This window comes from Piezobacter thermophilus, assembly GCF_055386745.1.
Genome location: NZ_AP042382.1, coordinates 113626 through 171296 on the forward strand (window position 1 = coordinate 113626; position 57671 = coordinate 171296).

Here is a 57671-nt window from a genome sequence, read left to right on the forward strand (position 1 = left end):
TCGACGAGATGATGACCAGCGTCCGCGCAGGATCCAGCCCGGCCAGGGTATCGGAAATCGCCGCCCCGTCCACATTCGACACGAAATGACAACGCGGCCCGTCATGCCAGGGCGCCAGGGCGCGGGTCGCCATTTCCGGGCCCAGATCGGATCCGCCGATGCCGATATTGACCACATCCGAGAACGGCGCCCCCCCGGCTGCCGCAATCCGGCCCGAACGCACGCCTTCGGCGAACCGTTCCATCCGCGCCAGCGTCTCGCGCACTCCGGAGCGGATGTCGGTGCCATCGACGATCAGCGGCCCGTCTCCGGGCGTGCGCAACGCCGTGTGCAACGCCGCCCGGCCTTCGGTGGCGTTGATCTTCTCGCCGCGGAACATGGCCTCGCGGCGGGCCTCGACCCCGGCGGCGCAGGCCAGATCGACCAGCAGATCCAGCGCCGCCCGGTCGATGTTGGTCTTGGAGAAATCCAGCAGCATCCCGTCGCTTTCGGCCGAGTAACCTTCGAACCGCGCGGGATCGTCGTCGAACAGCGAAAGGATGCGCCGGCTGGCGCTGCGCGCACGGTTTTCCTCCAGCGCCCGCCACAGCGGCGCCGTGGCACCCCCCTGATCCGTCCCCTGCCCCGTGCTCATACCGCCCCCTCCGCCTGCCGTCTCAACCCCGCCGCCTCGCGGGCGCGCATCTCGATCCCCCCCCAGTCCCCGGCCGCGATCAGATCGGGCGGCGCCACCCAGCTGCCGCCGACACAGGCCACATTGGGCAGCGCCAGATAGTCGCGGGCATTGCCCGGACCGATGCCGCCGGTGGGGCAGAACCGCGCCTGCGGCAGCGGCCCGGCCAGCGCCCGCAGCATGGCCAAACCGCCCGCCGCCTCGGCGGGAAAGAATTTCACCATGTCATGGCCGCGCTCCAGAAGCCCCATCACCTCGCCCGCCGTCGCCGCGCCGGGCAGAAGCGGCAGGGTTTCGTGCACACAGGTCTCAAGCAGCCGCTCCGTCGCCCCCGGAGAGACCCCGAACGCCGCCCCCGCCGCGCCGGCCGCGCGCACGTCCTCGGGGCTCAGCAGCGTGCCCGCCCCGACCACGGCGCCGGCCAGCCCCGCCATGGCCTCGATCGCCGCCAGCGCCGCGGGCGTGCGCAGCGTCACCTCGATCACCGGCAGCCCGCCGGCGATCAGCGCCTCGGCCAGCGGCCGGGCATGGGCGGCGTCATGGATCACCAGAACCGGGATCACCGGGGCAAGCGCGCAGATCGCGCGCATCCTTCCGCTGGCCGCCTGCGGCGTCAGGGTCATGGCGTCACTCCCCGAACAGGCTGGCGCCGGCCTCGGCCGACGAGACGTTGCGGCGGAAGACGGCGAACAGCTCGCGCCCCATGCCCGCCGCATGAGCCGAAAGGTCGGCCTCGGCCGGCGGACGCGCGGCGAAGCCCTCGGCCAGCACGTCGAGCCGCCCTGCTTCGGCATCCAGCCGCACCATGTCGCCGTCGCGCAGCTTTGCTATGGGCCCGCCGTCGAGCGCCTCGGGCGAGACATGGATGGCCGCCGGCACCTTGCCCGAGGCCCCCGACATCCGCCCGTCGGTCACCAGCGCCACCTTCAGCCCCCGCCCCTGCAGGATGGTCAGGATCGGGGTCAGGCTGTGCAGCTCGGGCATGCCGCAGGCCTTCGGTCCCTGAAAGCGCAGCACGATCACCACGTCCGAGGTGAATTCCCCCGCCCGGAAGGCGGCCTTGACCCCCTGAAGGTCGTGGAACACCCGCGCCGGGGCCTCGACGACACGGTGTTCGGGCGCCACCGCCGACACCTTGATGACCGCCGTGCCCAGCGAACCGGCAAGCCGCTTCAGCCCGCCGGTGGGCTGAAACGGATCGCCTGCCGGGCGCAGGATGCCGGGAGCAAGCGTATCCCGCGCGCCCTCTTCCCAGACCAGCGCGCCGTCCTTCAGCTTCGGCGCGCGCGTATAGGCGGCCAGGCCCGCCCCGGCCACGGTGCGGGTGTCGGGATGCAGCAGGCCGGCGTCCAGAAGCTCTGCGATCAGCCAGGCCATCCCGCCGGCGGCATGAAACTGGTTCACGTCGGCCAGCCCGTTGGGATAGACCCGCGCCAGCAGCGGGGTCACTTCGGACAGGTCGGAAAAATCCTGCAGGTCGAGCACGATCCCTCCCGCCCGAGCCATGGCGACAAGGTGGATCAGCAGGTTGGTCGAGCCCCCGGTGGCGTTCAGCCCGACGATGCCGTTGACGAAGGCGCGTTCGTCGAGGATCTCGCTGACCGGCGTGTAGTCCTGCCCCAGCGCGGTCATCGCCAGCGCCCGCCGCGCGCCTTCGCGGGTCAGCGCCTCGCGCAGTTCGGTGCCGGGGTTGATGAAGCTGGCGCCGGGCAGGTGCAGGCCCATGATCTCCATCAGCATCTGGTTGGTGTTGGCGGTGCCGTAGAAGGTGCAGGTGCCGGGGCCGTGATAGGCCGCCATCTCGGCCTCCAGAAGCTCCTTGCGGCCGATCTCGCCGCGGGCGAACTGGCGGCGCAGGCGGGCCTTTTCATCGTTCGGCAGGCCGCTGGTCATGGGTCCGGCCGGCAGGAACACCGCTGGCAGGTGGCCGAAGGCCTGGGCGGCGATCACCAGCCCCGGCACGATCTTGTCGCACACGCCCAGGAAGACCGCCGCGTCGAAAACGTCATGGGACAGCGCCACCGCCGCCGCCATGGCGATCACGTCGCGCGAGAACAGGCTCAACTCCATCCCCGGCGCGCCCTGGGTGACGCCGTCGCACATGGCCGGCACGCCCCCCGCCACCTGAGCGGTGGCACCGGCGGCGCGGGCGACTTCGCGGATGATGCGGGGGTAGTCCTCGTAGGGCCGGTGCGCGGACAGCATGTCGTTATAGGCGGTGATGATGCCCAGATTGGGCGCCCGCCCTTCGGCCAGCGCCGCCTGATCCGGCCCCGCCCCCGCATAGGCGTGTGCCTGCCCCGAGCACGACAGATGCGCCCGCGCCGGCCCCTTTTCGCGCGCCGCCGCCATCCGGTCGAGATAGGCCCGCCGTAGCGGCGCGCTGCGTTCGACAATTCGTCTGGTTACGCGGCGGACGGTTTCATTCAATGCCATGTCCTCGAATCCCGCTTTCTGCCGACGCGGCGTGACTGGCAGGCCACCAGGGCACGCCGGCGAATTTCCCCCCGATGGCGGCCGCTGGCAAGGGTGCGAGGAAACGGACTCATCCGAAAATTCCGTGTCCCGGTACCTTTCCCCCGGCGCGCCTGTCGCTCTATCATCCCGAAACCCGAGAAGAAAGAACAGTCCCGGGGCAGATGAACATACAGGCCGCAAGCCCGCACCGGGCACGGCGGACGGACATGCTGATGCAGCTGCCGCCTGAGCCTTCGGCCGTGACCGGCCGGCTGCGACCGTCAGGCCGAAAATCCGGCCCGGCGGTCACTTGATGATTCTGATCGCCGCCTGCATCTGGGAAAAGGCGATGAATTCGTAGCGGTCGCGCTCCAGCTCTTCGGTCAGGGCGCGGTATTCGCCCATCTCCCAGAAGGGATAGCCGATCAGCTCGTCAAACAGTACGATCGTGCCCTTCTGGAAACGCGACTTGGCCAGGGACAGGATCGTCTTCGCCGGCGAATAGGTGTCGGTGTCCACATGCAGCCAGGCAATCTTGCCCTTCTCCTTCTTGAAGAAGGCGGGCAGCGTGTCCTCGACCCAGCCCTTGGTCAGCACCACGTTCTTCTCCACCTCGGGCATGGCGCCCTTCAGGTCGAAGGCGCCCTCGCCCAGATCGACCCCGGCCCAGTCCTCGGAGAGGCCCTCGAAGCTGTCGAAGCCGAACAGGGTGCGGTCGGGGAAATGCCGCGCCATGGCGTTGATCGAGCGCCCCTTCCACACCCCGCATTCCATCAGGATGCCCTTGGCCGGGATCTGCGTGGCCAGCCACGGCCACAGGCGCTGCTTTCTGGGAAAGATCAGCGCGCCGGGGCCTTCGCGCTCGATGAACTCGGCCGAGCGCGCCGCCGCGCGGTGATGCAGGTGATCTATGGGGTTCTTCGACAATCCCGCTTCCATGTTCTTCTCCGTCAGTCCATCCGGGCGCGCGGCCCGCTGCGTTTCGTCAGGCGGTTTTCCTTGCCGCCTCGGGCGAGAGGCCCAGAATCTCTTTGCGCAGGGCCTCGTATTCGGGCTGCGCGCGCAGCTCGTCGATCCGCCGGCGGTGCCAGGCGACCGAGTCCGCCAGCAGACCGGCCAGCACCGGGTCACGGGCAATGCCGGCCATCTCGTCGCGCAGCGGCGCAAGCCAGCGGGTGATGGAGGTGTCCCTCTCGCCGCCCAGATTCATCCTGTTCCAGTAGTCCAACCCCATGATCTGGCGGTGGTGGTTGACCCGGCCCCGGTCCTTCTTGACCAGGTAACTGTCCACCGAGCGGGTTGCGTAATGGTTGATCTGCGCCACCTCGTAGGCGAAATGCCGCCGCGGCCGGGTGCGGGTGGCCGGATCGACCGGGCGGCCGTCGGGCATTCGCCAGCATATGCGGGCCAGAGCCTCGTCCGGGTGCACGGGACCATGGGTGCCGAAGCGCTCGATCTCGGGATGGGGACGGAACAGGGACTTGACGAAGCGCCGCTCCTGCCCGCCCTTTTCCACCGGCAGTTCGGCATCGGTATAATCCGCGATCACCGGGTTTTCGGAAAATTCCACCCGGCCGTCATTGGAAAACAGCCGCCAGGTCACCGGGATCACATCCGCCTCGGGCACCGCCGCCAGAAGATCGTCAAGCCGCCCCTCGCCGATCTTGATGTTGAGGAACTCGTCCACGTCCGACACCAGGATCCAGTCGGCCCGCGCCGTGGCCGGGTGGGTGAAGGCGTATTTCAGCGCGCTTTTCTGCGGCCCGCGGCGCAGCACCCTGTTGCGCTCGTGCGTGAGGATGCCCAGCTCGGACATCCGGTCGAGGATGGCGTCGGTGCCGTCGCTGCAATCATTGGTATAGACGAGGAAATGGTCGAAGCCGAGCAGCCGGTGATAGGCGACCCATTCGAGGATATAGGGCCCCTCGTTCTTCATCGCGGTGATGATCAGCGCGTGCTCATGGCCCGCCCGGCGCCGCTCAGCCCCCGCGCGCGGCGTTTTTTTTTCCGCCGCCGCGGATTTTGCCCCCCCGGCCTTCGTCCCTTCGCCCTGCGCCGCTGCCGCCCGGGCCTTGCCCGCGCCCTCGGGCAGGGGCGCGGCGGCATCGCCGAAGACGCGGTTCATGGTCTCGATCAGCCGCGGATCCTCCTCCAGCAGGGCGGGGTCGAAATCCTCGCGGTCATAGTCCCAGTTGCTGGTGATGCGCCGGAAATGCCAGAAGCCGAAATCCGGGTCGGTCGGGTCGCGGCGCGAGATGATCCGGTGGGTCAGCCAGGGCTTGCCGGCCAGCGGCCCGGTGGGGGCGACGCAGTATTTGCGGTTGACCTTGGGCCGCCCGTCGCGGCGGATGAAGCGGTGATCGGCGTGGCGCACCAGCCGCCCGCCCGCGGGCGCCTCGGCAAAGGCCCAGCGGCCGTCGATGCGCACATAGCCCTGTTCGGACTCCACCGTCGCATCGAAGATCGACCGCCCCGAGCGCGAATGCACCAGCTCGTCGATATCCACGTTCAGCACCGCCCGCGCCCGGCCCAGAAGACGCCTGCGGCCCAGCTCGACCATGGTCATGTGCAGGAATTTCGAGTTGAAATTGGTATTGCCCGCCCCCCCCGGCCCGAAGGGGAACCATGCCCGCACCAGCGCCACCTTCTCGATCCCCTCGACCGAGGCCATGGCCTGTTTGAGCTCGTCCATCGAATAGGCGGTGGAATGGTTGTCATAGAGCACCACTGCGTTGGCGCCGTGCTCGCGCACATAATAGCTCAGCCAGTCGCGGATCCACTCCAGCCGGTTGTCCTTGGAGATGGCATAGATGGTGTTGGTGCCCGCGAACACGTCGTGATGCACCGGGTTGATCTTCAGCGACCCCTCGAACAGCGGGTGCGAGAAGGCGATTTCCCGCGGCGTTTCCACCGGGTTGCGAAAGGTGACGGCATTGCCGCGCGAAAGCGCGTCGATGGAGCGGATCGGCACCGTCATGCCGTCGATGCGGAAGGTGGCCTGCTCGACCAGCGGCCGGAAGTTCAGAAGCGACGGGCAGGTCAGTACCACCTCGTCCCGTTCGGGGTCGAAATGGCAGTCATAGATCAGCGTGCGGAAATCATAGCGATTGTCGTAATTGGGATCGCGCTCTTCCCACGGGCCGATGCGGTCGCGCATCAACGACGGGTGATCCCCCTCGAACGCATATGAGGAAAGGGTGAGGTCGAGTATCTGCGAAGCCATCTGCCCAAATGCCTGTTGCCGCCCCGATTGTCCCCTTCTTGCCGGGGATTGCGGCGAGAATATGCCCATTGCGTGTATTTTGTAAACGATCCTGCGCCGGGGCGGGGCTGCTTGCGCCGCTCGGGCGGGTTTGGCACAGTGCCGGCATGAGCCCTTCCCCCCCAGCCCGCAACATCGTCGGCGTCACCTGCATCCGCGATGACGGGTCCTATCTGCTTGAATGGGTGGCCCACCACCTGCCGCTGGGGATAGACCATTTCCTGATCTTTTCGCATGACTGCACGGACGCCACGCCGGCGCTGCTGGATGCGCTTGAGGGGACAGGCGTGCTCACCCATGTGCCCTTTCGCCACGACGGCAAGGCCTCGGCCCAGTGGCAGGCGCTGAAGCTTGCCGGCGGCCATGAACGGCTGCGCGACGCCGATCGGGTGCTGGTCTTCGACTGCGACGAATTCCTGTGGCTGGCGCCCGGTGCCGGAACCCTGCCGGATCTGGTCGCCGGGATGGAGGAGGAATCCGGCCCCTGCGACGCGCTGGCCCTGCCCTGGCGGCTGTTCGGCTCGGGCGGAGCGCGGCGCCGGGCCGAGGGGATCACGCCGGAACGCTTCCTGCATGCGGCCCCGCCGGATCTGCATTTTCCCATCGCCCATCTGTTCAAGACGCTGGCCCGACCCGACCGCTTTGCCCGGCTCGGCGTGCACCGCCCGCGCGCCCGCCGCTCCGACCCGCCGCCGCGCTGGCTGGGGCCGGACGGGCAGGCGCTGGACGACCGCTTCGCCCGGCAGGATTCGCGCCTGACCCTCTACGGCACGCCGCGCGGGACCGAGAGGGTCGGGCTGAACCACTACTGCCTGCGCTCGGTCGAGGAGTTTCTGGTCAAGGCCATGCGCGGCCTGCCCAATCACATGGACCGGCCCGTGGGCCTCGACTACTGGGTCGAGCGCAACTGGAACACCCTGCGCGAGGAACGCATCCTGCCGATGCTGGAGGCCACGCGGGCGGCCATGGACGATCTGCTGGCCGATCCGGCGGTGCGGGCTGCCCATGAACGCTGCATGATGGACTGGCGCGCCCGCGCCAAGGCCGCGGCCTGGGACATGGAGAAGCTGCGCCTGGCGTGGAAGATCTCGCTTCTGGGCGAGAACCGCCCCCCCGAGCCGGCCCAGGCGATGGCCTATGTGATGCGCCAGAACGAGATCAGGAAGATGCAGGCATGACCGGGCCGGTGCTGACATTCCGGCGGCTGACCGGAGGCGGCCGCGAAGGGCTGGCGGTTCTCGATATCGTTTCCGGCCCGGGTGACGCCTGCGCGACCTGCTTCTTCACCCGCGCCACGGCGCCCGAGGCCGCCCGCGCCGCCCTCGGCGAAGTCCTCGCCGAAACTTCGGTCAACGGCGCCCCGATCCTGACCGTGCCGCGCCAGCAGGCCGCGCGGCTGGGCCCGGTGGCCGAGGCCGAACCGGCGCTCATGGCCGGGCGCAACGTGGCCATCGCCACCCGCAATGGCGAACCCGCCGGAACGGTCCTCGACTGGCTGCGCTGGCACCACGACCGTTTCGGCATGACCGGGGCGGTGATCTTCGAGCGCGCCCCTCCCGACGCCGAGCGGGCGGAATGGCAGGCGCTGGCCCGCGCCCTGGCGCAGGAGGAAATGGACATGCGGGTGGTGGTGGTGCACGCGCCGCTGCCACTGGGCGATCCGGCCCTGCCGGCCGAATCCCACCCCTTCTGCGTGCCCGAGGCGCCGGGCAAGGACCGGATGGGGCGCCCCGCCCCCGACCCCTGGCGCGCGCCGCTTTACGAGATGTCGATCTTCGACATCGCCCGCCGGCGCTTTCTGACCGAAGCGCGGGCGATTGCCAGCCTCGACCTGCACGACCTGCTGCGCCCGGTGCCGCGCCTGCCCTCGCCCTTCGAGCTGGCCGCCCGCGCCCCGGGCCATGTGATCGAGCTGGTGGGCCAACACGCCTATCCCTGGCGGGTGCGCAAGGGGCGTCCGCCCGGTTTCGGCGATCATGTCTGCGTGCAGTTCGACCGCCCCCAGTTCCGCCGGCGCTGGTGCGTGGCACCCGGCGGAATGCCCGAGGGCGCGGTGCTGAAATGCCTGCGCGTGGGGGGGATGCGCGCGGTGCAGCAATACCCCTTCTACCGCTGCATGGCGGTGCGCCACCCGGTGGAGAGCGTGGGCCGCATCGTGCCCAAATCGTCGCTGATCGAAAGCCCCGATCTGGTGGCGCTGGCCGAAGGCCCCCTGTCAGCCAGACCCGTCCGCGCGCCGCAGGTCGCGCTGGCCTCTCACGACCCTTCGGGCAACCGCACCGCCATCGTCACCACCATGAAGAACGAAGGCCCCTTCATCCTCGAATGGCTGGCCTATCACCGGGCCATCGGGGTGCGCGATTTCCTCGTCTATACGAACGACTGCACCGACGGCACCGATGCCTTCTTCGACCTGCTGCAGGAAAAGGGCATCGTCCGGCACCGCGACAACCCGTTCCGCGAGATGGGCCTGAAACCCCAGCACGCCGCCCTCCAGGCCGCCGAGAACGAAGAGGTGATCCGCGCCGCCGACTGGATCATCTGCATGGATGTGGACGAATACATCAACATCAAGGCGGGCGCGGGGCGGCTGGAGAACCTCTATGCCGCGGTGGGGGACGCCAACATGATCTCGTGCACCTGGCGGCTGTTCGGAAATGCCGATATCGACGAGTTCCGCGAGGACTTCACCATCGCCCAGTTCGATCGCTGCGCGCCGGAATTCGCCCCCAAGCCGCACCAGGCCTGGGGGTTCAAGACCCTGTTCCGCAATATCGGCATATTCAAGAAGCTGGGCGTGCACCGGCCCAAGGGATTGCAGCCGCAGCTCTGGGACAGGATCCGCTGGGTCAACGGGTCGGGCAGGCCTATGCCGCAGCACGAATACCGCAACGCCTGGCGCTCGACCACGCAGACCTGGGGCTATGACCTGGTGGCGCTGAACCATTACGCCGTGCGCAATGCCGAAAGCTTCCTGGTCAAGCGCGACCGCGGCCGGGTCAACCATGTGGACCGCGACCAGGGGCTGGCCTACTGGTTCCGCATGAACAACAATGCCGAGCGCGACACCTCGATCCAGCGGATGATCCCGGCCATGAAGGCCGAGTTCGACCGCCTCATGGCCGATTCCGACATCGCCGCGCAGCACCGGGCCTGCATCGCCGCCCACCGCGCCCGCATCGCCCAGCTCAAGGCCGATCCCGCGCAGCTGAAATTCTACCGCGAACTCTCCGGCGAACGGATGAAACGGCTGTCGCGGATGCACCGGCATTTCGGGGCCAACGTGTTCCTGCGCGGCCCCGAGGCCATCCCCGACGAGGTGGTCTGGGGCGATCACGACGACGACTATTTTTTCACCGTCGAACGCGGCGAAACCCGGCACTGAGTCCCTGCGGCGCGATTTGCGGTTGACGCGCAGGGAGCCGCCCACAATCATGCCTTCCGTATCTCAGGGAGGAGAAACGATGAAAATAACGAATGCTCTGGCGGGCCTTGCGCTTGCGCTCGGCTCGGCGATGCCGGCTTTTGCCGACCAGGTCACGGCGCGGATTTCGCTTCAGCTGCCGCTGAAAAGCCACCTTGGCCAGAACCTGCTGCTGTTCAAGGAAGAGGTCGAGAAGAACTCGAACGGCGACATCAAGGTCGAGATCTACGACAGCGCCCAGCTCTACAAGGACAAGGAGGTGCCGGCGGCCGTCGGTTCGGGCTCGATCGAAATGGGCGTGGCATCCCTGACCCGCTATGTGGGCGACATCCCGGCGGTGGACGTGTTCTACATGCCGTTCCTGTTCAACTCGGAAGAAAAGGTCCGCAAGGCGGTGGCGCCGGGCAGCGAAGTACGCGGGCCCATCGACGAGGCGATCAAGGGCACCGGCTCGACGGTGCTGTGGTGGCAGGCCTATGGCGGGGCGATCCTGCTGTCCAAGGGCGGCCCGATCAGGACGCCGGACGACATGAAGGGGAAAAAGGTGCGCGTCTTCGGCAAGACGCTGGGCGATTTCGTCACCGCCGTGGGCGGCGCACCGACGCTGATTTCGGGGTCCGAGCAGTATCTGGCCTATCAGCGCGGCACCGTTGACATCGGCATGACCGGCGTCTCGGGCGTCAAGTCGCGCAAGCTGTGGGAGGTCATGGACACGATCACCGTCACCAACCACGCCGACATCGAGTTCATCGTGGTCGCCAACAGCGAGTGGTGGAACGGGCTGTCCGAGGCCCACCGCAAGGTGATGATGGACGCCGCCCGCAAGGCCGAACTCGACGTGCGCGACCGGGTGGCCCAGATCGAGGCCGACGCCTATGCCGCCGCCAAGGAAAACGGCATGACCGTCTATTACCCGACGGCCGAGGAAATCGAGCTGTGGAAGAAGGCCTCGGCTTCGGTCTATGACAGCTACCGCCAGAAGGCGGGCGAGCTGGGCGCGAAGATCCTTTCCGCCGCCGAGAACTACTGAACCGCTCCCCGGGCCCGCCGCAACGACCGGGGCGGGCCTGGCCATCTCCTGCAAACCGAGAATGCAATGCAGCTTTTCGCCCGGTTCGTGACCGCACTGGCCTGGATTGCGGCGGTCCTCTTCGTGGTCGCAGGCTTCATGCTGACCTGGGAGGTCATGGCGCGCTACTTCTTCATCCGCCCGACCATCTGGGCGGCCGAGTTGAGCCAGATCTGCCTGATCTGGGGCTCGCTCATCGCCTCGCCCTGGGCGCTGCGCGAACGCCGGCACATCCGCATCACCGCCATCATCGCGCTGCTGCCGCGCCCGGCACGGCTGGCCGCCGATCTGGTTGCGATGCTGGCGGTGGCGGTCTTTTCCGCCGTGGTGCTGGTCTATGGCTGGGACATATTCCTCGACAGTTTCGAGCGCGGGCGCACGACGGGCTCGATGCTGGACCTGCCGGTGTGGATCGTCGAACTGGCAGTGCCTTTCGGCATGGCGGTGCTGCTGGCACAGGCGCTGATCGAGGCCGCCCGCGCGGCCCGCGGCGAAGTCGTCGCCGAAGGAGAGCACGACTGATGACGGTTCTGGTCATCCTCGCCGCATTGTTCGCGCTGCTTCTGTTCGGCGTGCCGGTGGCCTTTTCGCTGGGCCTGCTGGGGCTTTCGATGCTGGTGCTGGGCGGGTTCTCGCCGCTGATGGCGCCGCAGGCGGTGCTGTCCACGCTGGACGGGTTCATCCTGCTGTCGGTGCCGCTGTTCCTGTTGATGTCCAACGTGTTGCTGCGTGGCGGCGTGGGGCGCGACCTTTACGCCGCGGTGCAGGCCTGGGTCGGGCACTGGCCCGGAGGGCTGGCGGTGGCGACGGTCATCTCCTGCGGGCTGTTCGCGGCGATTTCGGGGTCTTCGGTGGCCACCGCCGCCACCATCGGCACCGTGGCCATCCCCGAGATGATCTCGCGCGGCTACGAGCGGCGCTTCGTCTATGGCCTGCTGGCGGCAGGGGGGACGCTGGGCATCCTGATCCCGCCCTCGATCCCGATGATCGTTTACGGCTTCGTCACCGAGGAATCGGTGATTGCGCTGTTCCTCGCCGGTATCGGCCCGGGCCTTGCGCTGCTGGTGATGTTTTCCGCCTATGCCATGTTTCACGCCGCCCGCAGCGGCATGGGCCGGGCCCCGCGCGCCAGCTGGCCCGAACGCTGGCGCGCCACCGCCCGCGCCCTGCCGTCCATGGCCCTGGCGGCGCTGGTGGTGGCCGGCATCTACACCGGAGCCTTCACCCCGACCGAGGCCGCCGCCATCGGCTTTGCCGCCGCACTGTTCATCACCGCCGTCGTGCTGCGCACGCTGAGCTGGGCCGCGTTTCGCGACGCGGCCCGCGATTCGATGTCCACCACGGTGGCGATCCTGCTGATCATCGCCGGTGCCAAGATTTTCGGCAAGGCGATCACGCTCTACCGCATTCCGCAGGACATCAGCGTCTTTCTCTCCGACAACGTGACCACCCCGGCGATCTTCGTGCTGCTGGTGGCGGGGATTCTTCTGGTGATGGGGCTGGTGCTGGAGGCGCTTTCGATGGTCCTCATCATGACCCCCGTCCTGCTGCCGGCGGCCATGGCCATGGGGTTCGACCCGATCTGGTTCGGGGTGTTCATGGTCATCATGGTCGAGGCCGCCCTGATCACCCCGCCGGTGGGGCTGAACCTGTATGTCATCCAGTCGGTGGCGCGCTCGACGCTGGGCGAGGTGGCACGGGGGGCGATTCCCTTCCTGCTGCTGATGTTCGTCTGCGTGCTGGTGCTGTATCTCTTCCCCGATCTGGCCCTTTACATCCCCTTCAAGCTGTGAGGCCCGGCCATGCCCGACACCCCCTCGCCCGCCGCCCGCCTGCGCGCGCTGCTCGACCAGCCGAAGCTGCACCTCATGCCCTGCGCCTATGACGCGCTGTCGGGAAAGCTGATCGAGCAGGCCGGCTTCGAGCTGACCTTCATGACGGGCTTCGGCGCCTCGGCCAGCCGCATCGGCGCCCCCGATCTGGGGCTGATGAGCTATGCGGAGGTTCTGGACCAGGCCCGCAACATCGCCGCCGCGCTGCACATACCGCTGCTGGCCGATGGCGACACCGGCTATGGCAACGCGATGAATGTGCGCCGCACGGTCGAGGGCTTCGCCCGCGCCGGCTGCGCGGCGGTGATGATCGAGGACCAGCTGGCCCCGAAACGCTGCGGCCACACGCCGGGCAAGGCGGTCGTGACCCGCGAGGAGGCCTTCGACCGCATCCGCGCGGCGGTTGACGCCCGCGACGAGGGCGCCGATATCCTGATCCTCGCCCGCACCGATGCCCGCCACGAACACGGGCTGGCCGAGGCGCTGGAGCGGGCGCGGATGTTTGAGCGCCTCGGCGCCGACATCATCTTCGTCGAGGCCCCCCGTTCCGAGGCCGAGATGCGCGAGATCTGCGCCGCCACCGAAGCCCCCAACATGGCCAATATCGTCGAGGGCGGCGAAACCCCCGACCTGCCGCCCGAGGCGCTGGAAGAAATCGGCTACCGCATCGCCGCATATCCGCTGACGCTGATGGCGGCGGCGATGCAGGCGATGGTCGAGGTGCTTGAGGCGATGAAGGCGGGGCGCCCACGCGACAACCTGATGGGTTTCGCCGAACTGCGCCGCCGCATCGGGTTCGAGGACTATTACGAGACCTCCCAACGCTATGCCAGCGCCGCCCGACCGATGGGCGAAGGCGGGCAGCGCCGCAACTGATCCCGGTCAGCCCCGCCCTGCGTCCCCGTCCGGCCCCTCCGGCCCGGCCAGAACGGCGCTCAGCGCATCGGCGCATTCATGCACCGCGGGCAGGGCGGCCTCGACATCGAGATCCTCCATCGCCACCACGCCGACGCAGGCCTCGAAGGCGCCGGCCCCGCCGCGCCGGATGCGGCGCAGGGGGCTGGCCACCCCCACCGCGCCGGCCTGCAGCTCGCCCCGGGTCACCGCATGACCCCGGCGGCGGGCCATGCGCACCGCTTCGCTGTCGCCGGGGGCTTCGGGGCGGCCGGCCAGAATGGCAATCCCCGCCGCCCCCAGGTGCAGCGGGTGGCGGCTGCCGACCCGATAGCCCACCCGCAGCAGCCGCGCGCCCGGCTCGGCCACCTCGACCGCCACGCTTTCATCGCCCTCGGCCACCGACAGGAAGGCGGTGGCGCCGGCATCCCGCGCAAGGCGCTCAAGATGCGGGCGCGCCAGCTGCCGCAGATGCGGCGCGAACCGCCCCTCCAGCGCCAGCACCCCGGCCCCCAGATGTAGCCTGCCCCCGGGGCGGCGCACCACCAGCCCATGCAATTCCAGCGTCGCCACGATGCGATAGGCAATCGCCCGATCAACGGAAAGATGCGCCGCGATATCGGCCACGCTCAGCCCGGCCGGGGCATCGGCCACCGCCTTCAGCGCCCGCAGGCCGCGGTCGAGTGTCTGCAGAACGGTCATGGCGGCAACCTGCGCTCGGGTCCCGGAAACTTGACAGCCTGGGACGGGGTGGCGATAAATTTACCGATAAACGTAAATCCTAGTGCGATAATCGTCAATATCCGAACAGGAGCCGCCCCATGGCCCAAGATATCTGCCCTGCCGCCCCGCACGGCCTGTCCCCCACCGGCTGCCCGGTCTCGGCGCGGGCGGCGGCCTTCGACCCGTTCGAGGGGCCCTATCAGGCCGATCCGGGCGACGCGCTGAAATGGGCGCGCGAGGAAGAGCCGGTCTTCTACAGCCCCGAGCTCGGCTACTGGGTGGTGACGCGCTACGAGGACGTGAAGGCGGTGTTCCGCGACCCCGTCCTGTTCTCGGCCTCGATCGCTCTGGAAAAGATCACCCCCGCCCCGCCGCAGGCGCAGGAGATCCTGAAGAAATACGGCTATGCCATGGAACGGACCATGGTCAACGAGGACGAGCCCTGGCACATGGAGCGCCGCCGTCTTCTGATGGATGCCTTCCTGCCGGAAAACCTTGCCCGCCACGAACCCATGGTGCGCCGGCTGGCGCGGCAATACATGGACCGCTTCATCGACCGCGGGCGGGCGGATCTGGTGGCCGACATCTTCTACGAGATCCCGCTGACGGTGGCGCTGCATTTCCTTGGGGTGCCCGATGACGGCGCCGAAGAGCTGCGCCGCTTTGCGGTGGCGCACACGCTGAACACCTGGGGCCGGCCGACCCCCGAGGAGCAGCTGGAAATCGCCGAGAATGTGGGCCGCTTCTGGCAGAAGGCGAACGAAATCCTCGACCGCATGATCGCCGATCCCACGGGCGAGGGCTGGATGTATGACACCGTGCGGATGCACCGCGCGCACCCCGAGATCGTCACCGAAAGCTACATGCGCTCGATGATGATGGCGATTCTGGCTGCCGCGCACGAGACCACCTCGAACGCCACTGCCAATGCCTTCTGGACGCTGCTGTCCGACCGTCCCGCCTGGGAGGAGATCTGCGCCAACCCGCATCTCATCCCCTCGGCGGTCGAGGAATGCCTGCGCATGGCGGGCTCCATCGTCGCCTGGCGGCGCATCGCCACCGCCGAGACGCAGCTGGGCGGGGTGACGATCCCGAAGGGCGGCAGGCTGCTGCTGGTGCAGGCCAGCGCCAACCGCGACCGGCGGCACTGGGAAAATCCCGACGAGGTGGACATCTACCGCGACAATGCGGCCGAGCATCTGACCTTCGGCTATGGCGCCCATCAGTGCATGGGCAAGAATATTGGCCGGATGGAGATGCGCGTGTTCCTCGACGAATTCACCCGTCGCCTGCCTCATATGCGGCTGGTGCCGGGGCAGCGGTTCGAGAACCTGCCCAACGTCTCGTTCCGCGGCCCGGCGCGGCTGCTGGTGGAGTGGGATCCGGCGGAAAACCCCGAGCGGCACGACCCGTCGCTGCGCGAGCGTTTCAACTCTTTCCCGATCGGGGCGCCGGTGCGCGACGACATCCTGCGGCAGGTGGTGGTGCGCGAGGTGATCGACGAGGCCGAGGGGATCAGGCGGTTCGTCCTGGCCGACCCGCGTGGGCGGGCGCTGCCGAAATGGACCCCCGGAGCGCATGTGGATCTGGTTGCCGGGGGCTGGCGGCGCAAATATTCGCTGTGCGGCGAGGCGGCGGAGCGAGCCACGCTGAGCGTGACCATCCAGCGCGAAGAGCACGGAGAAGGTGGATCGAAGCATTTTCACGACTCAGTGCGGCCGGGCGACGTGATCCACATGGCCGGGCCGAAGAACCATTTTCCGCTGGACGAGACGGCGGATTCCTACGTTCTGGTCGCAGGCGGCATCGGCATCACGCCGATCCTGGCCATGGCCGACCGGCTGCGGGCGCTCGGGCGGCCCTATCGGTTGCACTATTGCGGCGCGTCGCGGCGGCGCATGGCTTTGCTGGATCGTGTCATCCGCGATCACGGCACGGCGGCCACACTGCATGTGAAGGACGAAGGCACGCGGCTGGACATGCGCAAGGCGCTGGTCGATGTCGGGCCGGGCCGGCAGGTTTATGCCTGCGGTCCCGACAGGATGCTGGAGGAATTGCAGGACCTGGCCCGGAACTGGCCCGAAGGCACCCTGCATTTCGAATATTTCTCGCCCGCAGGGGCCGGGCTGGACCCGGAGCGGGAACATGCCTTCGAGGTGGTCCTGGCGGATTCCGAACTGACCGTGACCGTGCCGCCCGACCGGACCGTGCATGAGGTACTGACCGCTGCCGGCATCGACGTTTCGAAGGATTGCGGCGAAGGCCTTTGCGGAACCTGCGAGGCACGGGTGATCGAGGGCGAGGTGGACCATCGCGACCGGGTTCTGTCGCGCGCCGAACGGGCGGCAGGGGAGCGGATGATGACCTGCTGTTCGCGCGCGAAGGGCGAACGTCTGGTGCTGGCGCTCTGAGTCCCGCCCCGGCGGCAACGCCAATCAGGGGGCTCTGCCCCCTCGGCCCTGCGGGCCTCACCCCCAGAGTATTTTTCGGCAAGAGGAAGGAACAACCTTTCGGGGCACGCCCGGTTTTGTCTTGATTTGCCACCTGTGAGCCGGCACTGCTCTTGCACAATGGCCGACCCGAACCTATTCAATTCAAACTGAACCGTTCAGTTCAAGGATTGCCGAGATGATGACCCGGTTACTGTCGGCGTGGCACAACCGCTCTGGAAGGATCGCTGCGTGGCGACAGGGGGCGGCTGTCCTGTTCGCGCTGCTGACAGCGCCGGCGCTGTGGGCCGAACCCCCGCTGCCCGTTCCGGTGCTGACCGTGCAACCGGTCGAGAACCGCTCGGTCCTGTCCCTGTCCGGCGAGATTGTCGCCCGCGACGAAACCCGCCTGTCCTTTCCGATGGGTGGGCGGATTCTCGATGTCGCGGTGCGCGAAGGCGACCGGGTCGAGGCCGGGCAGGAACTGGCGCGACTCGAATCGGTGCAGCAGGAGCAGGCTCTGCGCGAAGCCGAGGCCGCGCTGGAAGCCGCGCTGGCCGATCTGCAGCAGGCGCGGGAGGAGTTTCGCCGACAGGACCAGTCGCTCCGGCGGGGGGCCACGACCCGCATTCGACGAGACGAGGCGGAACGGCGCTTCCGCATCGCCGAAGCCGGGGTGGATCAGGCACGGGCCAATCTGAACCGCGCGCAGAAGACTTATGACGACACGTTCCTGCGTGCGCCGGTGGCCGGGGTGGTGACCGACCGGCTGGCCGATCCCGGCGAGGTTGTCGCCGCTGCGCATCCGGTTCTCACGCTGGCCTCGGGCGAGGGGCTGGATGCCGTGTTCGACGCCCCCGAAACCCTACCGGCCGCCGCATTGTCGGACCCGGTGATCCGGCTGGAACTGATCGACAGGCCGGAGATTGCCTTTACCGGGCGACTGCGCGAGATTTCGCCTCTGGTCGATCCGCGCAAGGGCACCGTCCAGGTCAAGATCGGCGTTCGCGATGCGCCTGCCATCGTCCGGTTCGGAGATGCAGTGCGGGGCATGATCGAACTTCGCGGGCCCCCACGCATCAGGGTGCCGGCATCGGCGCTGTCCGCCATCGGCCACGGCCCCGCGGTCTGGATTCTGGACGAAACCGGCTCTGCGGTTCGGCCGGTGCCGATACGGATCGAACGGTTTTCCGACGGTGACGTGATCATCGCCGAAGGGCTGGCGCCGGGCGACAGGGTGGTGACCGGGGGCACGCAGCTTCTCTACCCCGGCCGGGCCGTGCGCGCACAGGAGGAAGGCCGATGAACCGCGCGATCATGCTTGCCCTTCTGCTGTTTTCCATCGGCACTCTGCCGGCGCTGGCCGACGGACATCCGCGCCCGGTCCTGAGCGAGATCGTCGGCGAACGGGCGCAGGCGGCGCGGAACTTCGTCGGCACCGTCACCGCCAGGGTCGAGGCCGATCTGGGCTTTCCCCTCTCGGGGACCATCGCCGACCGGCCGGTGGATCTGGGCAGCGTGGTCGAAGCCGGCGACATCCTGGCACGGCTCGACCCGGAATCGCTCGAGGCCGCGGTGTGGGCGGCGAAGGCCGGTGTCGTGGTGGCGGCGAACCGGAACAAGTCGGCTGCCGACGCCCTGAACCGGACCCGGACGCTGTTCCAACGTGGCGACCTGAGCAAATCACGACTGGAAGCGGCCGAACGCGAGGCCGTCGCGACCGAGGCGCGGCTGCGGCAGGCCCGCGCGGCGCTGGTGCAGGCGCAGGATCGGCTGACCTCGGCCGTCCTCCGCGCGCCCCATGACGGGGTCGTGACCCGGGTTTTTGCCGATCCCGGCGCGGCGGTGTCGGTCGGTCAGCCGGTGATACGACTGGCCGGCACCGGCGACCGCGAAGTGGTGATCGACCTGAGCGAAGCGGAACTGAGCGCCCTGCCCCCGGGCGCCGAACTGCTGGCGAGGCTTCTCGTGGCCGACGATCACGTGGCCCGCATCCGCCTGCGTTCGGTGGATCCGGTGACCGACAGTGACACCCGGACGCGCCGCGCGCATTTCGCCCTGATCGAAACCCCGCCCGAGTTCCGGCTGGGCGCACTGGTGCGGGTCGAACCGCCGGCATCCGGCGGCCGGGTGCTGACCTTGCCGGTGACGGCGCTGTTCGACGGTCCGCAGGGTCCGAGCGTCTGGATCGTCTCGGGGTCGGAGCGGAGGGTGCGCGCCGTGCCGGTGGAAACGGGTGCCGATCTGGGCGGGCGGATCGTCATCACCGCCGGGCTGAAGCCCGGCCAGGAGGTGGTGATCAAGGGCGTCCACTCCATCGAGGAAGGCCATCAGGTCGGCCCCCGCCTGACCGGCCCGGGAGAATGACAGGATGAAGACCCGTTTCAACCTTTCCGACTGGGCGCTGCGGCACAGGTCACTGGTCTGGTACCTGATGATCGTCAGCATGGCCGCCGGCATCATGGCCTATGTCGATATCGGCCGCGAGGAAGACCCCGACTTCACCATCAAGACCATGGTGATTTCCGCGGCGCTGCCGGGGGCCACTGTGGAAGAGACGCTCGACCAGGTGACCGAGCGGATCGAGAAGAAACTGCAGGAGGTGGACGAGCTCGACTTCACCAAGTCCGTCACCTGGCCGGGCCGGACCATCGTTTACGTGAATCTCCTGCCGACCACGCGGGGCGCGCGCATCCCCGCCATCTGGCAGCAGATCCGCAACATGATGAACGACATTCGCGGCGAGTTTCCGCCCGAATTCGCGGGCTTCCGGTTCAACGATCGGTTCGGCGACGTGTTCGGCAACCTCTACGCCTTTACCTCGGACGGGTTCTCCCCGCGCGAATTGCGCGACCTGGTCGAAGACGTGCGCCGCGAGATCGAACAGCTGGACGATGCCGGCAAGGTGGTCATCTACGGCGACCGCGAAGAGGTGATCTATCTGGACTTTTCGCCCGAGAAACTGGCCGCGCTCGGGGTCAACCAGCAACAGGTGCAGGCGACTCTGGCAGCGCAGAACGCCATCGTTCCGGCCGGGGTGATCGAAAGCGGGCCGGAACGGATACTGGTGCGCGTCGGCGGCCAGTTCGAAAGCGACAAGAGCCTTGAGGACGTGAACCTGCGGGTCGGCGACAGGTTCTTCCGTCTCACCGATGTCGCCACCATCCGGCGCGGCTACAAGAGCCCGGCCTCGGAGATCGTCCGCTATGACGGGCAGGAAGCGATCGGCCTGGGCGTGGGCATGCGCAAGGGTGCCAACATCATCGAATTCGGCAAGCAGCTGGACCGGGTGATCGAACGCGCCCGCGCCAACCTGCCGGTCGGGGTGGACATCCACAAGGTGTCGGATCAGCCGAAGATCGTCGAGGAAGCCGTGGGCCATTTCACCCGCGCGCTGGTCGAGGCGGTGGTGATCGTGATGCTGGTCAGCCTTGTCGCAGTGGGCCTGCGCGCAGGGCTGGTGGTGGTGGTGGCGGTGCCGCTGACGCTGGGGATCACCTTCGTGGTGATGTATTACACGGGCTTCACGCTGCAGCGGATTTCGCTGGGTGCGCTGATCATCGCGCTGGGCCTGCTTGTGGATGATGCGATGATCGCCGTCGAATCCATGATCTCGCGGCTGGAGAAGGGCGAAACCCGGCACGAGGCGGCCTCGTATGCGTGGCGCACCATCGCGCTGCCGATGCTGTCGGGAACGCTGATCACCACCGCCGGCTTCATCCCGATCGGGTTGAACAATTCGGCCGCCGGCGAGTTCACCTTCTCGCTGTTCGTGGTGATCGCCGTTTCGCTTCTGGTCAGCTGGATCGTGGCGGTGCTGTTCAGCCCGCTTCTGGGGGCCACCTTCCTGCCCCGCGCCCTGAAGCACGCGCATACGGGACCGGGGCGCGCCATGCGCGGCTTTCAGGCGGTGTTGCGGCTGGCGATGCGGTTTCGCTGGCTGACGGTGATCGCCACGCTGGCCGCCTTCGGTGCCAGCATCTACGGGATGCGATTCGTCGAACAGCAGTTCTTTCCCGACTCGGACCGGACCGAGCTCATCGTCAACATGACCCTGCCGCAGAATGCCTCGATCGCGGAAACCGACCGGCAGGTGGCGCGGATGGAGGCCGCGCTGAAGGGCCGCGGCGAAGTCGCCTACTGGTCGGCCTATGTGGGGCGTTCGGCCCCGCGCTTCCTGCTGCCGTTCGAGCCGAAGACACCGGCTCCCAATTTCGGGCAGATCGTGATCCAGACCACGGGGCTTGAGGCCCGCGACCGGTTGCGCGCGGATCTCAGGAAGATCGCCGCCGAAGACTTCGCCGGCATCGACGTTCTGGTGAAGCTGCTCGACATCGGCCCGCCGGTGGGCCGGCCGGTGCAATACCGGGTTTCGGGCCCCGATATCGACCGGGTGCGCGACCTGGGGCGCGAGCTTGCCGCCGTGATCGCCCGCGACGACCGGCTGGAAAGCATCGCGCTGGACTGGAACGCCCCGGCCCGGCAGGTGCGGGTCGAGATCTTCCAGGACAAGGCACGGCAGCTGGGCATTACCGCCCGCGACATCGCCACGGCACTTTACGCGATCTATGACGGGGTTGCCGTGACCCGGCTGCGCGATGCGACCTATCTCATCGATATCGTGGCGCGCGGCGAACGCGAGGCTGCCACGTCGATCGAGTCGATCCTCAACCTTCAGATCCACGTGCCCGGCATCGGCGCGATTCCGCTCTCCGGCATCGCCGAATTCCGCTTCGAAACCGAACAGCCGATGGTGATTCAGCGAAACCGGATGCCGACGGTGACGGTCGAGGCCGCGCTGGCCACATCCGACCAGCCGGCAACGGTGGTCCGCGACCTGGCGCCCGAGATCGAGGCCTTCCGCGCCCGCCTGCCCGAAGGCTACCGCGTCGAGCTGGGCGGCTCGGTCGAGAAAAGCGCCGAATCGCAGGCGCCCATCGCGGCCGTCGCGCCGCTGATGATCCTGATCATCGTCACGCTGGTGATGGTGCAGATGCAGAGCTTTCGCATCGCCTTCATCGTGCTGTCCGTGGCACCGCTGGGCCTGACCGGAGTGGTGGCGGCGCTGCTGGCGGCAAGGGCGCCGCTGGGCTTCGTGGCGATTCTCGGCGTTCTGGCGCTTGGCGGCATCCTGATCCGCAACTCGATCATCCTCGTGGACCGGATCGAAGCCCTGCGGGCCCGGGGCGTCGCCGCATGGGACGCGGTGTTCGAGGCAACCAGCACCCGCGCCCGGCCGATCGTGCTGACGGCGGCGGCGGCCAGCCTGGCCCTGATTCCGATCTCGCGGCAGGTGTTCTGGGGGCCGATGGCCTATGCGCTGATGGGCGGGATCATCGCCGGCACCGCGATCACCCTGATCTTCGCACCGGCACTCTATCTGGTGGTGTTCCGCGTGAAGCGGCCGTCATGAGCGCGCGACCGGCGTATATGCGAATCGTCCCGGCCACCGGAGACGGAACGAAGACGAGACTTGGCCGCGAGATCTTGCGCGGCGCTCTCCTCATGATTGCAGACACTTTCCCCTGCTGGAAGCCTTTTCGGGACAGTTCCCGCCGAATTTACCAAATCTCAGATTGACCCGTGACACGGGCCTAATTGCTCGTTAGAAATTCATTAACAATCTGTTTCTCGCGCTGCCGCGCATTTCATCGAGCCTATCAACCAGGGTCCGCAAGGGGATTTTTGAATGCTTCTTGCCGTTTTTTCCACCTTTGCCATCTCCCTGTTCGCCTGTTTCCTCGTCATTTTCTCCGGCAGGACCAGCGTGGGCACACATTTCCAGCGAACCGACCTGCTTGCCCGGCAGGCAGCCCATGTCAGACCGACACCGCGCATCGGCGGTCTGCCCCTGGCCGCGTCGGTGGTGCTTGTCTCGGTCCTGATCGGTTCGGGGCTGCTTGACCACCATTCCGCCGTCATCCTGTTCTCGGCTCTGCCGGTATTCCTTGTCGGCCTGCGCGAGGACATGTACCGCGACGTAAGCTCGAAGGCCCGTTACGGCGCCGCGATCCTGTCGGGGTTTCTCGCGCTTTCGCTGCTGGGCTTCTGGATCGACCGCGGCGCCCCGGACTGGTTCGGCGCACTCATGGCCGTTGCCCCGATCGGCATCGCCCTGACCGTCTTCACCACCGCCAGCTACAGCCATGCCTTCAACCTGATCGACGGGTTGAACGGGCTGTGCTCGGGCACGTCCATCCTGATTGCTTCGGGCCTGGCGGTCGTGGCCTTGCAATCCGGGCACCCGGAATTCGTGCCGCTGCTGATGATCATCGCGGCTGGCCTGAGCGGCTTCTTCCTGTGGAACTTCCCCTTCGGGCGCATCTTCCTCGGCGATGCCGGCGCCTATTCGATCGGGCATATCCTGTCCTGGATCGGGGTTGCGCTGATCGCCACCACCACCGATGTCTCGCCCTGGGCGATCATGCTCATCTTCTTCTGGCCGCTTGCGGATACGCTTTTTGCCATCTACCGGCGCGCGAGTTCGGGCCAGCCCATCGATCAGCCCGACCGGATGCATTTCCACCAGCTCGTGATGCGGGCCCTGCAGATGACGATCCTCGGCCGCAACGCCAGGGAAAAGGCCAACCCCCTGGCAACGCTTGCCCTTCTGCCGCTGATCGGCATCACCGTCGCAACCGGCGTCGTGTTCTGGGACAACGACGCCGCGGCCGGGATAGCACTGGTCGTCTATGCGGTTCTGTTCGTCGGCCTGCACCGCGTCCTTCGAATCGCCGCCCGGCAGATGCGCCTGCGCCTGGCCCGGCGGAGGGCCCGGACATGAGCGCCTCTCCCGGCGCCGGCCCGGCCCCCTTCTGGTGCCTCGCGCAGCTCAAGCCGAACGGCCTGAACCTCGCACTGAGGAACCTTGCCCGGCAGGGATTCGAGACCTTCGCGCCGCGGCTGACGATCACGCGCCGCCACGGGAAGCGGTTTCGCGGCGCCAAGACGCTGCTGTTTCCCGGCTACGTCTTCGTTGAAACCGGATCCTCCCCCGGCCGCTGGCGTGCGATCAACAGCACACTGGGCATCGCCCGCCTCGTCCGATTCGGCGACAGCGCCCCGGCGCGGATCTCGCCCGAGCTGATCGAGAGCCTGCGCCTGCGCTGCGACGAGGCCGGCCTGCTCCAGCCGATCGCGGAGCTGGAGGCGGGCGATCAGGTCAGACTTCTGCGCGGCCCGTTCGCGGATTTCGTCGCCACGGTCGAAAAGGTCGAACCCGACCGCCGGGTCTGGCTGCTGATCGACATGCTCGGCCGACAGACGCGGCTGGCCGCAGCCGTGGGGGACGTGACCGCGGCGTGATCCCGCTGCGCCCTTTGTGCAGCACTTTTGCCGCATGATCGCCCGAAACGGACACAAGTCTTTGTCTTTGCACAAGGTCATGGTAGGTTTTACCGGTGTGCCCGTGGGCAATCGGGCCGGGCAATTGTCTTTCATCGGCGAATTCGCCGAGCGGATGATCGCCAATTCCGATTTCCCGTGGGCCGGCAGAAAATACCGGCGCTCCGAAAAACATGCGGCAAAAGCATGACGGCGGGCCGGGGCAGGTTTTGAATCGAGATCGGGTAGAAAAGAAATATGAAGTGGAAAAATCTGGCTACGGCCCTGCTGCTGTCGGGCTGCGGTGCGGTCTATTTTTCGCCGCAGGTATCGGAGGGTGTCGATGAATCGGGCACGACGGTGCGGGTCGTGCCGCTGACGCCTGAAACGGTTCTGACTGCCAACAGCGAACCTTACGCGCCAAGACAACTTCCCGCTGCCTTCTTCGCCTCGGCCGGGAGCGCCGGGGGCATGAAGGGTGCCGGCGCCCTGCCCGATCCGGCCTATGCCCCCGAAACGCGCCCGCCCGCGCTGGAAACCCGCATCCCGCCCGAACCGGAACGTCGACCCTACCGCATTGGCGTCGAGGACGAATTGCGGCTGGCCACGCCCAAGACCGGCTCGACCGTCGAGGAACTCACCGGCCTTCTTGCCAAGGAAACCAGCCGCCAGGGCTATCGCGTGCAGGATGACGGAGCCATCTCGATCCCCGATGTCGGCCGCGTCATGGTCGCCGGCAAGACGCTGGAAGAGGCCGAGGACGCGATCTTCAACAAGCTTGTCGAGGTAGGGCTGAACCCGGTCTTCAGCCTCGAGGTGACGGGCTTCAACTCGCAGAAGGTGACCGTGGGCGGCGCGGTTACGAAACCCACCGTGGTGCCGATCCGGCTGTCTCCGCTGTCGCTGTCCGAGGCCCTGAACGCGGCCGGCGGCGTGGCGCTGAAGGATCTGGATTACGCATCCATCCGCATCTACCGGGACGGCAAGATCTATCAGATCCCGGTCAAGGAACTCTACCGGCGCGGCCAGTTGCAGAAGCTGACGCTGGTCGATGGCGACAGCATCTTCGTGGATACCGATTTCGAGATCGACAAGGCCGCAGGCTATTTCGAGCAGCAGATCCGGCTTGCCGAGTTCCGTCAGAAATCACGCAAGGACGCGCTGGACGCCCTGCGGACCGAGGTCGATCTTCGCCGCGCGCAGCTTGAAGAACTGCGCCGGAACTTCAAGGAACAGCTGGAACTGGACGCGATCGAGCGCGACTATGTCTATATCGCCGGAGAGGTGAACGAACAGACCCGGCTGCCGCTGCCCTTCAACCGCAAGGCGACGCTGGCCGATGCGCTCTACAAGGATGGCGGCGGGATCTTCACCCGCACCGGTGACCCGCGGCAGATCTACGTCCTGCGCGCCTCGTCCAACCCGGCGGAACTGGGCAGTGTCACCGCCTGGAAGCTGGACGCAACCAATGCCGGCAACCTGATACTTGCCACGCGGATGGAGCTGCGGCCCAACGATATCGTGTTCGTGGCCGAACAGCCGATCACCCGCTGGAACCGTGTCCTGACCCAGCTTGGGCCGTCGATCGTGACCAACGCGGTCGCCTCGGCCGCAAATTGACGACAGGGGCGGTGACCAACAGAAATGGGCCCGGCGGTTTCCGCCGGGCCCTTTGCGTTCATCCGGTCCTTCCGGATGTGCGGCTCAGTTGTTGTAGTATTTTCGCCCGTATCCGGCATAGGCGCCATACTTGCCGCCATAGCCATAGCGCTTCATCCCCTTGGCGCTGATCTGGTTCAGCACGAGACCCGACGGGCGAATGTTCACCGATTCGAACATGCGGATGGCCTCGACGATCTGGCCGGTCTCGGTCGAATCCCATTTCACCGAGAACACGATGGCATCCACCTGCTGGGCGATGGTGCGCGCATCGGGCACCACCAGAACCGGGGGCGTGTCGATCACGATAACGTCGTAGAGGCCCCGCGCCTCTTCAATCAGTTGCGCAAACCGGTCCGAGGAAAAGATGTCGGCGGCGTTCACGCTGGTCTTTTCGGCGCGCAGGACATCGGCATTGACCAGTTGCGACCGCTGCACCACCTCGCTCAGCGCCCTGTTGCCGGTCAGAACCGTCAGCAGCCCCTCGCCCGATGCGGTTTCGGGCAGGTAGCGCGAGAAAACCTGCCGGCGCAGGTCGCCTTCGATCACAAGCACCCGCCTGCCGAGACCAGCAAAGCTTTGCGCCAGGCCCAGCGTGAGCGTGGTCTTGCCCTCGCCCGGAACCGACGAGGTCAGCATGATGACCCGTGGCGGCGAATCCACGTCGGAATAGAGGATCGAGGTGCGCAGGTTGCGGATTGCCTCGGTCCCCGCCGAGGACGGCTTGGCCGCGAGATACTCGATCTGGCTGCGCCGCCGGCCACCGGGAATGATGGGCACCTGCCCCAGCACCGGCAGCCCGGTCAGGCGTTCCAGTTCCTCGGCGGTGCGCACCGTCCGATTGGTCATCTCGCGCAGCAGCACCAGCCCCGCGCCCAGCATGAAGCCAAGCACCGCCGAGAGCGCCAGAACCATCGACTTGCGCGGCGCCGACGGCACTGCGGGCACCACCGCCTCGGACAGGATGCGGCTGTCGGCCTTCTGGATCCCCTGCTGGGCCGAGGTTTCCTGCAACCGGCCGAGGAAATATTCATAGACCGACCGCAGCGCCTCGGCCTTGCGGGTCAGCTGTTCGAGTTGCACCAGGTCCTGCGACTGTTCCTTGATCCGCGCCTCGATATCCGTAACCGCGGCGGTCAGGCTTTCGATCTGCGTCTTCGTGCGCGCGACCGAGCCGCGCAGATTGTTCATCAACGCCATGTAGCGGCTGGTGAACAGGCGGTCGGGAAGATCCGCCGTGGGCGCGAATTCGCCCGCCGCGCCGGCCGCGGCCCGTTCCATCGCCTGCCGGTCCTTCGTCTCCCATGCCGCCTCCAGCGCCGCCAGCGTCCGTTCCTCTCCGGCGAGCGCCGCCTTCAGCTTCTCGACCCGCTCGCGCGTGTCCTTGGCCTGCCGGTTCATTGCCTCCAGCGCCTCGCGGCTGATCAGCTCGGTGCGCGCGTTGAATTCCTTGACCGCGGTCTCGGCCTCGGCCAGATCGCGTTCCAGAACCGTCACCCGCTGCGCCAGCCAGTCGGTGGCCTTCTGGGTCGCCTCGAATTTCACGTCGAGCTGGTTGAGAATGTAGAGATCCGCAAGCCGGTTCGCGATCTCGGCCGATTTCTTCGGCTCTTCCGTGGTCACGTCGATCTTGAAGACATAGCTGTTGCGGATGTTGGATACGTTGATCTTTTCCAGCACGCTGCTGACCGTGCCTTCGAGGATCTCGGCCTCGGTCGGCTCGGGCTCAGGCGGGGGCGGGCCAAGGATCAGGCCCCGAACCAGACCCTTCACGGCGCCGACCGAAAAGCGCGGCTCTTCCTTCAGGAGCGCATTGAATTCCGGATCCTTCGTCAGGTCGAGCGCCTGCACCAGCTTGCGTGCCAGTCCGCGCGACTTGAGCACTTCCAACTCGGTATTGATGCTGGCCTGATCGCCCGAAAGCCCCGAAACCACGCTTTCGAAATCGATCACCTGCGACTGGCGCGAATCCAGCGCCACCGACGCCGTCGCGGTATAGACCGGCACCGCGGCCACATAGGCATAGTATCCACCAATGAAAATGGCGACAGCGGTCATCAGGCCGATGAACCATTTGCCGCGCCAGAGCGTCCGGAACAGCTGCCCCAGATCAATCTCGTCGTCGTCCTCCACCGTGGCGGCAGAGAGCGTGGCGGGCATCCGTCGCACCTCCATCCCGTCCCCGGCGTCGGCGGTGCGACGGGGACCGTGGCGTTTCAGTTCGTTCTCAATATTCACCGAAAATTTCCTGCGTCAAAGGGGTCTCGATCCGAGGCGAACGCCGGCTGCCTCCTGCCCGCGCCGCAGTTGAATCTGTAATGGATCGGCACCGGCAAGGCCAGCATTTTGCCACGATCCGGAAAACAAGGGTTGCCTTGTGTCGAGATCGTGCAACCTGTATTTGCGATGGGGACACTGGCGGCAGCAGCATCCGGAAAAGGGGCATGTCCATGCGCGGCATCCTGAAGCGGGTTTTCACAGCAGAGGGCGAAGAGCCTCCAACCGGGTTTCACGCCCCGCTCTCGGTGGAACGGCCTTGCTATTACATCGGCGACATCCACGGCAACGAGAAGGCACTGAAGAACCTTCTGCGGGCGCTGGAAACCGATGCCGGCAGGCCCGAGCGGGTCGAGCTCGTCCTCCTGGGCGATTACGTCGACCGCGGCGACAATTCCCGCGACGTGCTGGAATGGCTGTTCGAAATCTCCTGCGCCGCGCCCGGCTCGGTCACCATGCTGAAGGGCAACCATGAACGGATGCTGCTCGACTTCCTCGACGACCCCGCAGCCAACGGGCCGTTCTGGCTGGCCAATGGCGGGCTGCAGACGCTGGCAAGTTTCGGCATCGGCGGGCTGACGGAAAACTCGGGCGAGCGGCTGCTGGTGCAAGCCGCCGACACGCTGGCCATCGCACTGACGCCGCGGGTCATCGACTGGCTGCGCAAACTGCCCACCATCCACCGCAACGGCAACCTCGCCGCCGTTCACGCGGGCGCCGACCCGGCCCTGCCACTGGAACTGCAATCCGAGCGGACGCTGACCTGGGGCCATTCCGATTTCAGCCGGGTTGCGCGCGGCGACGGGCAATGGATCATCCACGGCCACACCACCCATGTCCACCCGCAGGTCACCGACGGCCGCATCGCCATCGATACCGGCGCCTATCATTCCGGCGTGCTCACCGCCGCCTTCGTCGAACCCGACGCGCCGGTCCGTTTCGTGGACAGCCGCGCGGGAGCCACCGACTGACGAAGGCCCCTACTCCTCCGCCGCCACCTGCGGAACAAGCAGCCGCTGCACCGGCTCCAGCGCCCAGATCCGCACCCGCACGAAGGATCCGTCAACCAGCAGGCAGGTGTCATTGGCGAAGGTCACCCGAACCGAAATCGAACCGGTCCGCGAATCGATCCGGTTGTCGATGAAGGCGATCTTCCCGGTTTTCTCCAGCACCGTCCCCCATCTGGCCTCAATCCTCAAACTGAAAACGAACTGTTTCCAAATTAAAGACAATAACTCCCCTGGCTTTGAGCCGCGCGCGAATCATGCGACGCTGCCCGCCTGTACAGTTTCGGGGGTAAGTAACAATGTTTCGTTCTCTGTATCTATCGGCCATGGGGTTGAGTATCTACCTGATGTCCGCCGGCGAGGTTCTGGCGCGGCATGAGGGCGTGCGCCATTTCCGCTATTTCCGGATCCGTCTGCTCGACGGGAACTACCAGGGCGGAGCAACGCGCCGTCAGGTTCCGGAAATCGACGCGTCCACCGGCCTGCTGGCGATGGCAGCGGTGGTGGCAATGCTGCTGCTGGCCTGGGAAATCCGCCGGCGCCGCCTGGCGGCCGCGCGCTCCTGACCTGACACCAGGGCTCAGATAAGGCTCCAGTCGCCGGCGACCAGCGCGGCGGCTGCGACGATTGCGTTGGCCACCATGTGGCTGACGATCGCGTCCTTGAGTTCGCCCCGGCGCAGCGTCACCCAGGCGAAAAGCAGCCCCGCGAGGCCGGCCTCGACGATCCGGCCATGCAGCAGCGCGAAGGCCAGTGACGACACCACCACGGCGATGGCCCGCGCCAGCGGCCCGCCGATGTCCAACCGCGTGAGCAGATAACCCCGGAAGAACGCCTCTTCGACAATCGGCACGATCACGATGGTGCCGAGCACGCGGAAGACCGCCCACAGCACGAAGGCCGTGGAGCCAAGGGTTCCGATCCCGACCAGAACTTCTGCATTGGGCTGGGCCGTGAGCACCCATCCCGCCCCGATGACGACGCCTGCCGCGATGGCGAAGGGGTCGATCCCGGCGGCGGATCGGGTGCCGGGCCGAAACAGGCCGCGCCGGAACATCCAGATGACGACCGCCATGACGATCATCTGGAAGGGATAGCCGAGTTCGGGATAAAGCACGAAGGCGTTCACCGCCACGCCGGTCAGCATGAACAGGATGAACGGCACGATGCGTGCTGCGGCCCAATCCTCGGTAATCGGCGCGACATCGGCGGCAGCCGCCGCTTCCGCCACGTCCTCGCGCAGGACCCAGGACGAGGCCTGCACCACCAGAAGGATGCCGAAGGCGATGATCGCGAAGAAGAACCAGCCGGCAAAGCTGTGAAACCCGTTCTCGGCCAGGTCGGGAGAGATCCACGCGCCGATCATGATCAGCGCGGCGATGCGGATGATGTTGAACGTCCAGCTGGCCAGCAGAGCCAGCGGCCAGACCACCAGCCAGTAGCGCCCGGGCCTGATCATGCCGCGCATCAGCAGCGCATAGATCGCCATGAACCCGGTCACCAGCGCAAATCCCTCGACCCCGGAACAGCTGTCGGCAATCTCGACGATGAATTCGTCGATCCCGATCATCCGCGGGGTATATCCGATCAGCACCTCGTTTCCGGTCATGCCCAGCACGAAGGCAACGCCATAGAAGGCGGTCTTGACGAGAAAATCGAGCGCCCAGGCATATCCCAGCACCGACGCCAGGTCGGGGATGAGCGCAGCCACCGCGACGATCACCAGCAGCGCCCCCTGCCCCGCGCGCAGCACATCGCGCCAGTCGCGCGCCGGCATCAGCCACATCAGCGCCCCCGCAGCCGCCATCAGCCCGCCCGTGGACAGCGTTGCGAACAGCAGCGGGAAGGCCTCGTCCAGGCGCGACTGGTCCGCCAGCAGCCAGGGCACGAATATCAGTGCCACGCCGGCAAGGTGCAGCGCCGCCCACCCGGCCCTGCGGTCGCCCCTGCCCGTACGTTCCAGAACCAGTTGCCGCAGATCCTTGCGCACCCACAGAAACAGCCCCAGCGCCACGAACACGCAAAAACCGCGTATCACCGCGCTGCGCAGCCCCCGGCAGGCAAACTCGATGCTCGTCTGCCGACACTCGAAGTCCGAAAAGACCTGAAACAGGAAGACGGCGGCCACCAGTTCGGCCACCAACAACACCGCCAGGATCTGGATCCTGCCACTCATGAAACCGCGCGGCTCCCGTCTTGCCTCTGGCATCATGAATGCACGTTCCTGCGCCGGAAAAAAGGCGGGAAAATGATAAAAGCGGGTTAGCCCCCTGCGCAGGCGAAACCCGGCGGCCGGCGCTTCGATGGCCGGCGCCGGGTTCCGGAACGCCCGCGCCCCGGCCTCAGATCAGCACGAGGTCGTTGAGCAGGTTGTTCTCGCTGCCGAGCCCGACAATGGTCAGGACATTGCCGCCTCCGAAATCGAGCACCACGTCTCCGCCGCCGGTGGTCGTGGCAAAGTTGCTGATGACCTGCGCCTTGGTCATGCCGCCGCCCCAGAGCGACTGGTCCAGCTTCAGCACGTCGATGTCGTCGGCAAAATCCATGATCACATCCTTGCCGCCACCGGCCTTGAACAGGAACGCATCCACCCCGTTGCCGCCGAACAGGCGGTCATTGCCGCCGCCGCCATCCAGCACGTCCTTGCCACCGCCGCCCTTGAGCACGTCCTTGCCCTGGCCACCGATCAGCCGGTCGGCCTGACCGCCACCGAACAGCCTGTCATTGCCGCCGCCGCCGAACAGACGGTCGTTGCCGCCCTGACCGCTCAGCCTGTCGGCGCCGGCCATCCCCTTGACGAGATCGCGCCCGGCGCCGCTGAGCACTTCGTCCTTGCCCGCGGTGCCGGTGATCCTGTCCCTGCCGGCGCCGGTCAGGACCTTCTCGAAATTCACGAAGGACTCGCCCAGGATCTGGGTGTTGCCTGACGCCATCGAATAGACGTAGTTCCCGGCAAAGCCGCGCAGGTCCAGCGTATCGAACCCGGCGCCGCCGTCCATCGTCTCCACCGCCGTGCCCGACGCGACCATCAGATCGTCGCCGCCGTTGCCGAAATAGCTGTTGCCATCGACACCGCCGGCGGCGCGGATCTCGTTGCCGCCCGATCCGTCCCGATAGACCTCGATCCCGGCAAGGGTCGGCGTGCCCACGGCATTGGTCGTGACGATCTGCCCGGCGTCGAAGTCGAACACGTCTCCCGACCAGGAGACCGCGGAATGATCGAGCGTATCGACCCCCGCCCCCCCATCGACATTGTCGAAATACTCGTCCTGTTCGACGATGATGAGATCGTCCCCGTTGCCGCCATTGACGACATCGGTCGAGAGCCCGCCCCGCAGCGTGTCGTTGCCGTCGCCGCCGTTGAGCGTGTCGGCACCTAAACCGCCCGAGAAATCATTGTCGTAGTTGCCGACACCCGAGATCACGTTGCCGGTCGCGTTGCCGATCACCCTGTGGGCGCCGGTGACCGAAACGTTCTCGAACCCGGTCAGGGTGGCGATGATGTCGGAGCCCGAGCGGAACTCGCCAGCGGCCAGATCGACCACATGCGGCGCCAGGGCGGCACTGGTCACCAGGAAGGTGTCGGTGCCGCTGCCGCCGTCATAGCTGTCGGCATTGGCCGGATCGCTGGTGTCGAGATCGTAATAGACCTTGTCGTTGCCGGCGCCGGCGTCGATCACGTTGGCCCCGGCATCCCCGGTCAGGCTGTCATTTCCGGCCGCGCCGATGATGTTCTCGATTCCGTTCACGGTGGCATTGACCGGAGTGATAATGATCGGTGGAATGATGAAGTCCGACGCGGCGCCGCCCGCTCCCAGGATGAACGGCGACCAGCTGAAGGTGCCGGTGCCGAGGTTCACCGTGTAGCCCGACGTCAGGGTGGACAGGTCCAGCGTATCTATCCCCGCGCCGCCATCATAGACTTCGCCGTCATCGATACCGCTGCTGTCGCTGCTGGCACGCAGGGTATCGTCGCCGGCGCCGCCATAGAGCCGGTCAACCCCGCCCTCGCCGGTGATCAGGTCACTGCCCCCGCCCCCGCGCAGCACGTTGTTGCCGGAACTTCCGGTGATGTTGTCACCGCCGCCGGCACCGACCACGTTCTCGATGCCGATCATGCTGGCCGTGATGGTGATTGGCAGGATCACCCCCGACCATTGCAGATCTCCGGTGGTCAGGTTGATGGTGTAGCCGGAACTGGTCATCACCGACATGTCGATCGTGTCGGTGCCGCTGCCGCCGCTGTAGACCTCGCCCTGGCTGATGCCGGCGCTGCCGGGGCCAAGCACGTCATTGCCGCTGCCGCCATAGGAATTGTCGATGCCGGCACCGCCGGTCAGCGTATCGTCGCCGGCCCCGCCCGAAAGCGTGTCGTTCCCGTCCCCACCATCCAGTGCGTCATTGCCATCATAGCCCCACAGATAGTTGGCATTGGCATCGCCCGTGATGTTGTCGTTTCCGCCGGCGCCCCAGACGTTCTCGATATTGCTCAGCGTGGCGGTGATCACGCCCGGCGCGGCCACGCCCGCCCCCTCTCCCGGCAGAACGATGATCGGGAAGAAATACTTCACGAAGCCCGAGGCAAGATCGATGGTATATCCCGTCGTCAGGTCGGTCATGTCCAGATAATCGGTGTCGGCGCCCCCGTCATAGATGTCGCCTTCGTCGATGCCGCCCTGACCGGGTTTCAGAACATCGACGCCGGAACCGCCGTAAAGGCTGTCCACCCCGTCATCCCCGGCCAGCACGTCGTTTCCGGACCCGCCGGACAGGTAGTCATCGCCATTTCCGCCGTTCAGCCGGTCGTTGTCGGCGCTGCCATACAGCGTGTCGTTGCCGCCCCCCCCCGACAGGGAGTCGTTGCCGGTGGAGCCGTAGAGCGTATCCATTCCGGCCCCGCCATTGAGCGTGTCGTTTCCGCTCAGCCCGTACAGCCTGTCATTTCCGGCATTGCCGGTCAGCGTGTTGGCGGCCGTGTTGCCAAAGATGCTGTCATTGCCCGACCCGCTCACCGCGTTCTCGATGGTCACGCCGCGGGCAATGATTATGTTGTTGATCTTGCCGTAGACGCTCGACATCTGCTCGGCGCCCAGCCGGATCGTCTGATCGCCCGTGTAGCCGGAATAGTTGAGCGTATCGATTCCGCCGGTGTCATATATGGTGACGGTCGGGAAGTTGGTGAAACTGGTCCCATAGGACGGCCGGCCCGTGTTGTTCCCGTCCCCATAGACCGTATTCCCGGTCCGAACCGAGGGACTCGTCCCGTAAAGGTTCTGAATGGCGATGATGTCCACCAGTTGCGGTGTCAGCACGCGGGCCCACGAGCCGGTGATCGCCGTGTTTTCGTCCTGGTTGAAATAGGACATCACCGACAGCTGCCACGAATCATTGGTATAAAGGGCGTCATCGGGATAGGTGGCCGTAAAGTTGTAGGGCCCCTGATGGCCCAGACCAAGGGCATGGCCGATCTCGTGAATGTAGGTCTGGAACCGGTAGCTATCCAGGGTTGCCGTCTGTCCCCCGCCCCAATCCTGATCGACCTTGATCGTCGCGGAATCGATTGTCGAGCCCGACGTGCTCATGGAGGTGACGGCCTTGCCATTCGTGGTCGTCTTGAACCTGATGTCGGCTGAACCGCTTGTTTCGGTAAAGCTCAGGCCAGAAACGTCCGACCACAGCTCCAGCGCCTGCCGCACCAGAGACTTGTCGTTGGCGCTCAGATTGGTGATGTTGACCGTGATGTTGGTGTGATCGAACTTTCGCAGGCTCCAATAGCCGCTCGTCAGATAACTCGCAAGAGTGTCATAGCTGGCCCAGGTTGGCATGGCGAATCCTCCATCATGGACGAATCGCTGCACCGGCATGGAAATCGTGAACCCGTTTCCCCGGCATCAGCCTCCTCGTCCGGGAATGCAAACTCGTTACGCGACAACTCTAACCCGATCCGACATTCAGGCAAAACGGAAACGGGCCCCGCCACCTGCCGCGCCGGTTCCCGCCCGTTCCGCACCCTCCCGCGGGCAGGGAATGACCGGTTGGGCAGGACATGCGCGGCCTTTCCGATTCTTCCGCCTAACGGACATAATTTGGTCACTATTTCACGCCATGATCGCGATGAGTCCGATAACCGGGACGCACGAATTTTATGGAACGATTACCGCAAGAAGATCACAGGCTGATGTGAACGAAAGGGCCGAAACCGATGCGCATTCTCGCTGTCGATGACGACACCATCATCCTCCAGCTGCTGGAGGAAATCCTGAAGAATGCCGGCTATCCCGAGTTTCAGTCGGCGACCTCCGGTCCCGAGGCGCTAGAGATCATCAACGCCGATCCCGAAGGGTTCGACTGCTTCCTTCTCGACATCCAGATGCCTGAAATGGACGTGACCTGCCCCCCGCCAACGCCCGCATTTTGAAGTAGAGTCTGCCCGATCAGAAAGGAGCAGACGAATGCGAAAGAGCCGTTTTACGGAGGCGCAAATCATTGCGATGATCAAGGAACAGGAGGCCGGAATGCCGACGGTGGAGGTTTGTCGCCGGCATGGGCTGAGCCCGGCGACGTTCTACAAGTACAAGTCGAAATACGGCGGCATGGGGCTTTCGGACGTGAAGCGCCTGAAGATGCTTGAGGACGAGAATGCCAAGCTCAAGCGCCTGTTGGCCGATGCGATGCTGGACAACGCGGTCCTGAAGGATCTCCTGGGAAAGAACTGACGACGCCGAGCGCGCGGCGTGATGCAGCGCTGCGGGCGATGCGGGATCATGGCATCTCGCAGCGCCGGGCCTGCAGGCTGGTCGGTGTCGATCCCAAGACGGTCCGGCGCGAACGCCCGCCGGACCATCCGGAGATCCGCGAAGCGATGAAGCAGATTGCGGGCAAGCGCCGCCGTTTCGGTTACCGACGGATCGGCGTGTTGCTCGAACGCAAGGGAATGATCATGAACCACAAGAAACTCTATCGCCTGTATCGCGAAGAAGGGTTGTCGGTGAAACGGCGGCGCGGGCGCAAGCGCGCCAGAGGCTCGAGGACGCCAATGCCCGAGGCGATCAGGCCAAACCAGCGATGGAGCCTGGACTTTGTCTCCGACACGTTTGGTGCTTCGCGTCGGTTCCGCATCCTGGCGGTGATCGACGATTGCTGTCGCGAGAACCTCTGCCTGGTTGCCGACACCAGCATCTCGGGCGCGCGTGTGGCGCGCGAGCTTGATGCTCTTGTCCGCCTCCATGGCAAGCCTGAAAGCATTGTTTCTGACAATGGGACCGAGTTCACCAGTCGGGCGATCCTCAAATGGGCGGACGACAATGACGTCGACTGGCATTACATCGATCCTGGCAAGCCTCAGCAAAATGCCTTCATCGAGTCGTTCAATGGCAGCCTGCGTGACGAGCTTCTGAACGAGGAGCTGTTCGATACTCTCGATGACGCCCGCCGAAAACTGGCCCTGTGGCGCTATGATTATAACAACGTCAGGCCCCACTCATCGCTGGGGAACCAGACGCCGGCCCAAGCGCGCCGGACGCTTGAGCGACCCAAAGGCTCCGCGCCCGGCGCGCTTGCCCAAACCGAAACCGCAGATTATGAAAACCAAACCCGCAGACTCTCGTTATGAATGAGGGACCATTGGGGGGCAGGTCAGACGGGATCGAACTGTGCCGCCGAATACGCGCCATGCGGCTTTACGCCCGGGTGCCGATCCTGATGATCACCGCGATGTCGGACAAATCCTATGTCGATCGGTCGTTCATGGCCGGGGCGACCGATTACGTCACCAAACCCTTCGACGTGCTGGAACTGGTCACCCGGATCCGGCTGGCCGACCGGCTGACCGAGGAAAGCCGCCGCGTGGCCGACCGCGACCAGGCGCTTCGCGCGCTTCAGGCCGAGGTCGAGGAAAAGGAACGCCGCTCGCTCGACGAACCGGTGGACATCGACGACGTGGACGGGGTGATCGACTATTTCGCGTTCGAGAACTACCTGCTGCAACTGGGCCGCGGGCGGCTGTTCATGTCGGCCCTGCTTGCCGTCAAGATCTCCAATATCAGCGAGATCTTCTCGCGCTGCTCGCCGCGATTCTTCCGCAATTTCGTGACCGACGTGGCCGAGGCCCTGTCGGACAGCATCGTGGGGCAGGATTTCCTGATGGCCTATCGCGGCTCGGGCATCTTCGTGATCGCCTTCGACCGCCGCTTTGCCGAAAGTATCGCGGACGAGTTGCGCGAGGACTTCCCCGCGCGGCTGTCCGAATTTTCGCCGCTTCACGACGACGGCACGCCGATCCGGGTCGAGGCGATCATCGGCGACCCGGAACTTCCCGGCCTGTTGAGCAGTCAGCGCGCCACCGATACCCTGCGCAAGGCCATTGCCAATGCCGAGCGCAAGGCGCTGGTTGCGGCGGCGGCAAGCGAGGCGGCCGCGCGGGTGCGCAGGAACAGGCCGCCGGAAGACGAGATCACCGTCGCCGTGTGATCCGCAAGAGGAGGCAGGGAAGATGTTCGAAACCCTCATCGCCGATGGCCTGGTGCGCATCCGGCAGAGTTTCGTTACCGGGCTGCACGATCACCACGAACACCTGGTCGAGGCGCAACGCCAGATCGACGCCGGCACCGACCTGCCGGCGGCGCTGGACGAGGCGCGGTTTCGCGCGCACAAGATCTACGGCACTGCCTCGACACTGGGCTTCGAAGAGCTGGGCCGGCGCGCCTGCGAATGCGAACAACTCATGATGCGCCTTCTCGACGACGACGCCCCCGCGGGTCAGCTGCCGCAGGCACGCGACTCGCTGGCCCTCCTGATCGACGAGATCGCGCGGGTGATCGAAACCCGCCACTGAACCGACCGGCCGAACAAGACGAAACGGCGGTGTCCCTTGCACCGCCGTTTTCGCCTTTGACGTGCCCCTCCTCCCCTGCCGGGCGGCGGGAAGGGGTGGGCTCAGGCAGCCGATTCCATGCGCATCCAGACGGCGCGGATCTCGTCGCCAAGCGCCATCGGATCGAACGGCTTGGTGACAACCGCAATCGCGCCCGCGGCCAGGAACTGGGCCACCTCGTCTTCCTGAACCTTCGCCGTCATGAAGATCGCTGGCGTATCGGCAAAGCCCGGCAGCTTGCGCAGCTCGGCCAGGGTCTCGGGGCCTGATTTCTGCGGCATCATCACGTCCAGCAGGAACAGGTCGGGTTGAAATTCCGGTGCCTTGTCAACGGCATCCTTCCAGTTGCTGCAGGCCAGAACCTCGAACCCGTGCAACCCCTCAAGCGCCATCTTGGCAATCGCAAGAATGTCGGGATCATCCTCGACATGCAAAATTCTGGCCAGTTTACGCATCTGCGGTTTCCTCCATTTTTTCAAGAAACGCCGTCCTGCCGTGGCACCGCAGCGCCTTCAGGATCGACTTCGTCAACTCTTTCCACTCGACTTTACGGTCCCGCAGAACCGCGGCAACCGCCTCTCCGGTGATGGGGCGACCGTTCTCGTCCGCACGCGCCATCACCAGCAGCGGCACCGGTTCCTCCAATGCCGCCAGAGCCGTGAACAGGTCGGCACCGCCGTCCCGCGACAGGGCAATATCCAGCACCACGAGATCGGGGTTTTCCTCGCCCAGCCGTTCCTCCAGATCGGCCGCCGATTCCACCCGCTCGATCCTGTCCTCCTCGCCGATTGCACCAGCAAGGGCCTCGTCCAGCTCGGAATGGCGACTCGCCAGCAGGATCCGCCGCCCATCTCCGCCCAGCCGCTCCAGCGCCTGCGCGACCCGGTCCGTCAGCTGCGGCTCCGCCTCGTCCTCCGCCTCGATCCAGTCGAGCATCTCGAAGGCCGAACCGGTCAGTTCCTCGCGGTCTTCGTCCACGGCCGCCCCCACCGCCGCAACCGACAGGCCGGCGGTGTCAGGATTGCGGCGCAATTCGTCCAGAAGCTTCACCCCCGTATCATCCGGCAGGCCGACATCGACCGTCATCCCCTGGAACTTCGCCTGGGTCAGCATCCGGCGCGCATGCTCGGCCGAGGGCGCAACGCTTGCGCGGCATCCGGCGCGTTCAAGCCCCAGCCACAGCACGATCGCCGCATCCGGATCGCCCTCGCAGACCAGCACATGCGGTCGCCGCTCGCGCGGCAGGTCTTCGCACGGGTCCTGCTCTGACCCGTCCGGCCCGTCGCCGCCCAGCAGCGGCAGGTCGAAGAAGAAGGTGGTCCCCCGCCCCTCGGCACTGACGAAATCGATCCTGCCGCCGTGGGCCTCGACAATCGCCTTGCTGATGCTCAGGCCCAGGCCGGTGCCGCCCTTCTTGCGCACGTCCGAGGAATCGGCCTGCGTGAACCGCTCGAAGATGGTGGCCTGCGCCTCGACCGGAATCCCGATGCCGTAATCGCGCACCGAAACGCGGGCCTGCCCGTCCCGGGCCTCCACGATCACGTCCACGACCTTGCGCTCGCCCGCGAACTTGGCGGCATTCGACAGCAGATTGGCCACCACCTGGCTGATGCGTCCGCGATCGAGATTGCACATGACCGGCGTATCGGGAAGGTTCAGACGGAATTCCACCCCGTGTTCCGCGGCAAAACCCTGATCGGCCAGCACCGCCTTGCCCACCAGATCGGCCAGATCGACCGGCTCCTTGTGATAGGACATCTGCCCGGCCTCGATCTTTTCCCAGTCGAGAATGTCGTTGACCAGGTTGCGCAGCCGTTCGGTGTTCGAATAGGCGATGTCGATCATCTCGGCCATCTTCGCCGGATCGCCCCCGGCCACCCCGGCCTTGAGCAGCCCCAGCGAGCCCTTGATCGAGGTCAGCGGCGTGCGCAGCTCGTGGCTGACGGTGGAAATGAACTGCGCCTTGGCGATCTCGGCCTGCTTGCGTTCGGTAATGTCCTGATAGACCGAAAGGAAACGGGGTTTCTCGCCCTCGGGCTCGATCAGGTGCAGATAGATTTCCAGCGGCGTGCCGTTGCGGTCCACGGTTTCGAACACCATCGACCGTTCCGGCCCCTTCAGCAGCGTGCGGCACTTCTCTTCCAGCACCTCCTGCTGCTTCGGGGTGATGTATTCCCAGGTGTGCCGGCCATGCCATTCGCGTTCGTCCCAGCCCACCCGTTCAAGTGCCGCGCGATTGAGATAGAGGAACTGGTAGCTGTCGGGCCAGAACACATAGACCTCGTTGCGGATCAGGTCGAGCGAATGCTTCAGCTGGCGCACCTCCTCTTCCGCCCGCGCCTGCCGGGTGACGTCGGTCAGGATCGCCATGAATCGCGGCCGGTGCCCGTCGGATTCGATATATTTCAGGTCGAACTCGATGATGCGGGAACGCCCCGGAGCCACCTCGACCTCGCGCCGGTAGGTCATGCGCTTGCGCTCGCCGGTAACCAGCGGCTGGATCGCCCTTTCGTATTCCTCGGCCGTGGGGCCGCCCTCCAGGTCCATCGGCGTGAGACGATAGAGCTCTTCCTCGGACATGCCGATGCGCTCGCGCGCGGCCTTGTTGACATAGAAGAACCGGCGGGTGTCGGGCCAGAACATGTAGATTTCCTCGCCCATCTCGTCGAGCGTGGCCTTGAGCAGCCCCACCGTGTCCAGCGCCTCGGAATAGCCGGACACGTCACGCAGCGTGACGATGAAGCGCGGCTCGGCCCCTTCGGGGCGGAAAAGCTGCACATGAACATGCGAGGCCAGGCGCCGGCCGTCAGGCGCGATCCGCTCCAGTTGCAGATCGGCCGCATCCGAACAGCCCTGCGAAAGCTCTTCCAGCTTGCAGGTCAGCCGCGCCGCATCCTCGGGATCGAAGAGGTCGAAAAGCGTCCGCTGCTTCAGCTCTTCCAGGCTCATCTCGGCCGCCTCCAGCGCCCGGCTGTTGGCCGAGATGACCTCGAAGCTGCCGGGGCGCAGCTTGAATACCTCGTCCGGCACGCCTTCGAGGAACTGCTGCAGGTTCATCTCGGTCTGGGCCAGCTTGGTTTCGGTGGTGTCGGTCTGGATCCCGATGAACTTGACGATCCGGCCATCGGAGTCGCGCTGCGGGACGATGGTGCTCTGCACCCAGTAGCAGCTTCCATCCTTGCGCCGGTTCTTGATCTCGCCGGTCCAGGTCTCGCCGCGGCGGATCGTGTTCCACAGATCGGCATAGAACTCGGGCGAATGGAAACCCGATTTCAGGATGTTGTGCTTTCGCCCGATCAGCTCTTCGCAGGAATATCCGGTGAGCTCCATGAACTTGTCGTTCACGTAGATCATGCGCCCCTGGGCGTCGGTCACGCTCACGATCGCGTGGGCGTCGATGGCGCGCTGCCGGAAGGCAAGCTCCGATGTCTGCCGGGTCAGCAGCTCGCCGCGCGTGCGCGCCATGCGCACACCCTGGCGCACGGCGATTGCCAGCGCCGCGATGGTAAAGACGATCAGCGCCGCCCCCATCGCCAGCCACATCCGGTTGTCCCACAGCGCCGCGGCGAAGGTCTTGTCGCCGAAGGTTTCATAGGGGGGCGCCTTGAGCTGGCGCAACAGCAGGTGAACCGGCCAGTAGTTCAGCGCGGTTTCCCACGAATAATACTGCCCGTCCGCAACCGCCGGATGGCCGGGCCCGATCCGGCCCAGCACGTCGATGACCTGCTGGGTGATCCGGTTGGGCGCACCGGGATGCACCGCAAAGACCCATTCCGGATAGAGATCGGTCGAGACGAGAAACGGAAAGCCCGGCATCTTGCGCGGCGCCACCGCCCGGAAGTCGTCCATGTCGATCAGCCCGGCCTCGGCCATGCGCTCCAGCGTACCGGTGCGCACCACGCCCACATCGGCGCGCCCGTCGCGCACCGCGAACACCACGTCCTGCTGGTTGCCGCCGGCGAACGAGACCGACCGGAAGAAGCGGTCCGGTTCGATCCCGGCATCCTGAAATTCCTTCAGCGCCATTTCCCAGCCGCCGAAGGCGTGCGGCGCCACCGCCATCAGGCGCAGGCCCCGCAGATCCTGCAACGACTGCACGTCCGCGCGCGACTTGCCGACGAAGATCACCGAACCGAAGCGGTCCAGCGGCTGCCCCTTCCAGACATTGGCCAGCGACAGGCGCTCCTCGACCCCGTGGCGCACGTCCATCTCGACGAAGGTGCCCGGATCGGTGATGACATAGTCGAACTCGTCCCGTTCCGCCCCGGCGACGATGGAGTCGGGGCTCTCATAGGTTCTCAGGACAAAGCGCGCGCCGTTGATGCCCTCGTTCAGCGCGTCGATGGTCGGCTGCCAGCGCTGGCGCGCGGCGGCCTCGCCCAGATGCGCGCGCACGCCGATGACCAGGGTATCGGGCGCCGGCTCGGCGCGGGTTTCAGCCGCAGCTCCGGCCTCCGGAACCGGCCCGGATACCGTCTGGGCCCGAAGCATCTCTGCCGGCCCGGCCAGTACCAGCGCCAGCGCAACCGCCACGATGGCCCGGCCGATCCGTGCCGATATTCCGCCCGGACGGCCCCACGGTGCCCTGTCCCGGCCGTGTTCGTCATTTCCGCCCAACGCGCTCGTGCCTGGCCGTTTCATCGCCGACTGCTCCGCTCTCGTTCCTCCCGACGACCGGCTGCCACCCTCGCCTGCCGGGTCGTCCGCAGCCTGCATGGAACCCTGAAAATATGTCCATTCTGGGGCGCGAACCGGGGCCAAGTCTTGGAATTGTGCGGCCCATTCCGGGGCAGCCTCCGGCCCTTCGGTTGCGGAAAGGTTACCGGTGGTGTAGTGGCTGCGGGGCAGGATACTCCGACAGGGACAGGCGCATTGAAGGCAGTCATTCTGGCAGGCGGGCTGGGCACGCGGATCAGCGAGGAATCCCACCTGCGCCCGAAACCGATGATCGAGATCGGCGGCCGTCCGATCATCTGGCACATCATGAAGATCTACGGCGCCCACGGGATCACCGAATTCGTGATCTGCTGCGGCTACAAGGGCTACATGATCAAGGAGTATTTCGCCAACTACTTCCTGCACATGTCGGATGTCACCATCGATTTGTCCGACAACGCCATGGAAGTTCACAACCAGAGCGCCGAGCCCTGGAAGATCACCCTTGTGGACACTGGTGAGATGACCCAGACCGGCGGGCGCATCCGGCGCATCCGCCCCTTCATCGACGGCACCTTCTGCCTGACCTATGGCGACGGGGTGTCGGATGTGGACATCACGGCGCTGATCGACTTTCACCGCGCCCAGGGCTGCGAGGCGACGCTGACCGCGATCCAGCCCGCCGGCCGCTTCGGGGCGCTTGCGATCGAGGGCGACCGGGTGCGCAGCTTTCACGAAAAGCCAAAGGGCGACAACCGCTGGGTCAATGGCGGCTTCATGGTGTGCGAACCTTCCGTCTTCGACCGGCTGGAGGGCGACGACACCGTGTTCGAGCAGGAGCCGCTGGAAGGGCTGGCCCGCGACGGTCAGCTTGCCCTGTGGAAGCATGACGGCTTCTGGATGGCCATGGACACCCTGCGCGACAAGAACCGGCTTGAGGAGATGTGGGCCTCGGGCAATGCGCCCTGGCGCATCTGGGAACCGCTGAGGCGCTGAGCGGCAGATGGGCTTCTGGACGGGCAAACGGGTTCTGGTCACCGGACATACCGGCTTCAAGGGCAGCTGGCTGACCCTGTGGCTGCACGAGCTGGGCGCCGAGGTGCACGGCCTCGCCCTGGCCCCCGACACCGAACCAGCACTGTTCGACCAGCTGCGCCTTGCCGCCGACATGCCCGGCCACCGGCTGGGCGACATCCGCGACGGCGCGCTGCTTCGCGACCGGGTGGCCGAGGTCCGCCCCGACGTGGTGTTCCACCTTGCCGCCCAGCCGCTGGTGCTGGAGGGCTACCGCGACCCGGTGGAAACATGGCGCAGCAATGTCATGGGCACGGTTCACCTGCTGGAGGCGCTGCGCGGCCTCGACCGCCCCTGCGCCGCCGTCATCGTCACCACCGACAAGGTCTATGAGAACCGCGAATGGGTGCACCCCTATCGCGAATGCGACCGGCTGGGCGGGCACGACCCCTACAGCGCCTCCAAGGCCGGCTGCGAGATCGCAGTGGCCAGCTTCCGCGCCTCGTTCTTCGGGGTTGATCACCCGGTGCGCATCGCCTCGGCGCGGGCGGGCAACGTGATCGGCGGCGGCGACTGGGCGGAAAACCGCCTCCTGCCCGATATCGTCCGCGCCCTGACCGCAGGCCGTCCCGTCCCCGTGCGCAACCCCGCCGCCCGGCGGCCGTGGCAGCATGTGCTCGAACCCCTCTCGGGCTATCTGCGGCTGGCCGAACGCCTGCTGTCCGGCGCCGCGCCGGTGGCCGAAGCCTACAATTTCGGCCCCGAGGTGCACGATGTTCGCCCGGTGCGCGCGCTGGTGGAAGGGGCGCTGGTCCACTGGCCCGGCGGCGAATGGCAGGACGCCTCCGACCCCGACGCCCCGCACGAGGCGGGGCTGCTGTCGCTGGGTATCGAACGGGCGCGCGCCGATCTGGGCTGGGCGCCGCGCTGGGATTTCGAGACCGGCCTGGCGCGCACCATGGAATGGTATCGCGCGGTGCATGAGGGGGCCGACCCGCTGGCCCTGACCCGCCGCCAGATCGCGGAGTTCGGCGCGCCATGATCTTCCGCCCCCTTCCCCTTCCCGGCGCCTTCGAGATCGAGATCGCGCCGCATGAGGACGCCCGCGGCCTCTTCGCCCGCATCTTCTGCGAAAAGGAGTTTTCCGCCCGCGGGCTGACCACACGCTGGGTGCAGATGAACGTCTCGCTCTCGCGCGCGGCCGGCACGCTGCGCGGGATGCATTTCCAGCGCCCGCCCGCCGCCGAGGTCAAGCTGGTGCGCTGCCTGCGCGGGCGCGCCCTCGACGTGATCGTGGACCTGCGCCGCGACTCGCCCGGCTTCGGCCGGCACTGCGCACTCACCCTCGACCCCGAAAGGCGCAACGCCATCTACATCCCCGAAGGCTTCGCCCACGGCTTCCAGACGCTGGCGCCCGATACCGAGCTGATGTATTTCCACTCGGCGGCTTATGCCCCCGAACACGAAGGCGGGGTCAATGCGCTCGACCCAGCGCTGGGAATCGACTGGCCGCTGGCGCCGGTCAACCTCTCGGCACGCGACCGGGCGCTGCCGCCGCTGAACCGGACGGAGCTGCCATGACCACGCCCACCGCCACGCCGACCTGCCGCCACTGCGACTCGCCGCTCGAACAGGTGTTCCTCGATCTCGGCCATGCGCCGGCCTCGAACGCCTATCTTTCGGCCGAGGACCTCTCGCGCCCCGAGATCACCTGGCCGCTGCGCCTGCGCGTCTGCGGGCGCTGCCGGCTGGTCCAGACCGAGGATTTCGCCCGCGCCGACGAGCTGTTCACCGCGGATTACGCCTATTTCTCCTCGACCTCGCAAAGCTGGCTGAAACATGCGGCCGACTATGCGCGGATGATCACCGAACGCTTGTCGCTCGGCCCCGCCAGCCATGTCATCGAGGTGGCCTCGAACGACGGCTACCTGCTCAAGAACTTCGTCGCCGCCGGCATTCCCTGCCTCGGGATCGAACCCACCGAAAGCACCGCCCGCGCCGCCCGTGCGATCGGCGTGCCGGTCATGCGCGCCTTCTTCGGCGAAGAGATGGCCCGTACCCTCGACAAGGCCGACCTGATTCTCGGCAACAACGTCTATGCCCATGTCCCCGACATCAACGACTTCACCCGCGGACTGCGCACCGCGCTGAAGCCGCAGGGCGTCATCACGCTGGAATTTCCCCACCTCATGCGGCTGGTCGAATTCAACCAGTTCGACACCGTATATCACGAACATTTCTCCTATCTGTCGCTGCTGGCGGTGGAGCGGATCATGGCCGCCGCCGGGCTGCGCGTCTTCGATGTCGAGCAGCTGCCCACCCACGGCGGCAGCCTGCGCATCTATGCCTGCCACGCCGGGGCGGATCACCCCGAAACCCCTGCCGTCGCCGCCCTGCGCGCGGAGGAAGCCGCCCGCGGCATGGACGGGGATGCCTTCTACGCCGCCTTCCAGGCCCGCGCCGAGAAGGTGAAGAACGACTTTCTGCGCTTTCTGCTGGAGGCCCGCGCGCAGGGGCGTTCGGTCGCCGCCTATGGCGCCGCGGCCAAGGGCAACACGCTGCTGAACTTTGCCGGGGTGAAGCCCGATCTTCTGCCCTTCGTCTGCGATGCCGCCCCGGCAAAGCAGGGCCGCTTCCTGCCCGGCAGTCACATCCCCATCCTTGCCCCCTCGGCCCTGCGCGAGTCCCGCCCCGACTATCTGGTGATCCTGCCCTGGAACATCGCCGGAGAGATCCGGGCACAGAATGCCGATCTGGCCGCCGCCGGCACCCGCTTCGTCACCGCCGTGCCCGAGCTGAGGGTCGCGTGATGGCCGGCCGGGTTCTTCTGACCGGAGCCACCGGCTTCGTCGGCCGCGCCGTCACCACCGCGCTGCGCGCGCACGGCCTGCCCCTGCGCCTGGTGATCCGCCGCGGAACCGCCGACCGCATCGCCGATCCGGCCCCCGGCGACGAGATCGTGGAGACGGGCGACCTCTTCGCCGAATCCGCCGACTGGTGGGCCGAAAACTGCGCCGGCATCGACATGGTGCTGCACCTCGCGTGGTATGCCGAGCCGGGCAAATACCTCACCTCCGCGCGCAACCTCGACTGCCTGGCGGGCACGCTGGCGCTGGCCCGCGGCGCCGCCCGCGCCGGCGTGCGCCGCCTTGTCGGCACCGGCACCTGCTTCGAATACGACCTGCGTCCCGGCCGGCTGACCCCCGACACCCCGCTCGCCCCCGCCACGCCCTATGCCGCCGCCAAGGCGGCCGCGTTCCTCACCCTGCGCGAATGGCTGCCGCTGCAGGGGGTCTCCTTCCTCTGGGCGCGGCTCTTCTACCTCTACGGCCCGGGCGAGGATGACCGCCGCCTGGTGCCCTATCTGCACCGCCAGCTCGCGGCCGGAGAGCCGGCCGAGCTGACCTCGGGCCGGCAGATCCGCGACTTCATGGACGTGCGCGACGCCGCCCGGCTCCTGGTGGCGGACGCGCTGAGCGACCGCCAGGGCGCCACCAACATCGCCAGCGGCGAGGGCATCACCGTGCGCGCCCTGGCCGAGCGCATCGCCGACGGCTATGGCCGGCGCGACCTTCTGCGCTTCGGCGCCCGGGCCGAAAACCTGACCGATCCCCCCTGCGTCATCGGTCTGCGCGAAACCGAGGCGGAGAGCACGCCATGACCAATCACAGGCTGCTTTACGAGGCGGCGGATTTCCCGATCTTCCAGAACCGGATGCACGACAGCGCCGAAGAGGCCCGCGCCTGCCCGCGCGGCCGGATCCGGCTGGTCGAGGATCTGCACTCGGGGCTGGTGCGCAACGCCGCCTTCGACCCGGCGCTGATGGAATATGACGCGGCCTATCAGAACGAGCAGGCCAACTCCGCCCCCTTCCGCGCCCATCTCGAACGGGCCGCCGCGCTGATCCGCGAAACCATGTCCGACCGGCTGATCGAGGTCGGCTGCGGCAAGGGCACCTTCCTGAACATGCTGGCCGCGCGCGGCGCCCGCATCACCGGCTTCGATCCCGCCTATGAAGGCGACGATCCGCGCATCCGCAAGGCCCTGTTCGGGCCCGGGCTGGGGCTTGGCGGCGCCGATCTGGTGCTGCGCCATGTGCTGGAGCATATCGCCGATCCGGTGGATTTCCTCCGGCGCCTGGCCGAGGCGAACGGCGGCTCCGGGCTGATCTACATCGAGGTCCCCTGCTTCGACTGGATCTGCCGCAACCGGGCCTGGTTCGACATCTTCTACGAGCATGTCAACTATTTCCGCCTGTCCGACTTTCACCGCATCTTCGGCCGCGTGGTGCATGCCGGTCACTGCTTCGGCGGGCAGTATCTGCAGGTGATCGCCGACCTTTCGACCCTGCGCCGCCCGCGCCGCGATCCGGCCGACCCGGTGCGCTTTCCGGCCGATTTCACCGCCGGGCTGGAGGCCGCCCACACCACCCCCCACGATATCGTCTGGGGCGGCGCGTCAAAGGGGGTGATCTATGCGCTGCTGCGCGAACGCGCCGGCCGCCCCGTAGCCGGGGTGATCGACATCAACCCGGCCAAGCAGGGGCGCTTCCTGCCCGGCACCGGGCTGCGCGTGCATTCGCCCGACGAATTCCTTCCCACCCTGCCGCCCGAGGCCCGCATCCTCATCATGAACCCCAACTATGCCGACGAGATCCGGGCCATGTCCGGCAATTCCTTCTCTTATGTCGAGGTAGGCGCATGAGCGACTTCAGATCCGAAATCACCGAACGCAGCGCGAAAATGCGCGAGGACGAACCGCTGCAGCGCGCGGCCATGGACTTTCTGCGGGCTTCGGCCGCGGCGCAGTATTCCTACAACTTCCACTGGCTGGACCGCCCGATCATCCAGTATCCCCAGGATATCGTCGCCATGCAGGAGCTGATCTGGCAGGTCCGCCCCGATCTGGTGATCGAAACCGGCATCGCCCATGGCGGCTCGCTGATCTTCTCGGCCTCGATGCTGGCGCTTCTCGACATGTGCGAGGCGATCGAGGCGGGCGAAACCCTCGACCCGCGCCAGAGCCGGCGCAGGGTGCTGGGCATCGACATCGACATCCGCCCCCACAACCGCGCGGCACTGGACGCCCACCCCATGCGCTCGCGCATCGAGATGATCGAGGGCTCTTCCATCGACCCGGATATCATCGCCCGCGTGCAGGACTTCGCCGCCCCCTTCGGGCGGGTGCTGGTCTGCCTCGACAGCAACCATACCCATGACCACGTTCTTGCCGAGCTGGAGGCCTACGCGCCGCTGACCTCGGTGGGCAGCTACTGCGTGGTCTTCGACACGCTGATCGAGGACATGGGCGAGAACGCCTATCCCGATCGTCCCTGGGGGCCGGGCAACAACCCCAAATCGGCGCTGCGCGAATATCTGAAAACCCACCCGGAGTTTGAAATCGACCGCGCGATCTCGGACCGGCTGCTGATCTCGGTGGCCGATGACGGCTATCTGCGCCGCCTGCGCTGAACCCCACCGGCAGGAGCCCCCATGCTGATCTCGGTCATCATCCCCACCCGCGAACGCGCCCGCTATCTGCGCCATTCGGTGCAGACCGCCCTTGGCATCGACGACGCAGATGTGGAGATCATCGTCTCCGACAACGCCTCCGAGGACGAAACCCCGGACGTGCTGGCCGCCATCGACGATGCGCGCCTGCGCCACATCCGCACCGACCGGCGGCTGTCGATGCGGCAGAACTTTCAGTTCGCGCTCGATCACGCCCGCGGCGACTATGTGATCTATTTCGGCGACGACGACGGCATCCTGCCGGGGCAGTTCCCGATCCTGCGCGAGCTGCTCGAACGCGAACGCCCCGACGGGCTGAGCTGGAGCCTGCTCACCTATGGCTGGCCCACCCGCGAGATCGGCAAGAAATCCGGTGGCATCCGCTTCCGCCCGAACGCGGTCTTCGGCGAAACCGAATGGATCGACACCGCCGCCCGCCTGGCCGCCACCGAACGGGCCGATCTGCGCAACTTCCAGTATTTCCCGCGCATCTACCACGGCGCCGCCTCGCGCGAATATCTGAGGCGCGCCGCCAATGCCGACGGCGTATTCTTCTGCGGCTCGATCCCGGACGTCTATTTCTGCTACCGCGCCTGCCAGACGGGAGGGCGGTTCCTGTTCGCCCGCCACCCCTTCTCGATCAACGGCTACAGCCCCGCCAGCACCGGCGGCTCCCACGGCGCCGGCTCGAAGAAAGAGACCCGCGCGACCTCGGCCCAGCGGTTCCACCGGGAAAACGAAGACGATCCCCTGCGCGACGTGATCCCCAGCTCCCACTCGATCGCACTGGCCTTCTTCGCCACCCTGGAAACCATCGCCGAACGCTTCCCCGAACCGCCGATCCGCCCCGACTATCCGAACTGGTATGCCCATGTGCTGAGCGAAGCTCGCACCAAATCCCCCGATCTGCGCGATGAAATAATCGCCAGCCTGCGCCGCCGCGCTGCGGAAAACGGCTCGCTGGAGGCACTCGAAAATCCGGCACAGGCGGCACCGAAGACAAACAAGACTCTCTCCGACCGCTGGGAAAAGCTCGTCGGTAACGTCACCAGCCGCCGCCTCTCGGCCGAGCGGGACGGAGAAAACACCATCCTGACCGCCACAAGAATGTGCGACGAGGTCCTCGGGCAGCTCTACCGCGCCATGCTGCACAAGGACATGTCCCGCGACCGGGCATGGTCACAGCTGATCCGCAACGCCCGCCGCTTCCGCCGCACGCTTTGAACTCCCCGCGCACGGCTCGCCCCCTTCCTCTTGCCCCAAATACTCCGGGGGGTGCGGGGGGCAGAGCCCCCCGCCCACGGACCATCAGCCGATGATCGCGTTCAGCGTCGCGCTTGGCCGCATCACCGCCGCCACCTTTTCCGGATCCTGGTGATAATATCCGCCCAGATCGACGGGCCGGCCCTGCACCGCCGCCAGCTCGGCCAGGATCTTTTCCTCCTTCTCGGCCAGCGCCTTCGCGATCGGGGCGAAATGGGCCGCCAGCGCGGCATCCTCGGTCTGCGCGGCCAGCGCCTCGGCCCAGTAGCGGGCGAACCAATAATGGCTGTCGCGGTTGTCGGGCTGACCCACCTTGCGGCCGGGAGAGCGGTCGAACTCCAGCACCTTCGCCGTGGCCTCCTCGACCGCCCGGCCCAGAATCGCCGCCCGCGCGCGGCCCTGCGATTCGGCCAGGAAGTTGAACGATTCCCCCAGCGCGCAGAACTCGCCCAGGCTGTCCCAGCGCAGGTGGTTCTCGGCCAGAAGCTGCTGCACATGCTTGGGCGCCGACCCGCCGGCGCCGGTCTCGAACAGCCCCCCCCCGTTCATCAGCTTGACGATCGACAGCATCTTGGCCGAGGTGCCCAGCTCCAGAATCGGGAACAGGTCGGTCAGATAGTCGCGCAGCACGTTGCCGGTGACGGCGATGGTGTTCTCGCCCTTGCGGATGGTCTCCAGCGAAAACCGCGTCGCCTCGCGCGGGGCCATGATCGCGAACTTGTCGGCCGCGCCTTCGGCTTCGAGGATCCGCTTCACATGGCCGATCAACTCGCGGTCATGGGCACGGGCTTCATCCAGCCAGAACACCGCCGCATAGCCGGTGGCCTTCTGGCGGGCAATCGCCAGCTTCACCCAGTCCTCGATCGGCGCCTTCTTCGCGGTGCACGAGCGCCAGATGTCACCCTTCTCCACCGCGTCCTCGAACAGTACTTCGCCATTGGCGGCAATCATGCGGATGGTGCCATCGGCGGGCGCCTCGAAAGTCGTGGGGTGCGAGCCGTACTCCTCAGCCTTCTGCGCCATCAGGCCGACATTCTGCACCGTGCCCGCGGTGGAGGGGTCCAGCTTGCCGGTTTCCTTGAAGTAGCTGATCGTCTCGTCATAGACCGGCGCATAGCAGCGGTCGGGAATGCAGCACTTGGTGTCGGCCTCGCCGCCATCGGGCCCCCAGCCCTTGCCTCCATTGCGGATCAGCGCCGGCATCGAGGCGTCGATGATGACGTCCGAGGGCACATGCAGGTTGGTGATGCCCTTGTCGGAATTGACCATGTACATGGGCGGACGCGCCGCCATCGCCGCCTTCAGGTCGGCCTCCAGCTCGGCATCGCCCTTGATGCGGGCCTCCAGATCGCCGATGCCGGAATTGGGATTCCAGCCCAGTTCTTTCAGCTTCTCGCCATGGCGGGCGATGAACTCCTCCAGATAGACGCTGACGAAATGACCGAAGATGATCGGGTCCGACACCTTCATCATCGTCGCCTTCAGATGCACCGAGAACAGAACCCCCTTCTCGGCCGCATCGCGGATCTGCTCGGCCACATAGGCGCGCAGGGCGCGCACCGACATGAAGGTGGCATCGACCACGGTGCCCTCGGGCAGATCCACCCCCTCCTTCAGCACGGTTTCGGCGCCCGAGGCATCGGCAAACACGATCTTCGCCGCCCCCGCCTGCGCGGCGGTGACGGTGGTCGATTTCTCGTTCGCATAGAAATCGCCGCCGGACATCGAGGCCACATGCGTCCTGCTGTCGGCGCTCCAGTCGCCCATGGAGTGGGGATGCTTGCGGGCGTATTCCTTGACCGCGACCGCCGCCCGGCGATCGGAATTGCCCTCGCGCAGAACCGGGTTCACGGCCGAGCCCTTGATCGCGTCATAGCGCGCGCGGATCGCCTTTTCCTCGTCGCTCTGCGGCTCTTCGGGGTAGTCGGGCAGCGCATAGCCCTGCTCCTGCAACTCCCTGATCGCCGCCACCAGCTGCGGCACCGAGGCCGAGATGTTGGGCAGCTTGATGACATTGGCCTGCGGCGTCTTCACCAGCCGGCCCAGCTCGGCCAGATCGTCGGGCTGACGCTGATCCTCGCGCAGATACTCGGGAAATGCGGCGATGATTCGCCCGGCCAGCGAAATGTCCTTCGTCCCGACCTCGATTCCGGCGGCCCCGGCAAAGGCCCGGATGATCGGCAGAAGCGAGCCGCTCGCCAGCTGGGGAGCTTCGTCTACCATGGTATACACAATGTCGGGAGTGTTTTTTTCTGCCATCTGTCCTGACCCTTTTTTCAGAAATTGCGGAAGCTGCACGGTCGGGCGCCTCCCCCGCGAACGGGGGCGCGTCAGAGTTCGACCTGCCCAATAGGCGAAGCGGGCGAAAAGATCAATTCATTGCAGCGGCGAAGATGCGGACATGATGCCACGCCGGTGTGAGGGGGCGCTGCCCCCTCCGGGCCTGCGGCCCGTTCACCCCCGGAGTATTTTGGGCAAGAGGAAGAAGTGCACGACGAACCTCATCCCTTCCTCTTGCCGGAAATACTCCGGGGGAGTCGCGGCTTGCCGCGACGGGGGCAGCGCCCCCTTGTTTCAGAGGCTGCCGGCCTCCCGCCGGCTCTCCCTGGCCAGAGAACTCAGTCCCACGTCGTCAAGGATCGCATACACTGCCGGCAGCACGAACAGCACCACGATCCCCGAAGCCAGCAGGCCGAAGGCAAGGCTGGTGACCAAGGGGATCAGGATCTGTGCCTGCAGGCTGGTTTCGGTCAGGATAGGCAGCAGCCCCGCGATCGTGGTCCCCGAGGTGAGGAAAATCGCCCGGAACCGCGCCCGCGCGGCCCTTGCGGCGGCCTTGGCCACGGTCTTCGCCTCGCCGTGTTCGTGCTTGACGAAGGCCACCAGCAGGATCGAGTTGTTCACCACCACCCCGGCCAGCGCCACGAAACCCAGCATGGACGGCATGGAAAAGTCCAGGCCCATGAGGATGTGGCCATAGATGGCACCGGCCAGCGACAGCGGGATGATCAGCATCACGACGATCGGCTCCACATAGGAGCGGAACAGGAAGCTGAGCAACAGGAAGACCCCGATCAGCCCCACGAGGAATCCCTTGAGCATGGATTTCTGGGTCTTGGTGGCCTCGGCCCGCTGGCCTTCGACATCGAGGATGATGCCGGGATAACGCGCCAGCAGGTCGGGGACGAAGCGTTCCAGCGTGTCGCTGACGATGACGGCGGCATTGGCGATGCGGGTGTCGATGGTGCCCTGCACCGTCACCGTGCGCAGGCCGTCCTCGCGGTTGATGCGGTTGTAACCCTGACCGGTTTCGATCTCGGCCACCAGCCGCAGCGGCACGAAGCTGCCATCGGGGCGGGTGATCACGAAATCGTCGAAAGCGGCCAGCGAGCGGCGGCCGGTTTCATCCAGGATCGCCGTGACTTCCAGCAGGTGTCCATCCACCTGCATCTCGCTGACCGTGCTGCCCAGCCAGGCGGCGCGCAGCTGGCCTGCGACCATCGCCGCGGTGATGCCCATGGGTGCCGCGGCATCGTTCAGGCGGATGCGGAATTCCCGCTTGCCGGGGCGCAGATCGTCCAGCACCGAGGTCACGCCGCGATAGCTGCGGATCCAGCCTTTCAGCTCCTGCGCAGCCGCCGCGAGGGAGGCCAGATCGTCGCCCTTGAGACGCATGTCGATGGCAATGCCGGCCGGGCCGATGGTCGATTCGGCGTATTTCAGGCTGATCACGTCAGGCAGTTCGCCTACCGCCTTGCGCCAGTGCTCCATGATCTCGTCGGGACGGCTGCTGCGCTGTTCCGACGGCAGCAGATCGACGCTGACCGTGGCCACATGCGGGCCTGACTCGAAGGCATCCCGGTTGAACCCGTAGAAAACCGATACATGCCGCACAAGCCGCGCACCGCCCGGCTGGAGGGGGCTGAGCGCGGCGTCGGTTTCCGCAATCCCCGCCTCGATTCGTGCCACGATTTCCTCGGTGCGCGCCAGGGGCGTGCCCTGCGGCAGCAGCAGCCGGGCAACGATGGTATCGCCGTCAAGTTCGGGGAAGGCCACGAATTTCAGGTAGCCGCCGGTCAGCATGCCCACCGACGAGGCCATCACCGCCACCGCGATCCCGGCGGTGACATAGCGATGCCGGATGGTCAGATCCACAAGCGGCCCCACCGCCCGTTCGCGCAGCCGGACAAGGGCAGCATTGGCGCGCGCCGCCACACCCCGCGGCCGGCGGTCGGCCCGCAACCCGTGGACAAGGTGGTGGGGCAGGATCAGGAATGCCTCGATCAGGGAGACCAGCAACACGAACAGCATCACCACCGGCACCACCCGCAGAACCGCGCCCAGATCGCCCGACAGGAAGGCCAGCGACCCGAAGATCATCGCCGTGGTCCCGAACGAGGCCAGCACGTTGGGAAACACCTGCCGCGCGCCTTCGCTGGCGGCCCGAAGCGGGGCCATGCCGCCTTCGCGCAGCCGGGCGATGTTTTCCGAAATCACGATCGCGTCGTCCATCAGCAGGCCGATCACGATCAACAGCCCCAGCGTGGTCATCAGGTTGAGCGAGTAACCCATCACCCACATCAGGAAGACCCCGCCCATGAACGACACCGGCAGCCCCATGGCCACCCAGAAGGCAAAGCGCAGCCCGAAGAACGCCCACAGCAGCAGGAACACCAGCACCAGCCCCTGCAGCCCGTTGACCACCACCAGCTGAAGACGCTCGCGCACCACCGAGGTGTTGTCCGAGGTGATCTCCAGCACCACGCCGTCGGGCGCGCGGGCACGTTCGGCCTTCAGAAAGGCGGTGAGCCGGTCCAGGACCCGAAGCGCGTCCTGCGCCCCGGTCTTGTAGATGTCCAGAATCGCCGCCGGTGCCCCGTCGAAGGTGATCCGGTCCTCGTCCAGGGCGAAGCGCTCGGTGATCTCGGCCACCTCTCCCAGCCGCACCTGCCCGCCATTGGCGGCCGAGCGGATCACCAGATCGGACAGGGTTTCGACGCGCCGGCGTTCCTCGGCCACGCGGATCAGGAAGCTTTCGTCGCGCATCTCGATCGAACCGGCGGGCAGATCGAGGCTGCCGGCGGCGATGGCGCGAGCGACGTCCTCGACCGACAGGCCGAAGTTGCGCAGCGCCTCGCGGCGCAGGCCGACGCGCAGCTCGCGGGTGGAAAAGCCGCGGACCTCGACGATCGGAATCCCGCCCCGGCGCAGCATGCGGGTGCGCAGATCCTCGGCGTAGTCCTTCAGGGCGGTGCGTCCGGCAATGCCGGTGACCGCCACAGAGGCCACGAAATCGGTCAGGCCCAGCGGCGTCACCCGGACGGTTTCGGCCCGGTCAGGGAAATCGGTGATCGCCTCGACCTGCGACTTCACGTCGGCCACGAAGGCCTGGAAATCCTCGCCCTCGATCATCTCGGCGGTGGCGCGGGCAAGCCCTTCGCGCGATTCGCAGGACTGGCGGTCCAGCGCGGTAACCGCATCCAGAGCGTTCTCGATCCGTTCGCAGATGGCGGTTTCCACATCCTCGGGCCGGGCACCCGGATAGGGCACGGTGATCTCGACCCGGCGGGGATCCTTGCGCGGAAAGGTCTCGCGCAGAAGCTGCGGCCCCACCAACACCCCCGAGACCAGCAGCAAGATCATCAGCAGGTTGGCAATGGTCGGGTGACCGGCGAAGAAGCGGATCATCGCGCCGCCTCCGTCCCGGCGATCTCGGCCATCAGCTGCCGGTCGGGACGGGGGTCGAGCAGCATCCCCTCGACCATCGGCACGGGACGGGAGACCACGACGCGTTCGCCGACCTCCACGCCTTCGGCCAGCACCGCAAGCCGGTCGCGGAAATACGCCACCCTCACCGGGCGCCACAGCAGGCGCCCATCCTCGCCGACCACGGCCACCCGCCCGTCATGCAGGGCGCTGCGGGGCACCGCGATGGCCGGGTCCAGGCGCCCCTCAAGCACCCCTTCGACGAACATGCCCCGGGTCAGCGGCGGGCGAACGCCCAGCCGCGCATCGGCGTAAGGGTCCTCGACCCTCAGGATCACCCCCACCGTTCCGGTTTCGGGGTCGATGGTATTGCTGATCCGGTCCATCATGGCCGGCCATGCGACCGACTCGGTCCCCAGCTTCAGCACCAGCCTTGCGCGCAACCCCAGATCGGCCAGCCGCTTGCCCAGCGTGGTCGGATCGATGACCGGTCCGTCGGGATCGCGTCCGAGCTGGCGGAACAGGGTGATGAGATCGGCGGCGGCAATGCGCGCCTCGACCTCGGCCGCGTCCACTCCGTCGAAGCGGGCCACCATCTGACCCGACCGCACCAGCTGGCCGATTTCCACCGACACCTGGTCCACGCGCCCCGAGAAGGGCAGGCGCAGCTCGGTGCGTTCGATGCTCAGCATCGCGGCCTTCTCGGCGCTCTGCTGCACGGCGATTTCCTCGATCAGCACCTGCCGCTGGGTCGGCAGCAGCGCCAGCGCGTTCTTCAGCCCCTGCACCTTCTGACGTTGCGCCAGCCAGGCGGCACGCGCCGCATCAAGCGCCGATTGCGCCGCCGTCCCGCCCTTGTAGAGCCTTTCCACGCGGTCGAGCTCGCGCCGCTTCAACGCCAGCGCCTCTTCTTCGATCGCCAGCGCCGCCTGCTGGTTGGCCCGGGATACCTCGATTTCGTCCAGACGGGCGCGGGCGGCCCGGATACTGGCGCGGGCCTGAGCCAGCGCCAGCCGGTAATCGGCATCCGACAGCCGGACGACCAGCGCCCCTTCGGGAAGAATATCGCCCTTTTTCAGCAACGGGTTCACATATTCGGCAGTGCCCGAAACCTGGGCGATGGCCTCCCAGCTGCGGGCCGGGGTCACACGGCCAAAACCCGAGGCGCGCGGAGCGACGGGCAGCCTGCGGGCCTCGATCACGCGCACGGCGACGGCGCGCTCGGCCACCGTATCCTGGACCGGCGCGGGGCGGGTGGCAACCGTCCAGGCGACGAAGCCCGCTCCGGTCAGGGCCAGGGGCAGGGTCAGCAGCAGAAGTTTCAATCCCGGTCTCATGGGGTCCTCCGGTCGGGTGCAAATCCGCTCAGCAGAAGATCGAGCAGTCGCGGGCCGTCCCGGTGCAGGATCCGCGGATCGCGCGCAACAAGCATCCGCAGCACCAGGCTCTGGATCAGTCCGAGGATCAGCAGCGAAGCGTCCTCCGCATCCAGGTCGCGGCGAAACCTGCCGGCCCTGGCGGCCGCATGCACCAGCGACTGCAGCGCCTGCCGGTATTCCGCCATGGCCTGCACGATCGGTTTCTGGAACGTGACCTGCGGGCCGGAGCCTTCTGTGCGCAT

44 protein-coding genes (2 of these 44 only partly in view) are annotated in these 57671 nt (G+C 66.6%); 28 read left to right on the plus strand and 16 right to left on the minus strand.

Going from position 1 to position 57671, the window contains the following annotated elements:
- From pgi to ACZ5CM_RS16655, 5 genes are all read right to left on the minus strand, one after another.
- On the minus strand, positions 1 to 634 hold the beginning of the coding sequence (gene pgi / locus ACZ5CM_RS16635; protein ID WP_464642787.1) for a glucose-6-phosphate isomerase. 1037 nt of this gene lie to the left of the window's left edge; the window shows 634 of its 1671 coding nt (coding positions 1–634); its start codon is at positions 632 to 634; its stop codon lies off the left edge, out of view.
- Positions 631 to 1296: a bifunctional 4-hydroxy-2-oxoglutarate aldolase/2-dehydro-3-deoxy-phosphogluconate aldolase gene (gene eda, locus ACZ5CM_RS16640; protein WP_464642789.1), complete on the minus strand. Its 666-nt coding sequence runs from the start codon at positions 1294 to 1296 to the stop codon at positions 631 to 633. Before eda ends, pgi begins: the two co-directional genes overlap by 4 nt.
- Positions 1297 to 1300: 4 nt before the next feature.
- A complete protein-coding gene (edd, locus tag ACZ5CM_RS16645; RefSeq protein ID WP_464642791.1) occupies positions 1301 to 3109 on the minus strand; it encodes a phosphogluconate dehydratase in 1809 nt (602 codons plus the stop codon).
- A 327-nt stretch (positions 3110 to 3436) separates the two neighbouring features.
- Positions 3437 to 4069, minus strand: a complete 633-nt coding sequence (locus tag ACZ5CM_RS16650) for a class I SAM-dependent methyltransferase (protein WP_464642793.1) — start codon at positions 4067 to 4069, stop codon at positions 3437 to 3439.
- A 46-nt stretch (positions 4070 to 4115) separates the two neighbouring features.
- A complete protein-coding gene (locus tag ACZ5CM_RS16655; RefSeq protein ID WP_464642795.1) occupies positions 4116 to 6353 on the minus strand; it encodes a glycosyltransferase family 2 protein in 2238 nt (745 codons plus the stop codon).
- Positions 6354 to 6499: 146 nt separating this feature from the next.
- On the opposite strand from ACZ5CM_RS16655, the gene ACZ5CM_RS16660 reads away from it, so the two are divergent.
- The 6 genes from ACZ5CM_RS16660 (at position 6500) to ACZ5CM_RS16685 (ending at position 13593) form a co-directional block, all read left to right on the plus strand.
- Positions 6500 to 7570: a glycosyltransferase family 2 protein gene (locus ACZ5CM_RS16660; protein WP_464642796.1), complete on the plus strand. Its 1071-nt coding sequence runs from the start codon at positions 6500 to 6502 to the stop codon at positions 7568 to 7570.
- Complete coding sequence (locus ACZ5CM_RS16665) at positions 7567 to 9777, plus strand: glycosyltransferase family 2 protein (protein ID WP_464642798.1); 2211 nt, start codon at positions 7567 to 7569, stop codon at positions 9775 to 9777. Before ACZ5CM_RS16660 ends, ACZ5CM_RS16665 begins: the two co-directional genes overlap by 4 nt.
- 79 nt (positions 9778 to 9856) lie before the next feature.
- The gene (locus ACZ5CM_RS16670; RefSeq protein ID WP_464642799.1) at positions 9857 to 10846 is read left to right on the plus strand and encodes a TRAP transporter substrate-binding protein; all 990 of its coding nucleotides are present in this window, start codon (positions 9857 to 9859) and stop codon (positions 10844 to 10846) included.
- 66 nt (positions 10847 to 10912) lie between these two features.
- The gene (locus tag ACZ5CM_RS16675; protein WP_464642801.1) at positions 10913 to 11407 is read left to right on the plus strand and encodes a TRAP transporter small permease; all 495 of its coding nucleotides are present in this window, start codon (positions 10913 to 10915) and stop codon (positions 11405 to 11407) included.
- Positions 11407 to 12678 (plus strand): TRAP transporter large permease, encoded by a 1272-nt coding sequence (locus ACZ5CM_RS16680; protein WP_464642803.1) that lies wholly within the window; start codon positions 11407 to 11409, stop codon positions 12676 to 12678. Before ACZ5CM_RS16675 ends, ACZ5CM_RS16680 begins: the two co-directional genes overlap by 1 nt.
- Before the next feature lie 9 nt (positions 12679 to 12687).
- A complete protein-coding gene (locus tag ACZ5CM_RS16685) occupies positions 12688 to 13593 on the plus strand; it encodes an isocitrate lyase/PEP mutase family protein (RefSeq protein WP_464642804.1) in 906 nt (301 codons plus the stop codon).
- Positions 13594 to 13599: 6 nt separating this feature from the next.
- Here the strand turns inward: ACZ5CM_RS16685 and ACZ5CM_RS16690 are convergent, their stop codons facing one another.
- On the minus strand, positions 13600 to 14313 hold the full coding sequence (locus ACZ5CM_RS16690) for an IclR family transcriptional regulator (protein ID WP_464642806.1): 714 nt from the start codon (positions 14311 to 14313) through the stop codon (positions 13600 to 13602).
- 119 nt (positions 14314 to 14432) lie between these two features.
- On the opposite strand from ACZ5CM_RS16690, the gene ACZ5CM_RS16695 reads away from it, so the two are divergent.
- The 8 genes from ACZ5CM_RS16695 (at position 14433) to ACZ5CM_RS16730 (ending at position 25706) form a co-directional block, all read left to right on the plus strand.
- Complete coding sequence (locus tag ACZ5CM_RS16695) at positions 14433 to 16745, plus strand: cytochrome P450 (RefSeq protein WP_464642808.1); 2313 nt, start codon at positions 14433 to 14435, stop codon at positions 16743 to 16745.
- 217 nt (positions 16746 to 16962) lie between these two features.
- Positions 16963 to 18069 carry an efflux RND transporter periplasmic adaptor subunit gene (locus ACZ5CM_RS16700; RefSeq protein ID WP_464642810.1) on the plus strand — a complete coding sequence of 369 codons (1107 nt, stop codon included), beginning with the start codon at positions 16963 to 16965 and terminating at the stop codon, positions 18067 to 18069.
- Complete coding sequence (locus tag ACZ5CM_RS16705; RefSeq protein ID WP_464642811.1) at positions 18066 to 19130, plus strand: efflux RND transporter periplasmic adaptor subunit; 1065 nt, start codon at positions 18066 to 18068, stop codon at positions 19128 to 19130. The genes ACZ5CM_RS16700 and ACZ5CM_RS16705 overlap by 4 nt, the downstream gene beginning before the upstream one ends.
- A gap of 4 nt (positions 19131 to 19134) precedes the next feature.
- Positions 19135 to 22176, plus strand: a complete 3042-nt coding sequence (locus ACZ5CM_RS16710; protein ID WP_464642812.1) for an efflux RND transporter permease subunit — start codon at positions 19135 to 19137, stop codon at positions 22174 to 22176.
- 276 nt (positions 22177 to 22452) lie between these two features.
- Positions 22453 to 23547 carry a glycosyltransferase family 4 protein gene (locus ACZ5CM_RS16715; protein WP_464642815.1) on the plus strand — a complete coding sequence of 365 codons (1095 nt, stop codon included), beginning with the start codon at positions 22453 to 22455 and terminating at the stop codon, positions 23545 to 23547.
- Entirely contained in the window at positions 23544 to 24068 is a 525-nt protein-coding gene (nusG, locus tag ACZ5CM_RS16720; RefSeq protein WP_464642817.1) for a transcription termination/antitermination protein NusG, read from the plus strand. The genes ACZ5CM_RS16715 and nusG overlap by 4 nt, the downstream gene beginning before the upstream one ends.
- Before the next feature lie 34 nt (positions 24069 to 24102).
- Entirely contained in the window at positions 24103 to 24297 is a 195-nt protein-coding gene (locus tag ACZ5CM_RS16725) for a hypothetical protein (RefSeq protein WP_464642819.1), read from the plus strand.
- 47 nt (positions 24298 to 24344) lie between these two features.
- Entirely contained in the window at positions 24345 to 25706 is a 1362-nt protein-coding gene (locus ACZ5CM_RS16730; protein ID WP_464642821.1) for a polysaccharide biosynthesis/export family protein, read from the plus strand.
- Between the two features lie 84 nt (positions 25707 to 25790).
- On the opposite strand, the gene ACZ5CM_RS16735 is transcribed toward ACZ5CM_RS16730, so the two are convergent.
- On the minus strand, positions 25791 to 27983 hold the full coding sequence (locus ACZ5CM_RS16735; RefSeq protein ID WP_464642823.1) for a polysaccharide biosynthesis tyrosine autokinase: 2193 nt from the start codon (positions 27981 to 27983) through the stop codon (positions 25791 to 25793).
- Between the two features lie 206 nt (positions 27984 to 28189).
- On the opposite strand from ACZ5CM_RS16735, the gene ACZ5CM_RS16740 reads away from it, so the two are divergent.
- A complete protein-coding gene (locus ACZ5CM_RS16740) occupies positions 28190 to 28993 on the plus strand; it encodes a metallophosphoesterase family protein (RefSeq protein WP_464642824.1) in 804 nt (267 codons plus the stop codon).
- A 9-nt stretch (positions 28994 to 29002) separates the two neighbouring features.
- Here ACZ5CM_RS16740 and ACZ5CM_RS16745 read toward each other — a convergent pair whose 3' ends face one another.
- On the minus strand, positions 29003 to 29194 hold the full coding sequence (locus tag ACZ5CM_RS16745) for a hypothetical protein (RefSeq protein ID WP_464642826.1): 192 nt from the start codon (positions 29192 to 29194) through the stop codon (positions 29003 to 29005).
- 134 nt (positions 29195 to 29328) lie between these two features.
- Here ACZ5CM_RS16745 and ACZ5CM_RS16750 point away from each other — a divergent pair, with 134 nt between their 5' ends.
- Positions 29329 to 29595, plus strand: coding sequence for a VPEID-CTERM sorting domain-containing protein (locus ACZ5CM_RS16750; RefSeq protein WP_464642827.1), 267 nt, complete (start codon positions 29329 to 29331; stop codon positions 29593 to 29595).
- A gap of 14 nt (positions 29596 to 29609) precedes the next feature.
- Here ACZ5CM_RS16750 and xrtE read toward each other — a convergent pair whose 3' ends face one another.
- Both xrtE and ACZ5CM_RS16760 read right to left on the minus strand, forming a co-directional pair.
- A complete protein-coding gene (gene xrtE / locus ACZ5CM_RS16755) occupies positions 29610 to 31205 on the minus strand; it encodes an exosortase E/protease, VPEID-CTERM system (RefSeq protein ID WP_464642829.1) in 1596 nt (531 codons plus the stop codon).
- 166 nt (positions 31206 to 31371) lie between these two features.
- Positions 31372 to 34854 carry a M10 family metallopeptidase C-terminal domain-containing protein gene (locus ACZ5CM_RS16760; RefSeq protein WP_464642830.1) on the minus strand — a complete coding sequence of 1161 codons (3483 nt, stop codon included), beginning with the start codon at positions 34852 to 34854 and terminating at the stop codon, positions 31372 to 31374.
- A gap of 377 nt (positions 34855 to 35231) precedes the next feature.
- Between ACZ5CM_RS16760 and ACZ5CM_RS16765 the strand changes: the two genes are divergently transcribed.
- The 4 genes from ACZ5CM_RS16765 to ACZ5CM_RS16780 all read left to right on the plus strand — a co-directional run bounded on the left by ACZ5CM_RS16765 (position 35232) and on the right by ACZ5CM_RS16780 (position 37862).
- Entirely contained in the window at positions 35232 to 35447 is a 216-nt protein-coding gene (locus tag ACZ5CM_RS16765) for a response regulator (RefSeq protein ID WP_464642832.1), read from the plus strand.
- A 34-nt stretch (positions 35448 to 35481) separates the two neighbouring features.
- Positions 35482 to 36641, plus strand: a protein-coding gene (locus tag ACZ5CM_RS16770) for an IS3 family transposase (RefSeq protein WP_464637742.1) whose coding sequence is annotated in 2 segments (ribosomal slippage) — positions 35482 to 35731 and positions 35731 to 36641 — 1161 coding nt in all. Because the reading frame shifts where the segments join, the coding sequence is not laid out codon by codon here.
- 59 nt (positions 36642 to 36700) lie between these two features.
- Complete coding sequence (locus ACZ5CM_RS16775) at positions 36701 to 37498, plus strand: response regulator (protein ID WP_464642833.1); 798 nt, start codon at positions 36701 to 36703, stop codon at positions 37496 to 37498.
- Between the two features lie 22 nt (positions 37499 to 37520).
- Positions 37521 to 37862 carry an Hpt domain-containing protein gene (locus tag ACZ5CM_RS16780; RefSeq protein WP_464642835.1) on the plus strand — a complete coding sequence of 114 codons (342 nt, stop codon included), beginning with the start codon at positions 37521 to 37523 and terminating at the stop codon, positions 37860 to 37862.
- A 101-nt stretch (positions 37863 to 37963) separates the two neighbouring features.
- Here ACZ5CM_RS16780 and ACZ5CM_RS16785 read toward each other — a convergent pair whose 3' ends face one another.
- Both ACZ5CM_RS16785 and ACZ5CM_RS16790 read right to left on the minus strand, forming a co-directional pair.
- The gene (locus ACZ5CM_RS16785; protein WP_464642837.1) at positions 37964 to 38356 is read right to left on the minus strand and encodes a response regulator; all 393 of its coding nucleotides are present in this window, start codon (positions 38354 to 38356) and stop codon (positions 37964 to 37966) included.
- Positions 38349 to 42542: a PAS domain S-box protein gene (locus ACZ5CM_RS16790; protein ID WP_464642838.1), complete on the minus strand. Its 4194-nt coding sequence runs from the start codon at positions 42540 to 42542 to the stop codon at positions 38349 to 38351. Before ACZ5CM_RS16790 ends, ACZ5CM_RS16785 begins: the two co-directional genes overlap by 8 nt.
- A 231-nt stretch (positions 42543 to 42773) precedes the next feature.
- Between ACZ5CM_RS16790 and rfbF the strand changes: the two genes are divergently transcribed.
- From rfbF to ACZ5CM_RS16830, 8 genes are read left to right on the plus strand one after another with little or no spacing between them, the layout of a single operon-like run.
- Positions 42774 to 43553: a glucose-1-phosphate cytidylyltransferase gene (gene rfbF, locus ACZ5CM_RS16795; RefSeq protein ID WP_464642840.1), complete on the plus strand. Its 780-nt coding sequence runs from the start codon at positions 42774 to 42776 to the stop codon at positions 43551 to 43553.
- 7 nt (positions 43554 to 43560) lie between these two features.
- Positions 43561 to 44613, plus strand: coding sequence for a CDP-glucose 4,6-dehydratase (gene rfbG / locus ACZ5CM_RS16800; protein ID WP_464642841.1), 1053 nt, complete (start codon positions 43561 to 43563; stop codon positions 44611 to 44613).
- Positions 44610 to 45152 (plus strand): dTDP-4-dehydrorhamnose 3,5-epimerase, encoded by a 543-nt coding sequence (gene rfbC / locus ACZ5CM_RS16805; RefSeq protein WP_464642843.1) that lies wholly within the window; start codon positions 44610 to 44612, stop codon positions 45150 to 45152. The genes rfbG and rfbC overlap by 4 nt, the downstream gene beginning before the upstream one ends.
- Positions 45149 to 46381, plus strand: a complete 1233-nt coding sequence (locus ACZ5CM_RS16810) for a class I SAM-dependent methyltransferase (RefSeq protein ID WP_464642845.1) — start codon at positions 45149 to 45151, stop codon at positions 46379 to 46381. The genes rfbC and ACZ5CM_RS16810 overlap by 4 nt, the downstream gene beginning before the upstream one ends.
- Positions 46381 to 47232, plus strand: a complete 852-nt coding sequence (locus tag ACZ5CM_RS16815) for an NAD-dependent epimerase/dehydratase family protein (protein ID WP_464642847.1) — start codon at positions 46381 to 46383, stop codon at positions 47230 to 47232. The genes ACZ5CM_RS16810 and ACZ5CM_RS16815 overlap by 1 nt, the downstream gene beginning before the upstream one ends.
- The gene (locus ACZ5CM_RS16820) at positions 47229 to 48275 is read left to right on the plus strand and encodes a class I SAM-dependent methyltransferase (protein ID WP_464642848.1); all 1047 of its coding nucleotides are present in this window, start codon (positions 47229 to 47231) and stop codon (positions 48273 to 48275) included. The genes ACZ5CM_RS16815 and ACZ5CM_RS16820 overlap by 4 nt, the downstream gene beginning before the upstream one ends.
- The gene (locus tag ACZ5CM_RS16825; RefSeq protein ID WP_464642850.1) at positions 48272 to 49042 is read left to right on the plus strand and encodes a cephalosporin hydroxylase family protein; all 771 of its coding nucleotides are present in this window, start codon (positions 48272 to 48274) and stop codon (positions 49040 to 49042) included. Before ACZ5CM_RS16820 ends, ACZ5CM_RS16825 begins: the two co-directional genes overlap by 4 nt.
- Before the next feature lie 21 nt (positions 49043 to 49063).
- Complete coding sequence (locus ACZ5CM_RS16830) at positions 49064 to 50305, plus strand: glycosyltransferase family 2 protein (RefSeq protein ID WP_464642852.1); 1242 nt, start codon at positions 49064 to 49066, stop codon at positions 50303 to 50305.
- Positions 50306 to 50389: 84 nt separating this feature from the next.
- On the opposite strand, the gene ACZ5CM_RS16835 is transcribed toward ACZ5CM_RS16830, so the two are convergent.
- From ACZ5CM_RS16835 to ACZ5CM_RS16850, 4 genes are all read right to left on the minus strand, one after another.
- Positions 50390 to 52603: an NADP-dependent isocitrate dehydrogenase gene (locus ACZ5CM_RS16835; protein ID WP_464642853.1), complete on the minus strand. Its 2214-nt coding sequence runs from the start codon at positions 52601 to 52603 to the stop codon at positions 50390 to 50392.
- Between the two features lie 315 nt (positions 52604 to 52918).
- Positions 52919 to 56032 carry an efflux RND transporter permease subunit gene (locus ACZ5CM_RS16840; protein ID WP_464642855.1) on the minus strand — a complete coding sequence of 1038 codons (3114 nt, stop codon included), beginning with the start codon at positions 56030 to 56032 and terminating at the stop codon, positions 52919 to 52921.
- A complete protein-coding gene (locus ACZ5CM_RS16845) occupies positions 56029 to 57375 on the minus strand; it encodes an efflux RND transporter periplasmic adaptor subunit (protein ID WP_464642857.1) in 1347 nt (448 codons plus the stop codon). The genes ACZ5CM_RS16840 and ACZ5CM_RS16845 overlap by 4 nt, the downstream gene beginning before the upstream one ends.
- 8 nt (positions 57376 to 57383) lie before the next feature.
- Positions 57384 to 57671, minus strand: partial view of a TetR/AcrR family transcriptional regulator gene (locus ACZ5CM_RS16850; RefSeq protein WP_464642859.1) — the end only. 330 nt of this gene lie beyond the right edge of the window; the window shows 288 of its 618 coding nt (coding positions 331–618); the start codon falls outside the window, past its right edge; it ends in the stop codon at positions 57384 to 57386.

Bases quoted from the DNA above. Each gene is read 5' to 3' on its own strand.
- eda (WP_464642789.1), bottom strand. From the start codon at position 1,296: ATGACCCTGACGCCGCAGGCGGCCAGCGGAAGGATGCGCGCGATCTGC.
- edd (WP_464642791.1), bottom strand. From the start codon at position 3,109: ATGGCATTGAATGAAACCGTCCGCCGCGTAACCAGACGAATTGTCGAA.
- ACZ5CM_RS16650 (WP_464642793.1), bottom strand. From the start codon at position 4,069: ATGGAAGCGGGATTGTCGAAGAACCCCATAGATCACCTGCATCACCGC.
- ACZ5CM_RS16655 (WP_464642795.1), bottom strand. From the start codon at position 6,353: ATGGCTTCGCAGATACTCGACCTCACCCTTTCCTCATATGCGTTCGAG.
- ACZ5CM_RS16660 (WP_464642796.1), top strand. From the start codon at position 6,500: ATGAGCCCTTCCCCCCCAGCCCGCAACATCGTCGGCGTCACCTGCATC.
- ACZ5CM_RS16665 (WP_464642798.1), top strand. From the start codon at position 7,567: ATGACCGGGCCGGTGCTGACATTCCGGCGGCTGACCGGAGGCGGCCGC.
- ACZ5CM_RS16670 (WP_464642799.1), top strand. From the start codon at position 9,857: ATGAAAATAACGAATGCTCTGGCGGGCCTTGCGCTTGCGCTCGGCTCG.
- ACZ5CM_RS16675 (WP_464642801.1), top strand. From the start codon at position 10,913: ATGCAGCTTTTCGCCCGGTTCGTGACCGCACTGGCCTGGATTGCGGCG.
- ACZ5CM_RS16680 (WP_464642803.1), top strand. From the start codon at position 11,407: ATGACGGTTCTGGTCATCCTCGCCGCATTGTTCGCGCTGCTTCTGTTC.
- ACZ5CM_RS16685 (WP_464642804.1), top strand. From the start codon at position 12,688: ATGCCCGACACCCCCTCGCCCGCCGCCCGCCTGCGCGCGCTGCTCGAC.
- ACZ5CM_RS16690 (WP_464642806.1), bottom strand. From the start codon at position 14,313: ATGACCGTTCTGCAGACACTCGACCGCGGCCTGCGGGCGCTGAAGGCG.
- ACZ5CM_RS16695 (WP_464642808.1), top strand. From the start codon at position 14,433: ATGGCCCAAGATATCTGCCCTGCCGCCCCGCACGGCCTGTCCCCCACC.
- ACZ5CM_RS16700 (WP_464642810.1), top strand. From the start codon at position 16,963: ATGATGACCCGGTTACTGTCGGCGTGGCACAACCGCTCTGGAAGGATC.
- ACZ5CM_RS16705 (WP_464642811.1), top strand. From the start codon at position 18,066: ATGAACCGCGCGATCATGCTTGCCCTTCTGCTGTTTTCCATCGGCACT.
- ACZ5CM_RS16710 (WP_464642812.1), top strand. From the start codon at position 19,135: ATGAAGACCCGTTTCAACCTTTCCGACTGGGCGCTGCGGCACAGGTCA.
- ACZ5CM_RS16715 (WP_464642815.1), top strand. From the start codon at position 22,453: ATGCTTCTTGCCGTTTTTTCCACCTTTGCCATCTCCCTGTTCGCCTGT.
- nusG (WP_464642817.1), top strand. From the start codon at position 23,544: ATGAGCGCCTCTCCCGGCGCCGGCCCGGCCCCCTTCTGGTGCCTCGCG.
- ACZ5CM_RS16725 (WP_464642819.1), top strand. From the start codon at position 24,103: ATGATCGCCCGAAACGGACACAAGTCTTTGTCTTTGCACAAGGTCATG.
- ACZ5CM_RS16730 (WP_464642821.1), top strand. From the start codon at position 24,345: ATGAAGTGGAAAAATCTGGCTACGGCCCTGCTGCTGTCGGGCTGCGGT.
- ACZ5CM_RS16740 (WP_464642824.1), top strand. From the start codon at position 28,190: ATGTCCATGCGCGGCATCCTGAAGCGGGTTTTCACAGCAGAGGGCGAA.
- ACZ5CM_RS16750 (WP_464642827.1), top strand. From the start codon at position 29,329: ATGTTTCGTTCTCTGTATCTATCGGCCATGGGGTTGAGTATCTACCTG.
- xrtE (WP_464642829.1), bottom strand. From the start codon at position 31,205: ATGAGTGGCAGGATCCAGATCCTGGCGGTGTTGTTGGTGGCCGAACTG.
- ACZ5CM_RS16760 (WP_464642830.1), bottom strand. From the start codon at position 34,854: ATGCCAACCTGGGCCAGCTATGACACTCTTGCGAGTTATCTGACGAGC.
- ACZ5CM_RS16765 (WP_464642832.1), top strand. From the start codon at position 35,232: ATGCGCATTCTCGCTGTCGATGACGACACCATCATCCTCCAGCTGCTG.
- ACZ5CM_RS16775 (WP_464642833.1), top strand. From the start codon at position 36,701: ATGCGGCTTTACGCCCGGGTGCCGATCCTGATGATCACCGCGATGTCG.
- ACZ5CM_RS16780 (WP_464642835.1), top strand. From the start codon at position 37,521: ATGTTCGAAACCCTCATCGCCGATGGCCTGGTGCGCATCCGGCAGAGT.
- ACZ5CM_RS16785 (WP_464642837.1), bottom strand. From the start codon at position 38,356: ATGCGTAAACTGGCCAGAATTTTGCATGTCGAGGATGATCCCGACATT.
- ACZ5CM_RS16790 (WP_464642838.1), bottom strand. From the start codon at position 42,542: ATGAAACGGCCAGGCACGAGCGCGTTGGGCGGAAATGACGAACACGGC.
- rfbG (WP_464642841.1), top strand. From the start codon at position 43,561: ATGGGCTTCTGGACGGGCAAACGGGTTCTGGTCACCGGACATACCGGC.
- rfbC (WP_464642843.1), top strand. From the start codon at position 44,610: ATGATCTTCCGCCCCCTTCCCCTTCCCGGCGCCTTCGAGATCGAGATC.
- ACZ5CM_RS16810 (WP_464642845.1), top strand. From the start codon at position 45,149: ATGACCACGCCCACCGCCACGCCGACCTGCCGCCACTGCGACTCGCCG.
- ACZ5CM_RS16815 (WP_464642847.1), top strand. From the start codon at position 46,381: ATGGCCGGCCGGGTTCTTCTGACCGGAGCCACCGGCTTCGTCGGCCGC.
- ACZ5CM_RS16820 (WP_464642848.1), top strand. From the start codon at position 47,229: ATGACCAATCACAGGCTGCTTTACGAGGCGGCGGATTTCCCGATCTTC.
- ACZ5CM_RS16825 (WP_464642850.1), top strand. From the start codon at position 48,272: ATGAGCGACTTCAGATCCGAAATCACCGAACGCAGCGCGAAAATGCGC.
- ACZ5CM_RS16830 (WP_464642852.1), top strand. From the start codon at position 49,064: ATGCTGATCTCGGTCATCATCCCCACCCGCGAACGCGCCCGCTATCTG.
- ACZ5CM_RS16835 (WP_464642853.1), bottom strand. From the start codon at position 52,603: ATGGCAGAAAAAAACACTCCCGACATTGTGTATACCATGGTAGACGAA.
- ACZ5CM_RS16840 (WP_464642855.1), bottom strand. From the start codon at position 56,032: ATGATCCGCTTCTTCGCCGGTCACCCGACCATTGCCAACCTGCTGATG.